Source organism: Streptomyces sp. NPDC058697 (genome assembly GCF_042715345.1).
Taxonomy (GTDB): domain Bacteria; phylum Actinomycetota; class Actinomycetes; order Streptomycetales; family Streptomycetaceae; genus Streptomyces; species Streptomyces liliifuscus.
On sequence record NZ_JBHXSU010000041.1, the window covers coordinates 1 to 57,671 of the forward strand.

A 57,671-nucleotide genomic window follows, 5' to 3' on the forward strand; every position below is an offset into this window, starting at 1 on the left:
GCGGTGTGGGAGGTGGGGTGGTTGTCGGTGTCGATGAGGAGGTGGTGGCCGGGTGTTTCGGCCTGGGCGGAGCGGACCAGCCCCCACACCGCCGCTCCGGCCAGGTCGATGGGGGCATCCGTGTCGGTCACCGACACCGCGTTGTGAGTGAGGACGACGAGCGGCGTGGAGCCGGCTCCGTCCTGCGATTCGGTGGCCGGGGACTGCAGGGCGTGCAGGGTGTCCGACAGCGTCTGCCGCAGCGCGGCGGCCGGAGCGTCCCCCGCCTGGTGCGTGACCCGGTGGATGCGCAGAGCCTCCAGCCCGGCAGCCGCATGGTCGTGGCCGGCCGGTGCCGGGACCGGGGTCCAGTCCAGGTGGTAGAGGGCCTGGCGGACGGCGTGACTGATGGTGTGAGGGCCGGATGGGGCGGGGCGGGTGGTGAGGGAGGTGACCGTGGCGACGGGGGTTCCGTGGGGGTCGGTGAGGGTGATGGCGGTGGTGGCCGGTCCGGTGGGGCGGAGGTGGACGCGCAGGGCGGTGGCTGCGGAGGTGTGCAGCCGCACGCCCTGCCAGGCGAACGGCAGACGCACACCCGGCCCCTGCCCGCCGTCGTCGCCGGTGCCGGCCAGGGCGTGCAGAGCGGCGTCGAAGAGTGCCGGATGCAGGCCGAACCCCGAGGCCTGCTCGACGGCCTGGGTGGGGAGTTCGACCTCGGCGAACACCTCATCCCCGCGCTCCCAGAGTGCACGTACCCCCTGGAACACCGGGCCGTACACGAGACCCTGCCCGGCCAGCCGCTCGTAGAGCCCGTCCACCGGCAAGGCAGTCGCCCCCTCCGGAGGCCATGTCTCCATGTTTGTTGGCGTGTTGGTGGTGTCGGGGATGAGGATGCCTTCGGCGTGCAGGGTCCATTCCTCGTCGAGGGCGGTGTTCTCGGGTCGTGCGTGTACGCGTACCTCCCGGCGCCCCTCCGCATCGGGAGCGCCCGCCATCACCTGCACTGCCACCCCGCCTCGTTCGGGCAGGGCCAACGGCGCGTGCAGTGTGAGTTCGTCCACGACCGGGCAGTTGGCTTCGTCGCCTGCGCGGATGGCCAGTTCGACGAAGCCGGTGCCGGGGAACAGGACGGTGCCCATCACCGTGTGGTCGGCCAGCCAGGGCTGTTGCTCGACCGAGAGGCGGCCCGACAGGACCACGCTCCCCGAGCCGGGCAGCTCCACCACCGCGCCCAGCAAGGGGTGTTCGGCGCTTTCCAGTCCTGCCTGCTGCACGTCCACTGTGTCCTGGGTGGCGTGCATCCAGTAGTGCTGGTGCTGGAAGGGGTAGGTGGGCAGGTCGACGGGGTGGGTGGGCTGGTCTGTGAAGAGGGCCGGCCAGTCGACGGGTACGCCTCGGGTGTGCAAGTCGCCCAGGGCGTGGAGGAGTTGGGCGGGCTCGGGTCGGTCCCGGCGCAGGGCGGGGATCGTGTCCCCGTCCTGGTCGGCCAGAGTGGACAGTGTGGCGTCGGGGCCGATTTCCAGGAACGTGGTCACGCCTTCGGCGCGCAACGCCTGCATGCCGTCGCCGAACCGCACCGCCTCGCGTACGTGGCGTACCCAGTAGTCGGGCGTGCACAGCTCCTTCGGATCCGCGAGAGCACCCGTGAGGTTCGAGACCAGCGGAATCACCGGCGGGTGGAAGGCGACCGACTGGGCCACCTCACCGAAAGCCGCCAGCATCGAGTCCATCAGAGGGGAATGGAAGGCGTGGGAGACCCGCAACCGCCGGGTGTGCTCGAAGCGGGCTGCGGCCGACAACACTGCCGCCTCCTCGCCGGAGATCACGACGGCATCGGGGCCGTTCACCGCCGCGATCGCCACCCGCTCCAAGCCCGCCAGAACCGCCGCAACTTCATGCTCGGCGGCCCGCACCGCGACCATCGCACCCCCGGCAGGCAACGCACCCATCAGTCGGCCGCGTGCTGTCACCAGCGCACACGCGTCCGGCAGGGAGAACACTCCGGCCAGATGCGCAGCCGCCAGTTCACCGACGGAGTGCCCGGCAACGTAATCGGGCCGCACACCCCACGACTCCAGCAGCCGCCCCAGCGCCACCTCCAGCGCGAACAACGCCGCCTGCGCAAGCTCCGTACCCTCCAGACGCTCGTGCCCGGCGGAGTCGTCCTCCGGCCACATCACCTCCCGCAGCGGCAGCCCCAGTTCCCCGAACACCTCATCCAGGGCGCGGGCGAACGCCGGGAACGAGTCGTACAACTCCCGTCCCATACCCAGCCGTTGGCTGCCCTGGCCGGAGCAGATGAACGCCAGCCGGCCACCGACCGGCACCCCGCCAAGCCGCTCACCCCGGGCCACCGCCTCCAGCCCGTCCACCAGCTCAGCCGTATCCGCACCGACCACCACCACCCGGTGCTCCAACACAGCACGAGCAGTAGCCAGCGAATACCCGACATCGACCACGTCCAGGTCCCGCCCGGTGACATGGTCGACCAGCCGAGCCGCCTGCGCCCGCAACGCCTCCCCGGTGCGGGCCGACAGCACCCACGGCACAACGGGAAGACCCGGAGCGGACCCGGCCGGAGTGTCGTCCAGGAGATCCGGAGCCTCTTCGAGGATGAGGTGGGCGTTGGTGCCGCTGATGCCGAACGAGGAGACGCCTGCCCGGCGCGGGTGACCGTTGTGCTGCCAGGGCTGGGCCTGGGTGAGCAGCTCGACCGCTCCGGCGGACCAGTCCACATGCGAGGACGGCTCACCCACATGCAACGTCCGGGGCAGCAGGTCGTGGTGCATCGCCATGACCATCTTGATCACACCAGCCACCCCGGCCGCCGCCTGCGTATGCCCGATGTTCGACTTCAACGACCCCAGCCACAACGGCCGGTCCCCCGACCGGTCCTGGCCATACGTGGCCAGCAGCGCCTGCGCCTCGATCGGGTCACCCAACGTGGTGCCGGTGCCGTGCGCCTCCACCGCATCCACATCCGCCGCAGAAAGCCCCGCACTGGCCAGTGCCTGCCGGATCACCCGCTGCTGAGAAGGACCATTCGGAGCAGTCAGCCCATTGGACGCACCATCCTGGTTGACCGCCGAACCCCGAACAACCGCCAGGATCTGGTGACCGTTGCGCCGGGCGTCGGAGAGCCGCTCCAGGACCAGCACCCCCACCCCCTCCGACCACCCCGTGCCATCGGCATCCTCGGAGAAGGACTTGCAGCGGCCGTCCGGGGCCAGGCCCCGCTGGCGGCTGAACTCGACGAACGACTCCGGGGTCGACATCACCGTCACCCCACCGGCCAGAGCCAGACCACACTCACCGTGGCGCAACGCCTGAGCCGCCAGATGCAGACTCACCAACGACGACGAACACGCCGTATCCACCGTCAGAGCCGGACCCTCCAGCCCCAACGTGTACGCAACACGCCCCGACACCACACTGCCCGCACTCGCCCCCGTCGGATAGTCGTGATACATCACCCCCGCGAACACCCCGGTCGACGACCCCCTCAACGAACCCGGCACGATCCGCGCCCGCTCCAACGCCTCCCACGACACCTCCAGCAACAACCGTTGCTGCGGGTCCAGTTCACGCGCCTCACGCGGCGAAATCCCGAAGAACTCCGGATCAAAACCCCCCGCACCCTCCAAAAACCCGCCCTCACGCACATAACTCGTCCCCGGCCGCGACAACTCCGGGTCGTAGAGCCGCCCCAGATCCCAACCCCGGTCGACCGGGAACGGGGAGAGTCCGTCCACGCCCTCCGCCACCAGCCGCCACAAGTCCTCAGGACTGCTCACACCACCCGGATACCGACACGCCATCCCCACGATCGCCACCGGCTCGTCCGCAACGGATGCCCGTACCGGTGCTGCGGTCGTCGTGGGCGCGGTGCCGAGGGCTGTGTTCGTGAGGAGGGCGGCCAGGGCGCGGGATGTGGGGTGGTCGAAGACCAGGGTGGCGGGTAGGTGCAGACCGGTTGCGGTGGAGAGGAGGTTGCGTAGTTCGACGGCGGCCAGGGAGTCGAAGCCCAGGTCCTGGAACGACCGGTCCGGGTCGATGGATCCGGCGGTCTCGTGGCCGAGGACGGCGGCTATGCGACCACAGACCAGGTCGAGGACGAACCGGTCGCGCTCGGGTTCGGTGAGCTCGGCGAGTCGTCGCGCGAACGGCAGCCCGGCCGTGGCCGAGCCCTGCGCCCCGGCCCCGGTCGTGGTGGCGGCGGTCCGCAGGGGTGCGCGGACGAGGCCTCGCAGCAGTGGGGGAACGCCGTCGGCGCGGGAGCGAACCGCTGCCCGGTCGATCCGCAGTGTCAGTGCGACGGCCGTGTCGGTGGTGGCCAGTGCGCGGTCGAACAGGGCGAGGTTCTCGCCGGGGGACAGCGGTGCCAGGCCCTGGCGCGCGATCCGCCGGAGGCCGACGGCACCGAGCCCGGCTCCCATGCCCTCGTCACCCGTCCACAGACCCCACACATGGGACTGGGCAGGAAGGCCAAGACCCTGGCGGTGTTGGGCCAGCGCGTCCAGGAACGTGTTGGCCGCCGCGTAGTTGGCCTGGCCCGGGGCGTCCAGCAGACCGGCCGAAGAGGAGAACAGCACGAACGCCGTCAGGTCCATCTCCAGGGTCAGTTCGTGCAGATGCCAGGCCGCGTCCGCCTTCGGGCCCAGCACCGACTCCAGCCGCTCCGCAGTCAGATCGGCCAGCAGGGCATCGTCCAAGACCCCGGCCGAGTGCACCACACCAGCCAGCCGATGAACCGGATCAATGCCGGCCAACAGCCCGGCCAGTGCGTCACGGTCGGCGACATCACACGCCTCGACCCGCACCACGGCACCGAGCTCCGACAATTCCGCCACCAGCTCACCGGCGCCGGGAGCCGCCATGCCCCGACGACTGACCAGCAGCAGATGCCGTACCCCGTGCCCGACCACCAGATGCCGCGCGACCAACGCCCCCAGACCACCCGTACCACCGGTGACCAACACCGTGCCGTCCGGATCCCAGGGGGACGCGGATGTGGCGTCGGCCTCGGGGGCCGGCAGGCGCGCGGCCCGCGGAATCCAGGTGTTGTTGTCGCGGACCGCGATCTCCGGTTCGCCGCTTGCCAGAGCCGCGGCGGCCAGCCGTTCCGGCGGGGTGCGTGCGCCGGGGGAGTCGTCCACGAGCAGGAAACGCCCCGGGTGTTCGGCCTGGGCGGAGCGCACCAGGCCCCATACGGCAGCCGCCGCCGGGTCGACGTCCGTGGCGCCGGGAGGGAGGGCAACGGCACCGGCGGTCGACAGGATCAGGTGGGAGGCGGGCGGCCGCTCCTCCGCGAGCCAGGTCTGGAGCAGCGCGAGGGTGGCCGAGGTGGCCATGCGCAGCCGGTGCGGCATCTCGCCGTCCTCGGCGGGGGTGCAGTCGGCAATGATCGTCCTGGGTGCTGTGGCTACGCCGTCCGTGTCGGTCACCGCGCGCAGTTCGGCCGCGTCGCGCACCACGGCCCACGCGCCGGGCGGTACCGACGGCGGTTCGGTCGCTGTCGATCGCTGCCAGTTGACGGCGTACACCGGGTGGCCCCCGGGGCCGCCGGGGCTGCCGGTCCGGACTTGATCGGCTGTGATCGGCCGGGACACCAGCGAGGCGACCGAGGCGACGGGGGCGCCCGTCAGGTCGGTGATCTCCAACGACAGGGCGTCGGAGCCCGGTTGCCCGCCCGTCGCGTCGATCCGCGCCCGTACGGTGGTAGCGCCGCGTGCATGGAGGCGTACGCCCGACCAGGCGAAGGGGATCTTGGCCTGATCGTCGGCCCGTAGGGTGTCGCCGCCCAGGAAGCCGGCGCTGTGCAGCACGGCGTCGAGCAGGGCGGGGTGCAGGCAGAAGGAGGTGGCATCGGCCGCCGCCTCCGGGTCCAGGGCGACCTCGGCCAGCACACTGTCCTGGTGCCGCCACGCCGCCCGCACGCCCTGGAACGCCGGGCCGTACGCGTAACCCTGAGCGGCCAGGTCGGTGTAGAGGGAGGAGACGTCGAGAGGGACGGCGTTGGCCGGCGGCCAGGCGGCATGGCCGCCCCCGTCCCTGCTGTCGGCTCCGCTGTCGGGGGAGAGCAAGCCGGTGGCGTGCAAGGTCCAGGACGTGTCCTCGGGGGCGTCCGTCGGGCGGGAGTACATCTCCACGGTCCGCCGGCCTGTTTCGTCGGGGCCGCTCACCACGACCTGGAGGCCCATGCCGCCGCGTTCGGGGACGGCCAGCGGCGCCTGGAGGGCCAGCTCGTCGATGCGTGGGCAGTGGGTCCGTTCCCCGGCATACGCGGCGAGTTCGACGAAGGCCGTGCCGGAGAGCAGGACGGTGCCGAGTACGACGTGGTCCGCCAGCCAAGGATGGGCGGTGGACGACAGCCGACCGGTGAGCACCAGCCCGTCGGAGCCGGGCAGTGGCAGGGCCGCACCCAGCAGCGGGTGGTCGGCGGGCGCCTGGCCGAACCCGGCCGCGTCGCCGGGGGGAGTGGGAACCTGGAGCCAGTAGTGGCGCCGCTGGAAGGCGTAGGTCGGCAACTCGGCCCGCCGCGCCGGACGGTCGGCGAACGCGGGCAGCCAGTCGACGGTCCTGCCGCGGGTGTGCAGCCGGGCCAGCGTCCGCAGCAGCTCGGCGGATTCGGGCCGGTCGCGGCGCAGCGTGGGCGTGCACAGCGCCGGGCCGGTCAGATACTGCTCGGCCAGCGCGGTCAGCGTGCCGCCCGGCCCCACCTCCACGAACGTGTCCGCCCCGGCGTCCCGCAGCGCCGCCATCCCGTCACCGAACCGGACTGCCTCGCGGACGTGCCGTACCCAGTACTCGGGCGAGCAGAGCTCATCGGCGTCGGCCGGGGCGCCCGTCAGGTTGGAGATCACGGGTATCAACGGCGGTGCGTAGCCGAGCAGTTCGGCGGCCTGCCGGAACTCGGCCAGCATCGGCTCCATCAGCGGGGAGTGGAACGCGTGCGAGACGCGGAGCGGGGTCGCCCTGCCGAGCCGCCCGGTGATCGCGGCCACCGCGTCGCGCGTGCCGGAGACGACCACCGACTCGGGGCCGTTGACAGCGGCCACGGCGACGTCCGTCCGGTCGCCGATCAGGGTACGTACGCGCTCCTCGGGCGCCCGTACCGCGGCCATGGTGCCGCCCTCGGGCAGCGCCTGCATCAGCCGGGCCCGTGCACCCACGAGGAAGGCCGCGTCCTCCAGGGTCAGTACGCCCGCCACATGCGCGGCGGCCAGCTCGCCGACCGAGTGGCCGGCGACGAAGTCCGGTGTCACGCCCCATGACCGCAGCAGCCGGCTGAGCGCGACCTCGAAGGCGAACAGTGCGGGCTGGGCGTAGCCGGTCCGCTCCAGCAGCGTGGCGTCGGCGGTTCCGGCGGGCCACATCACCTCGTGCAGGGGTCGGTCGAGCTGGAGATCGAGGTGTCCCGCGGCCTCGTCCACCGCCTCGGCGAAGACGGGGAACGCCGCGTACAACTCCCTGCCCATGCCGGGCCATTGGCTGCCCTGGCCGGAGAACAGGAACGCCGTCCGGCCGCCCCCGGGAGCGCCGGTGAACAGCCCGGGGGAGCCGCCCTCGCCGAAGGATCCATCGGAAAGGTCGCGGTGGTCGCGCTGGTCGGACGGGTCGGACAGCGCGGACAGGGCGCGCAGTGCGTGGTCGCGGTCGTCGACGAGCAGCACCGCGCGGTGCTCCATGGCGGCCCTGGTGGCCAGTTCGTATCCGGCGGCTGTCAGATCCGTGTCGTGCCCGGACAGGTGGGCGTGCAGACGCGCGGCCTGCGCGCGCAACGCCTCCCGGCTCTTGGCCGAAACGACCAGCGGCACCGCCGGACGAACCCCCGGACGAACCCCCGGACGAACCGCCGGAACAGCGGTCGGCGACGGTTGCTTCTGCGGTTCCTGTCGCGGTGCGGCGGCTTCCTCGGCCTGCTCGATGATGACGTGGGCGTTGGTGCCGCTGATGCCGAACGAGGAGACGCCCGCCCGGCGCGGGCGGTCGTCGGTCTGCCACGTCCGTTCCTCGGTGAGCAGTTCCACCGATCCAGCGGACCAGTCCACATGCGGGGTCGGCGCGTCGACGTGCAGCGTCCGGGGCAGGGTGCCGTGCCGCATGGCCATCAGCATCTTGATGACCCCGGCGATCCCGGCCGCGGCCTGGGTGTGGCCGATGTTCGACTTGACGGACCCGAGCCACAGCGGCCGACCGTCCGGGCGGCCCTGGCCGTAGGTGGCGAGCAGTGCCTGGGCCTCGATCGGGTCGCCGAGGGTGGTGCCGGTGCCGTGTGCCTCCACCGCGTCCACATCGGCCGCGGAGAGTCCCGCGCCGGCCAGGGCCTGGCGGATGACCCGCTGTTGGGCGGGTCCGTTCGGGGCGGTCAGGCCGTTGGAGGCGCCGTCCTGGTTGACCGCCGAACCCCGGACGACGGCCAGCACCTGGTGGCCGTTGCGCCGCGCGTCGGACAGCCGCTCCAGCAGCACCACGCCGCCGCCCTCGCCCCAGCCGGTGCCGTCGGCCGCCGCCGCGAACGGCTTGCAGCGGCCGTCGGCGGCCAGACCGCGCTGGCGGCTGAAGGCGGTGAACACCCCGGGGTTGCCGATGATCGCCACCCCGCCGGCCAGGGCGAGTTCGCACTCGCCGGCCCGCAGCGACTGGCAGGCCAGGTGCATCGCCACCAGTGAGCCGGAGCATGCCGTGTCCACGGTGAGCGTCGGGCCCTCCAGGCCCAGCGCGTAGGCGGCCCGGCCGGAGACGACGCTGGGCGCGGTACCGGTGAGCAGATAGCCGTCGAGCCCGTCGGGTGCCTCGTGCAGGCGGACCCCGTACTCCTGCGGCTCGGCGCCGACGAACACGCCCGACCTGCTGCCGCGCAGCGAGTGCGGATCCAGACCGGCCCGCTCCAGGGCCTCCCAGCACAGCTCCAGGACCAGCCGCTGCTGGGGGTCCATCGCGGTCGCCTCACGCGGGCTGATGCCGAAGAAGTCGGCGTCGAACTCCCCGGCCCCCTCAAGGAAGGCGGCGTGCCGCACATAGCTGGTGCCCGGCTTGCCCGGATCGGGATCGTAGAGCCCCTCGGTGTCCCAGCCGCGGTCGGTGGGCAGCGGCGAGAGCACATGGCGGCCTTCGGCGATCAGCCGCCACAGCCCGGCCGGGGTGTCCGCGCCGCCGGGGAAGCGGCAGCTCATCGCGACGATCGCGATCGGATCGTCGGACGACACCGGGCCGCGTACCGGCTCGGCGTCCTCGGAGCCCTCGGCCCGCGCGGGACCGCCGAGCGCCAGCTCCTCCAGCCGGCGGGCCAGCGCGCCGGGCGTCGGGTGGTCGAAGACCAGGGTCACCGGAAGGTCCAGCCCGGTGGCGCCGGCCAGCCGGGTGTGCAGATCCACGGCGGCCAGTGAGTCGAATCCCTGCTCCTGGAACGGCAGACCGGCGTCCACCCGCACGGTCCCCGGCGCCTCCTGGCGGACCGCCTCCAGCACCGCGGCCGTCTGCGCACGGACCAGGTCGAGGAGCAGCGCCCGGCGCGCCCCGGCGGGCAGACCCGCGAGCCGCCGGGGCAGCTCCGCCCCGCCGCCGACGACGTCTTGGGACTCTGGGGTCTCGCTCATTCGCGTACTCCACCATTCCAGGAATTCCACGGATTCCACGGATTCCGCGGACTCGTGGCACCAACGGATCTCCCGAAGGGAATGGAAAGTCCCTTCGGGTAAAAGCGATGTGCCGGATTCAGCTGTACGACCGGACGGTTTCGCCGAGGCGATCGATGACCGCGGCCGGTTGTTCCGTGAGATAGAAATGCCCGCCGGAGAACCACCGGACGGTGAATTTCCCGGTGGCGTGCCGGTGCCAGGCGCGTGCCTGTTCGGCGGTCACCTGGGAGTCGTTGTCGCCCGCGAAGACCTCGACCGGGCAGGACAGGGCCGCCCCGGGATCGCCCGTGTAGGTCTCCACGGCCTGGTAGTCGGCGCGTACCGCGGGCAGTACGGCGCGCAGCATCTCCGGGTCGTCGAGCAGCCGCGCGTCGGTGCCGCTGAGCCGTTTGATCTCGGCGACGATCCCGTCGTCGTCGCGCCGGTGCACGTTCTCGCTGCCGCCCAGCGAAGGAGCGCGCCGCCCGGAGGCGATCAGCACGGTCGCCGGGCGCGACTCCCGTTCCATCCGCAGGGCGATCTCGTACGCGATCAGGGCGCCCATGCTGTGCCCGAAGAGCGCCAGCGGGGAGTCGAGCCAGGGCTCCAGGGCGTCGAAGGTCCGGTCGGCCAGCGTCCGCAGGTCGGTGAACGGCTTCTCGGCGCGCCGGTCCTGACGCCCCGGGTACTGCACGGCGAGGACCTCGATGCCGGGACGCAGCGCCGTCGACACCGGGCGGTAGAAGCTCGCGGAGCCGCCCGCGTGCGGAAAGCACACCACCCGGGCCCCGGCACCGGGGGCCGGGTGGAATCGCCGGATCCAGGTGGTGCTGCCTTCAAGTGCCGTGTCCGGCATGGGTTCGCCTCCTGACGGGCCTGTGGTCGTCGTCATGGTCACCGCACCGGCCGGGCACCCCCACCCCTACTGCCCCCTAGGCGCAGGCCGGGGCACCCGTGCGGGGACGGCGGCCGGTTCCGCCGGGCCGAGCAGCCCGGCGGCCCTGGCCCGCAGCGCGCCCCGGTCGATCTTGCGGTTGGCGTTGAGGGGGAACGCGGTCAGGTGCGCGTAGCGGCGGGGTATCAGCCGCTCGGGCAGGGCGCCGCGCAGTCCGCGGGCCAGCTGGGTCGCGGGCGTCGGGCGGCCGGTGTAGAAGGCGACCAGCTCCAGGTCGCCGCCGGCCGCGGGCACGGCCACGGTGACGGCCTCCTCGACACCGGCACACGCGCACAGGGCCTGGTCGATCTCGGCCGGCTCCACACGCCAGCCCTGCACCTGGACCTGGGCGTCCAGCCGGTCCACGTAGGCCAGGACCCCGTCGGCGACCTCGCGGACGCGGTCGCCGGTGCGATACCAGGTGCGCCCGTCGTGCGTCACGAACCGCCCCTGGTGGTCGGCCGGGTCCAGATAGCCGGCGGTCATCTGCGGGCCGGTGACGATGAGTTCGCCCTCGCCGGACACCGGCTCGCAGTCCGCGTCGATCAGCAGATGGTCATGTCCCTTGTGTACGGCGCCGATCGGGACGATGCCGTGCACGGCCAGGCCCTCGGAGGTCTCCGGCGACCATTCGTAGCCGCATATCGTGATCGTCAGCTCGGTCGGTCCGTACAGGTTCTCCACGGTCGAAGTGGGCGCGGCGCGCTGCCAGTCGGCGGCGTCGGCGCACCTCAGCGCCTCCCCGGCGAAGATGCTCCAGCGCAGGCCGGGCAGTGCCCCGGCGCCCAGCCCCGCCGTGCGGCGGACCAGCGAGATGGCGCTCGGGGTGGAGAACCACACGGTCAGTCCCGCCTCGGCCGCGAACGCCGGTACGTCGCGGAAAGCGGCGGCCGGCAGCTGCTGAACGGTGGCACCGGCGCCCCACGCGCAGAACAGGTCGAACATGGCGCAGTCGAAGTTCAGGTCGAAGGTCTGGGAGAAGACGTCCTCGGGGCCGAAGTCGTAGCGCGCGTCGAGGACTTGGAAGTAGTGGTCCGTGCTGCCGTGCGAGATCCGCACCCCCTTGGGGCGCCCGGTGGAGCCCGAGGTGAACAGCACATAGGCCGTGTCCCCGGCGCCGGCCGGCAGCGGCTCGCCCAGTGCGTGCGCCGCGTCGACCGGCACCGAGCCGGCCGACACCTCGTCGGGGGCCAGCACCGGGATGCCCGGGGCGGGACCGGGTGCCCCGGCGAGCAGGGCACGGCCCTCGGCGTCCGCGATCACCGCGGACACCCCGGCCGCCTCCAGCATGTGCCGGGTCCGGGCCGCGGGGAAGCCGGTGCTCAACGGCACCACCGCGGCGCCCGCGTAGAGCGCCGCCAGCACTCCGGTATAGGCGTGCGGGCCCTTGGCGGCCAGCACGCCGATCGCGGCCGGCCGGTGCCCCGCTGCCCGCACCAACGCACCCGCCCACGTCAGTGCCCGTTCGTGGAGCGCCTCGTAGCTGAGGGACCAGCCGGGGCCGCGCACCGCCGCCCGGCGCGGGGCGACGGCCAGACCGCGCAGGAAACGGGCGTGCAGGGCAGCGCCGTAGGCACCGAGCGAGGCCTGGGAAGTTCCCCCGGTCATCGTCCGTCTCCTCCCGCCCGGACCGCGGCCGGCCGCCGCGGCTGGAGCGCCAGCCGCGGATTGACCCGTACGACCTCGAAGTGGGCGGTGGTGCGCCTGACCCGACCGAACAGGTTGTCCGGACCGGCGACATGGACCGTTCCCACACCCCGGCCGAGCAGCGTGTCCACCACCGTGGGCCAGCGCAGCGGCCGGACGATGCCGTCCAGCAGCAGCGTCCTGACCTCGTCACCGGTGCGCAGCAGCGTGCCGTCGTGGTCCGAGACCACCGGCAGGCGGGGATCGGCGAACGGCAGCCTGCCGAGCACCTCGTCCTCGGCCTTGCGGCGCAGCGCGCCGAACGCGACGGAGTGCAGCGGCGGGCGCATCGTGTACAGCGACATGCCCCCGAGGGCACGGATCCGGCCCTTGAACCACTCCAGGGCCGCTTCGCGCAGCGACACCATGTGGAAGTCGTCGTCGATGTAACAGGCCATGTCGTGCCACTCGTCGCGCTCGTCCAACTCGCCCAGCACCTCGTCCAGCCCGGCGCGCGGGGTGCGGACGAACGAGAGCGTCACCACGTCGCGGTGCTCGGAGGCGAAGTACTCCTCCTGGCAGCGCGCCAGCCGGGCGGTCATCAGCACGGCCTCGGAGAACGGCAGACAGCCGGCGTACGCGGCGGCGGTCTTGCCGCCGAAGCTCGGCCCCGTACACAGCTGCGGCGCCATGCCGAGCTCCGCCTCGGCCCACTCGGCAAGCGCCAGGCAGTTGGCCAGGAACGCCACCTGCGCCGCCTCGGTGTAGTCGTGCTCGGAGTCGCGGTACCGGTCGATCAGGGAGTAGCCGAGGACCTCACCGGCGATCGCCGCCCGGCGCCGGGCGAACGGATTGGCCACCATGAATTTGCCCACGTCCGCGAAGGACGACGCCCCCATACCGGGGAACACAACCGCTGAGCCCGACCGGGAACCCGTACGGGAATCACCCTGCATATCCACTCACCCTCCGTTGCGCTGCGCCCGAATATGAGGGAAGGAGCGGCGCGGGAGAACCCCTAACGCCAACCGGCATACGTCGGGGGCGGGTTAAGGGCCGCGGGATCCTCCTAGGGGTTGGCCGCCCGGGGCACCCCTCATACCGTCGCAACCCGGTATTCCGTGTCCGACGGGAGAATTCGCATGCGCGTGCTTTTCACGGTCCTGGCCCTCGATTCGCACTTCTACAATTCCGTTCCGGTCGCCTGGGCGCTGCGCGCCGCGGGGCACGAAGTGCGGGTCGCCAGCCAGCCCGACCTCACCGAGACGATCACGCGCGCCGGGCTCACCGCCGTCCCGGTGGGCGAGGAACTGGCCCTGCTCCAGCGCTCCCAGCAGTCGGCGGAGAGCAGCGAGCCCGGCTACGGGACCGGCTACGACCTCACCGAGACCGACCCGGAGAAGCTGACCTGGGAGTACGTCCGGGACACGTTCGGGGCGTACACCTACGTCGCCGAGGGCGTCGGCAGCCAGACCATGCTGGAGGACCTGGCGCGCTTCGCCCGCGAGTGGCAGCCCGACCTGGTGGTCTGGGACGCCATGACCTACGTGGGCCCGGTGGTGGCCCGCGCCTGCGGGGCGGCGCACGCGCGGCTGCTGTTCGGCACCGACCACTGGGCCCGGATGCGCGAGGTGTTCCTGGAGCGTGGCGCGGAGCAGACACCGGAGGACAGGATGGACGCGATGGCGGGCTGGATGGCCGCGCGGCTGAGCTCGCTCGGCCTGGACCCGGAGGGCGCCGGGGCTTTCGGCGAGGACCTGGTCGTCGGCCAGCGCACCATCGACCCGCTCCCGTCGTGGGTGCGCGTCCCGGCCGGCCTGGACCGTGTGCCCGTCCGCCCGGTCATGTACAACGGGCCCGCCGTGGTGCCCGACTGGGTGCACGAGCGGCCCAAGCTGCCCCGGGTCGTCCTCACCCTGGGGCTGTCGCTGCCGGGCGCGTACAAGGAGGGCTTCCCGATCGGCGACCTGCTCGCGGCCGCGGCCGACCTGGACGTCGAGCTGATCGCGACGGCCGGCGCCGAGGCCGCCGAGTCACTGGCAGCGTCGGGGCTCCCGGACAACGTCCGGATCGTCGACTTCGTGCCGTTCAACGAGGTGCTGCCGACCTGCTCGGCGATCATCCACCACGGTGGCATGGGCACCCTGCAGAACGCCCTGCGGCACGGGGTTCCGCAGATCGTCGTCCCCGGCTGGCTGTGGGACGAGAAGGGCAACGCCGCAGCGCTGGAGCAGCAGGGCGCGGGACTGGTCATCGACCCGGCGGAGTTCACCGCCGACACGCTGCGGGAGAAGCTGACCCGGCTGCTGGCCGAACCCGGGTTCCGGCAGGACGCGGACCGGCTGCGCACGGAGCTGCTGGCCCTGCCCACGCCGCACGACATCGTGCCCGAGCTGGAGCGGCTGGCGGCCGAGCGCGGCGGCCGGCGGACCGCGGCGGAGTGACCACCATGCCGGTCACACCTGACACCGGGGGGCGTCCCGTGGCGCCCCCGCGGCCGGGCGCGGCCGGACCCATGAAGCGCATGAAGGGCATTCTGCTGGCCGGCGGGCACGGGACCCGGCTGCATCCGGTGACCATGGCGGTGTCCAAACAGCTGCTGCCGGTCAACGACAAGCCGATGATCTACTACCCGCTCTCGGTGCTGATGCTGGCCGGCATCCGGGAGATCACGGTGATCTCCACCCCCGACGACCTGCCGCAGATCCGGCGGCTGCTGGGCGACGGCTCCGATCTGGGGCTGTGGCTCGACTACGTGGAGCAGCCGGTGCCCGGCGGCCTGGCCGAGGCGTTCGTGCTGGCCGCCGACGCCATCGGCGACGACCCGGTCGCGCTGGTGCTGGGGGACAACATCTTCCACGGGCACAACTTCTACGAGATCCTCCAGCGGAACTCCCCGGACGACATCGACGGCTGCGTGCTCTTCGGCTACCCCGTGGACGACCCGCAGCGGTACGGAGTGGGCGAGACGGACGCGGACGGCCGGCTGATCGCGATCGAGGAGAAGCCGGCCAGGCCGCGTTCCAACCGGGCCGTCGTGGGCCTCTACTTCTACGACAACGAGGTCGTCGACATCGCCAAGAACCTGCGGCCGTCGGCCCGCGGCGAACTGGAGATCACCGACGTCAACCAGCACTATCTGCGGCGCGGCAAGGCCCGGTTGGTCGACCTCGGCCGGGGCTTCGCCTGGCTCGACGCCGGCACCCCGGGCTCCCTGCTGGCGGCAGGACAGTACGTGCATGTGCTGGAGCAGCGGCAGGGCGTCCGGATCGCCTGCGTCGAGGAGGTGGCGCTGCGGATGGACTTCATCGACGCGGCGGCCTGCCACGAACTCGGCAGCCGGCAGCCCTCCTCCGAATACGGCGCGTACGTGCGCGCAGTCGCCGAAGAACTGTCCTGACCCCGCACGGACGGTGCGCGAGCGGTAAGCGGCCGGTGCGTGGGCGGTAAGACCAACTAGGGAGACTCAGTCCCATGGAATCCTCACCCGCCGTCGGGAGCTTCCAGAAGGCGGCCACACTGGCCATCGCCTGCCTGGCGGTCCTCCTGCTGACCGTCGACCTCACCGTGCTGCATCTGGCCGTGCCCGCCCTGGTCACCGATCTGGGGCCCTCGGGCACCCAGATCCTGTGGATCGCCGACATCTACGGCTTCGTCGTGGCCGGTCTGCTGATCACCATGGGCTCGATCGGCGACCGTATCGGCCGCAAGCGGCTGCTGCTGCTCGGCACCGGCGCGTTCGCGGTCGCCTCGGTGCTGTCGGCGTACGCACCGAGCGCCGAACTGCTGATCGTGGCGCGCACCCTGCTCGGCGTGGCCGGCGCGGCCATCATGCCCTCCACGCTGTCGATCATCCGCAACGTCTTCACCGATCCCAAGCAGCGCACCGCGGCGATCGGCGTGTGGAGCGGTGTGTCGGCGTCCGGGTTCGTGGTCGGCCCCATCGTCGGCGGGCTGCTGCTCGACTCCTTCTGGTGGGGTTCGGTCTTCCTGATCAACCTGCCGATCCTGCTGGCGATCGCCGTGGCCGGCTTCCTGATCCTGCCCGAGTCGCGCGACCCCTCACCGGGCCGGCTCGACCCGCTGAGCGTGGTGCTGTCGGTGGGCGGTGTCATCGCAGTGGTGTACGCGGTCAAGGAGGCCGCGAAGGACGGGGTGGCCCAGGTCGGCGTGGGCGTGGCGGCGCTGGTCGGCGTGGTCGCCCTGACGGTCTTCGTGAAGCGGCAGACCAGGCTCAGTCATCCGCTGATCGATGTGCGGCTCTTCCGCCGGATCGCCTTCTCCGGGGCGATCAGCACCAACATGTTCGCCATGTTCGCGATGGTCGCCCAGTCGCTGATCTTCGCGCAGTACTTCCAGTCGGTGCTGGGCTGGTCTCCGCTGAAGGCAGGCCTTGCCGGTCTGCCGGGCGCCGCCGGGGCGACACTCGGCGGGGTGCTCGCGGCGCCCCTCATCACCGCCATCGGACGGGCCCGCGTGGTCTTCCTGGGGATGGGGCTGGCCGCGGCCGGCATCAGCTGCTACACGATGGCCGGTCTGACGCTGAACTACCCGCTGTTCGTACTGGCCATGGTGCCGGCCGGGCTGGGCTTCGGCATGGCGTTCACGGTCACCGGCGACACCGTCCTCGCGACCGTGCCCAAGGAACGGGCCGGATCCGGCGCCGCCATCTCGGAGACGTCCATGGAGGTCGGCGGCGCGCTCGGCATCGCCGTGCTCGGCAGCGTGCTGAACGCCGCCTACGCCCGCGGACTTGACCTGCCGCCCGGAGTGCCGGCGGACGCCGTGCCGGCCGTCGAGGAGTCGATCAGTACGGCGGTTCTGACCTCCGCCTCGCTGCCGCCCGAGGTGGCGGACCAAGTCCTGGCAGCGGCACGGCAGTCGTTCATCGATGCCTTCCACGCCACCGCACTGGTCGCCGCCGGAGTGATCGCCTGCGTCGCGGTGTTCGCCCTGGTGGCGCTGCGCAACGTGCCCAAGGTGATCGCGGAGCCGTCCGACGGCGACCTGACCGCCTCGGACGACTCGGCCGAACCGGACGGCTCGGGCGGTCCGGCCACCGTGACCGAGCCGGACGGCGCGGACGGCTCCGACGGTTCGCCGGCCATGACCGTGCCAGGAAAATGAACCGCTGACCGGGCCAACTGGCCAGCCGGTGCCGCCAGTTCCCACCCCCGTCCGGGAAGGGGCGGCACCCGTTTGCCCGCGCTCTCCGTCGCCCCACGCCTACGGGAGCCCCCGCGGTCACCCGGGGGCGTGGTCGAGGAAGGCCAGGGCCGCCTGCCGGTCCATCGTCCGGCCCCGGGTGTAGGCGGCTCGGTAGGCGTCGGGGCCCAGCCGGTCGGCCGCCTGCCGGGCGATACGCGCCACGTCCGGGTCGTGTGCCCGGGAGATCCCCCGCAGGCGGGCCCCGAGACCGAGCTGCACCGCCGCACGCACCACGTCCCCGGTCAGCAGCGTGGCGCCGGCCAGCGCCTCCACGGCCTCCGCGGCACCGGCCAGGTTGTGGCCGATCGTCACGTCCAGCGCCCGCCGGTGCCACTCGGCGGCCCGCGCGGGATCCTCTTCGGCCTCGGCGATCCGGCCCAGCGCCACGAACACCCGGGCCCGCAGCTCCTCGACCGCGAACCAGCCCGTGGCACAGGCGCCCAGCGCCGCCTCGTACCGCAGCCGGGCCTCCCGCGGATCGCCGCCCAGCCGGGCGATCTCGCCCAGGCCCCACTCGACGGCCGCGGGACGCTGCGGCGCCCCGTTCTCCCGCGCGGTCCCGGCCGCCCGCTCGTACGCCTCCCGCGCCCGGCCGAACTCGCCCACGGCCACCAGCCCGTCGCCCTTGCGGCACAGCAGGTCCGCGATGTCCTCCACCGCGCCCAACTGCCCGGCCAGCTCCAGCGCCTCGTCGTACAGCGCCTGCGAGCGCTCCGGGCGGCCCCGCCAGCCCGCCAGCATGGCCAGCTCCGCCAGGCAGAGCACCGTTCCCCAGCGATCCCCCTGGGACCGGAACTCGCCCAGCGACCGCTCGAACTGCCGCTCCGCCTCCGCCACTTCGCCGCCGAAGAGCGCCATGTGCCCCTGGCCCAGCCGGACCAGCGCCCCCGACCAGGGATCGGAGCGCTCCAGGAGCCCGGACACCTCCAGCGGCCGCGGCAGCCCCGTGCCCATCACCCACAGCACGGTCAGAAAGGGGTACCGCGGTGGCCAGAACGGCTCGGCCATCACCGTCTCGGCCCGCGCCAGATGTGCCTGGAGTGCCTCGCCCGACTCGCCTTTGGCCGCCGCGTTCAGCACGCACAGCACGTACTCCTCCTCCAGCCCGGCGGGCGGTCCCGCGCCGGTCTCCCGCAGCAGTTCGACGGAGGCCGAGGCGCCGTCCGTGCGCAGCCCGCGCAGCCACCAGTACGACGACAGCGCGGCGATCATGCCCAGCGCCAGCTCCTGATCGCCACGCACCGCCCAGCGCAGCGCGGCCTGGAGATCGGCGTGCTCCTCGGCCAGCCGGGACAGCCACGTCAGCTGTCCCGCGCCGCGCAGACGGGGCTCGGCGGTCCGCGCCAGCTCGGCGAAGTACTCCGCGTGCCGGCGCAGCAGCCGCTCCTCCTCGCCCGCCTCGGCCAGCCGCTCCGCGCAGAACGCCCGTACGGTGCTGAGCATCCGGTAGCGCCCGCCGTTGCCCTCGATCAGCGACTTGTCGGCCAGCCCGGCGAGCAGCTCCACCGCCTCGGCGTCCGGCAGCCCGCACACGCTGCCCGCCGCCTCCAGGGTGAAGGCGCCCGCGAACACCGTCAGCCGCATGGCCAGCCGCTGTTCGTCCCCCTCCAGCAGGTCCCAGCTCCAGCCCACCACCGCGCGCAGCGTCTGATGGCGTGGCGAGGCCGTGCGGCTGCCCCGGCTCAGCAGCCTGAACCGGTCGTCGAGACGGGAGGCCACGGCGTCCACCGGCAGTGCGCGAACCCGGGCCGCCGCCAGCTCGATCGCCAGTGGCAGACCGTCCAGGGCGCGGCAGATCCGCACCACGGCGGCCACGTTCTCCTCGTCCACCCGGAAGCCGGGGCGGACCGCGGCCGTCCGGTCGGCGAACAGACGGACCGCCGGATACTCCGTCGCCCGCCGCGCGGTGACCCCCTCCGGCGGCGGGGCGAGCGGCGGCAGCGGACACAGCATCTCGCCGGTGATGCCCAGCGCCTCCCTGCTGGTGGCGAGCACCCGCACCCGGGGGCAGGAGCCCAGCAGCCGGTGCACCAGCGCCGCGGCCTCCTCGATCACGTGCTCGCAGTTGTCCAGCACCAGCAGCACCGATGTGCCGGACAACGCGGTGGTGAGCCGCTCGGTGGCGTCCGGCGGCTGCCCCTGACGCCCGCCGGGGGCAAGCACGCCGTCCCGCATGCCCAGCGCGTTCAGCACCAGTTGCGGCATCCCGGGGCTGTCCCGGGTGCTGCCCAGGTCGACGAACGCGGTGGCGCCCGCCTCCCGGCCCGCGGCCTCGATCGCCAGCCTGGTCTTGCCCGCGCCCCCGGGACCGACCACGGTGACCAGCCGGGCGCCCCCACCGCGCTCCAGCGGCCCCAGCAGTCGGCCCACCCGCTCCAGTTCGTCACGGCGCCCGACGAAACTGGTCAGCTGCGCGGGCAGCGGGGTGCGGGTGCCACCGGCGGGGACCGAGACCGGGACCGGTGGGACCGAGACCGGGACCGGCGGAGCCGCCGGGGTCGGCGGGGCGTCGCCGCGCAGCACCGCCAGCTGTATCGCGCAGAGTTCGTCGGACGGGTCGTTGCCCACTTCCTCGGCCAGTGTGCGGCGCAGATCCTGGAAGACCGCCAGCGCGTCGGCGCGCCGGCCGCAGCCGTGGAGCGCACGCATCAACTGCCCGTGCGGGCGCTCGCGCAGCGGATGGTCAGCGACCAACTGCCGTAACTCGGGGACCAGTTCACGATGCCTGCCCAGAGCGAGATCCGCCTCGGCCCGGTCCTCCAGGGCCCCCAGCCGCAGTTCGTCCAGGCGCACCGCCTGCGCGCGGGCGAACGGCGCACCGCCCAGTCCGGCGAGCGCCGGCCCGGACCACAGGGCCAGTGCCTCGCGCAGCAGCTCGGCGGCCCGGCCGTGGTCACCCGCGGCCAGCTCCCGCCTGCCGTGCGCGCTCAGCCGCTCGAAGCGGTGCGCGTCGATGTCCTGCGGGTCGGCCGCCAGCCGGTACCCGGCGGCGTGCGACTCGACCAGTTCGCGGCGGTCCGCCTTGCGCAACTCGCCGCGCAGCCGGGAGACCTGAGAGTGCAGCGCGTTGAGCGCGTCTCCCGGAGGACGGCTGCCGTACAGGCCGTTGATCAGGGTGTCGACCGTGACCGGCCGGTCGGCGTGCAGCGCCAGCAGGACGAGCAGCGAGCGCGCCCGGGGACCACGGATCTCGACCGGGCTCAGGTCTTCGCGCAGCACCCTCAACTCGCCCAGGACCCACAGCCACATACTCCGATTATCACCGACACACCGTCAGGAACCCTCTGCCCGGGGGATCTCCGGGGAGCCGCCGGCGAGACCGTCCTGAGCCGGTACGGGGGCCGAGCCGCCCGTGAGGGCCCCCCGCTCCTCGTCGGCGCCGTCGAAGGCCCGCCGCACATAGTGCAGATCGGCGTGGAGTTCGGCCGAAGTGACCCTGCGGGCCGTGCCGGTCCGGCCGTGCCGTGCCAGCGGCAGTGCTCCCGGGTCGGCCCAGCGCAGCCGGCCGTCGCCGTCGAGGTGGCTGCGGGTGCGCCCCCGGTTGTCGGGGTGCACGCAGTAGGGGACGTCCAGGTAGCCGCGCTCGAACGCCCGGACCAATGCGCCACCGAGGTCCGGGCCCAGGCCGAGCACCGCGTGGACCAGTGCCGCCGCCTCCTGGTAGGTCTCGCTGTCCTCGGCGTCGGACCGGTCGTCGCGGCCGGTGCGGGCCGCCGTGGCGGCGGCGAACTCCAGTGCCGCCACGTTCTCCTCGATCGGCGGGATCTGCCGCGACTCCGCGACCGTCTTGACGATCAGCCGCTCCGCCCCTGAGCGCACCGCCAGTTCGGCCGCCGCCCCCAGCAGCCGGTAGGCGCCGTGGACGGTGACCGGGTACAGGCCCATGTAGGCGTAGACCACCACGTGCCAGCTCCCGGCAGGGAGCAGCTCGCCGCACAGCCGCCGCAGCGCGGCCACCGCCTCCCGGTCCTGCCCGGCGTGGGTCTGCTGGGCATAGCTCAGCGAGACACTGCGTACCCCGTGCTGCTGGAAGAACAGCGCTTCGAGTACGGAGACCGCCACCAGCAGGCCGGGTGGGCACAGTTGGCCCATCAGACAGCCGCCGAACGTCTCCAGATGCGGCTCGGCGCCCTCCTCCCGCAGTTCCGCGAACCGCCGCACGCAATGGGTCCAGTTGCGCACCGACTCGGCCAGCGGGGTGCGCCCGTAGGGCAGGCAGTACGAGACCGGACCGCCCTCGGTGGCGTTCAGGCGCAGCGCGACCAGGGCCTCGAAGATGTCCTGCGGCACCGCCGAGCCGTGCCGGACCTGGACCGGGAAGTCAGGGCCGTACAGCCCCGCCAGCATCGCCGCGGTGACCGCCGGATCGTGGGCCACGATCGGGTAGCCGTTCAGCGGGCGGCCCCTGGCCATGGCGTCGGCGAGCGCCGCGTCGTCCCGCAGCCGGGTGTAGCTGTCCAGAGTCACGGTGCCCACGGTCGCCGCGGCGGCGGACTTGGTGGCGGACAGCCCGGCCCGCATCTTCCCCGGGTGGTCGAAGCCCATCCGGGGCTGGACGACCAGCGTGCCGGCCGCGGCCCGCTGCCTGACGAACTCCCCGAAATCGACGCCGCGGAGCGCGGGGGCACGCTGCCGGCCGTTCACGGCCGGCCCGGTGCCCCGGCCACCGTCCGCGGCACCGTCGGCCCGGTGGAAGGCCCGACCGAAGGCCCGACGGCTTGCCCGGCGGACGGTTCGACGGACTGCCCGGCGGGATCCCCGGAGCGGAGGTAGCGGCACAGGTCGGTGGCATGCGCGTCGGCGAACACGGCGTCGAACCCGGCCTCCAGCAGGGCCGCGGACTGCCGGTCGCGCTCGGCGGCGTCCTCGACCACGCCGAGCTTGCCGCCGATGACGACGGGCGTGGCGGCCAGTTCCGGCCGGGCCCGCAGCCGGGGCGCCAGGCGCAGCCCGTCGGCGTAGCCGTGGCCGTTGATGCTGCTGATGACCACCATGGTGGGCCGGCGCCGGACACACTCCTCGACCAGCAGCGCGTCGGGAACGCACGGGCCCAGGTTGACCACGTGGTAGCCCATCTCCTCCAGCAACAGCTGGAGCAGCACCAGGTTCCAGGTGTGCGCGTCGGAGGCGACGCTGCTGATGATCACCGTGCCGCGTGGGGCGGGCAACCTCGCCGGCTCGTTCACCACATCGGCTCCGTCTGCGCCCTCGGCTCCGTCTGGGCCCTCGGCTCCGTCGGCAGCGGGGAGCGCCGGTACTCCAGCCGCGACACCGAGACGATCTCGCGGCCGCGCACCACCACCTCGGTGGGTGCGGGCCTGCCCAGAAACGCCAGCAGGCTCGCGCTGACGCCGTAGGCACCGGCGTTGGGCACGGCGACCAGGTCGCCCGGCCGCAGCAGAGGCACGTCCACATCCCGGCCCAGCACATCGCCCGGCGTGCACAGCGGCCCCACCAGGCTGGCGGTCGTGACGGCCGGGGCTGCGGCGTCGTCGAGCCCCACGGCGGCCGGCAGCAGGCGTCCCAGGCCGGACATGCCGCCGAAGGCGTTGATGCCGCCGTCCAGGACGACGAAGGTGCGGTCGCGGCCCTTCTTGACGTTGGTGACGCCCAGCAGCAGAGTGCCCGCGCACGCCACCAGGTAGCGCCCCGACTCGAAGGCGATGGCCGGTGTGCCGCCGCGCCAGTTCGGAAGATGGGTGTCCAGGACGGACTGGAGCTCGGACCGCAGCTTCGGGTAGCTGCTCCGGGTGCCCGGCACCCCGTAGGGCGCGGCGAACCCGCCGCCCAGGTCCAGTACGGCCAGGGGCAGGTCCAACTCCCGCTCGATCGTGGCGGCCTGGACGAGCGTGTGCTCGAACTCGCCGATGAGACCGGCCTCGTCCTCGGCGTTGCTCAGCGGGAAGAAGTGCAGCCCGGCCAGCCGTACGCCCTCGGCGCGGCGCAGTTCGGGCACCGCCTCGGGCAACTGCTCGACGTCGAAGCCGAATTGTGAGGGCCGGCCGGTCATCCGGATGCCGGTGGTGGCGCCGGCCAGAGCGCCGTTGACCCGCAGCAGGCAGTCGGCGACCAGGCCGTGCCGCGCGGCGGCGGCGCCCACCCGCCGGACATCGGTGACCGAGTCGGTGGAGAACATCCGCACTCCGGCGGCCAGCGCGTGTTCCAGCTCGGCGGTGGTCTTGCCCGGCCCGGTGTACAGGCAGTCGGCCGGGTCGAAGCCCGCCTCCAGGGCCGCGGCCAGCTCTCCGCCGGAGGAGATCTCCGCCCGGCAGGCAGCCCCGCCGCCCGGGGCGCCGCGTCCGCCTCCGCTCTCGCGCAGCGCACGGGCGATGTCGGGGTGCGGGTTGGCCTTGAGCGCGTAGTACACGCCGCTGCCCTCCGGCAGGGCATCGAACAGTTCCGCCCTGGCGGCCTCCACCTCGTCGAGGTCGTAGACGTACAGCGGGGTTCCGAAGCGTTCGGCGAGCTCCGCGTGGCGGTTCACCGGCCGGTCTCCCCGAGCAGCGCCGCCAGTTCCCGGCGGGCGTTCTTGCCGTGGGCCGTCAGGGGAAGCTCGGCGACCACCCGGCACACCGCAGGCACCTTCGCCGGCTCCAGGCGGGCGGCCAACTCCCGCAGGACCAGGTGCGGTTTGACCCCGGGCTCGCCCTCCACCACGATCGCCAGATCGGTGCCGTCGGAGGGAGGAAGTGCGGCGGCCGCCCGCACGCCCGGCACGTCCAGGGCCGCGGCCTCGATCTCCACGGTGCTCATCCGGATGCCCTTGCGCTTGAACATGTCGTCACGCCGGCCCTCGAAGTACAGGTAGCCGTCGCCGTCCAGCCGCCCGTAGTCGCCGGTGTGCAGCCGCGGCCGGCCGGTCACCGGGTCGCCGCGGAACGCGCGGGCCGTCTGCTCGGGCACCCGCCAGTAGCCGGGCATCACATGCGGGCCGGTGGCCACGATCTCGCCGGTCTCCCCGGCCGGCAGCGGCCGCCCGTCGGCGTCCAGGATCAGTACCCGCGTGCCGGGCAGCGGCAGCCCTACCGAGCCCGGCCGTTCCCCGTCCTCCTCGGGAGGCATGATCGATACGCGCTTGCACTCCGTCTGGCCGAACTGGCGGACCACCCGGACCCCGGGGAACAGCTCGCGCAACGCCCGGATCGTCGTGGTCGGCAGGGCCGCCCCGGTGTTGGTGAACATCCGCACCGGCGGCAGTCCGACCGGACCGCGCCGGGCCAGCGAGACGATCATCTGTGCCAGCGAGGGGACGATCGGCACCACCGTGGCGCGTGTCTCCCGCATCCGCCGCAGCAGGGACAGATCGGACTCCTCGTCGGCCAGCACCAGTTCGCTGCGGCCGATGCACGTCAGCAGCACCTTGTAGAGCCCGTAGTCCCACGAGATCGGGAACCGGCAGAACACCACGTCGTCCGGCCGGTACGCGAGGACCGCGTCGATGGCCTGCGAGGCGAAGGTCATCTGGGCGTGCGGGCAGACCACGGCCTTGGGCGCGGCGGTGCTGCCCGAGGTGTACACGAGGACGGCGATGTCCTGCGGCCGGACCTCGGCGGCCGGTGCCGACAGGACGCCGTCCGCCAGCGCCTCCACCTCCGGCCACAAGTCGGCCTGATCATGCACCGGGACCGTCGCGAGTTCCCGCAGCCGCCCGGTGTTCGGCCCGGCTCCGATCACCATGGCGGGATCGGCGTTGGCCAGCACGGACTCCAGGTGGAAGGCCTTCATCCCCGGATTGAGCGGGACGAGGACGGCACCGCGGGAGACGGCGCCGTAGAACATCGCGACCAGTTCCCGGCGGCTGGGCGCCTGGACCACGAGCCGGTCGCCGTGGCCCACACCCCGGGCGTCCAGCCAGGCTCCGAACGCCCGGCTCAGCTCGCTCAGCCGCTGATAGGTCCACATCCCGCCGGAGTCGCGCACCGCAGGGGCGTCCGCCGCCGTCGACACGGCCTGTTCCAGCAGCTCGTGGACCAGCCCGCCGCCGGCCGCCGCCTTTCGCGTGGCGACGTCCGAAACCGCGAGTTCCTTCATGTGCTCCCTCCCGTTCGCGCCGACATCCCCGTTTCCGGAGAGTTCTGTCGAGAGCATTTCCGAAACCGCACACTAAGGAGGCGGTGGCCCGCCGAAAGACCCCTAGCCACCCCTATGCCGCCCAATTTCCCTCTGGGGGCGTTAAGGGTTGCCCGGACCTGCGCGTTCCCGATCTGATGTACTCGTTGGATTTTGAGGATTTCGCGATTCTACGGAGTCACCATGTGGGATGAGCGGTTCGAGGAAATCGTGCGCAGGTATCTGCCGTTTCTCGGTCCCGAGGAGATCCTGGACGAGGACGCGACACTGCGCGATCTCGGCCTGGACTCATTGGGCACGGTGGAATTGCTCAGCGCGCTGGAGAACGCCTACGGTCTCAGGCTGGCCGACGACGCGCTGAACCTGGAGACGTTCGCGACGCCGGCGACGCTCTGGGCGGTGCTGCGTGATCTGAGCGCGCCCGCGGTCTGATCCGCGCATCAGACGGGGAGCCCGTTCAGGAATTCGGACAATACCGTCCGGAACCGCTCGGGCTCCTCGATGTGCGGTACATGACTGGATTCCTCGAAGATCTCCCAGCGAACGTCGGGAATGAGGTCCGCGAACGGCTGCATCGTGACCGGCGTCGCCTCGTCGTGCCGGCCCGAGGTCAGAAGTGTGGGAACGGCGATGTCCGGACAGCACTCCACGACCGACCAGTCCCGCAGAGTCCCGATGACGTGGAACTCCGTCGGCCCGTTCATTGTGAAGTAGACGGTCGGGTCGTTGTAGATCTCGTAGAACGACGCCATGAATTCCCGCGGCCAGGGCTTCAGCCGGCAGACGTGCCGGTCGTAGAAACAGCGCATCGCCTTGAGGTATGCGTGGCTTTCGGTGGTGTCCGCGGCCTCGTGGTGCAGCAGGGTGTCATTGACCCCGGGTGGCAACCGGTCGCGCAGCACCTTCATTTCCCGCAGCCACAGCGGATAGGACGCCGGGGAGCTCGCGATGACCAGCCCGCGCAGCCCCGGCGGCCGGCCCGCCGCGTGCCGGGCGGCCAGCATTCCGCCCCAGGAGTGGCCGAGCAGCGCGTAGTCGTCCGCGATGCCCAGGGCCGACAGCAGGTTGTCCAGTTCGTCGAGGAACAGCGACACCGTCCAGAAGTCCGCGCCGCGGTCGGGCAGATGGGAGGAGCCGCCGTTGCCCAGCTGGTCGTAGTGGACGACCGGCCGGCCCTCCTCGGCGAGAGCGGCCAGCCCCAGCAGGTAGTCGTGTGTGCTCCCCGGCCCCCCGTGCGCGACGACGAGCGGCGGTCGGCCGGAGCCCAGGTCGCCGGTCACCCGGTACCAGGTCTGCCACTCCCCGAACCGCACCCTGCCTCGGGTGCCGGTGGTCGCAGCCATGTGGGATCACCTCTGTTCCTCGGAAGCGGACCGACCCGCGGCATGCGAGTGGGCGACGCACACCGACCCGCGGAATGCGGGTGGGTGACGCACGCAGGCTACGTACGCCACCCATCCGCTTCCACCCCTAATCGGCCGGTCTGCCCCCTAGGGAACCTCCGCTCTCCGAGGAACCACGGACGCGGCGGTCGGTCAGCCGGAGCGGCCGGCCACCGAACCCACCGCGCTGTCCCCGGCCAGGCACCGCTGCAGATCCGCCCGCCCGGAGAGCCGCAACTTGCGGTAGACCCGGGTGAGATGCTGCTCGACCGTACTGATGGTGATGAACAGCTTCCTGGAGACCTCCCGGTTGGTGTCCCCGGCCGCGGCCAGTTCCGCCACCCGCAGTTCCGCCTCGCTGAGCTGCGCCGAGGCGATCACCGACCAGGCGGGCAGCTCGGTCGGCTCAGGACGGGCGGCGGTGCTGGAGTGGGGCAGCAGGGTGCGCGCCAGGCGCTCCGCCCCGCAGCGGATCGCGCTGTGCCACGCCTGCTCGCCGGTCGACCGGGCCCGCTGGGAGTCCCCGAGGTCCTGGTAGGCCAGGCTCAGGTCGGTCAGCACCAGAAACCGCTGGTGCCAGTTGCTCCCTTCGGACAGAAGCTCGGCCGCCTCGGTCAGCGCGGTCAGCCTGCGATGGCCGTCCACGGCGCCCGCGTACACCCGCAGGGCCGCGCCGCGGCTCTGCGGGAGGCTGCCGTGCGGCTGTCGCAGGTGCTGCTCGACCAGACGCCTGGCCTCCGGCCGGTCGCCCTGCGCGAGCGCGGCCTCCGCCGCACCCAGCCGCCACGGGACGAACGAGGCCACGTCCATGTTCCAGCGCGTCACCAGCTCCCCGCAGGACAGGAAGTCCTGCTGGGCCGCCCAGTGCTGACCGGCGGCCAGTCGGTAGCGGCCCCGGGCGTGCAGATGGGCCACCCCGTAGAGGGTGTGGGCCATCTCCTGGGGCACGATCCACGACAGGTACTCGTCCGCCTGGGCGAGGTTGCCACGTGCCGTGTGGGCGGACACCAGCACGGCCAGTGGCAGCCCGAGGGCCACTCCCCAGGCCCGTGGCGCCATGTGCTTCAGGGCCGTCTCCGCGTGCCATTCGGCCGCGGAGAGATCCCCTCGGCGGCGCATGATCTCCGCCCGGATCGCGTGGTGGACGCCGCGCGAACTGCTCGGCCCCGGCTCCGCCGTGTCCGCCATGACCCGACGGTCCCACTCCTCCGCCAGTTCCAGCTCGTCGGCGTAGACCAGCACCTGGAGCACGGTCGCGACCGCCTCGCTGTGGGTGACCCGCTCACTGAGCACGGACTCGGTGAGTGTGCCGACATCGCTGCGGCCCTGCGCGCCGAACGCCGCGTGCAACGCCCCCTGCAGGCGCAGCGAGCCCGCGTCGACCGCCTCGGAAAGACGGTCGAACAGCGAGTCGTCGGCCTCGGCCATCCGCGCCCGCAGCTCCGGATAGCTGATCGTCGCCCAGCTCAGAAAGCAGTGCAGCTCGGCACGGTCGGCCGGGTCGGTGGCCCGGCCGGCCGCGTCGGCCAGCATGGTCGCCGCCTCCTCGGCACGGCCGTGCCACAGGAAGATCCCCGTCAGGGAAACGAGGTCCCGGTCCGGGATCATCCCCTTGCGCTGCAACTCGTAGCACTGGGGCAGGTACTTGATGACCCGGGCCGGGTTCAGCCGCCACTGGGCCCTGATCAGTTCGGTGATGACCAGGCCCTTGTCCTCCTCGTCGAGCGGTCCGCGCATGGCCAGCTCCAGGCACACGGCGGCGAAGGCCCAGTCGTTCTGGCCGATCGCCTCCTGTGCCGACTCCCGCAGCACCGAGGTGGTCCATGTCCCGGTGATGGTCCCGGCGGCCACGAGGTGCCGGGCCACCCGCGACGGGCTGAACCCCTCGGCCTCCAACAACACGGCCACCCGGTAGTGGGTGGCCTGCAGCTGGCCGAACTCGGGGTCTCCCAGGACCATTTCGGCGGCTCCCGGGTGGCGGAACCGCATCTCGTGCAGGATCCCGGCATCCCGCAGCGTCCTGATCCGGTAGGCGACGAGGTCGGTGCTGGAGCCCAGGAGCAGCGCCAGCATCTCCACCGACGCCACCGGGCCGAGTAACGCGATGCCCCGCGCCACGTCCACCGCCTCCGGGCCGCTGCGGTGCAGGGAGGTCAGGACGGCCAGTGCCGAGATCTGCCCGGCCCGCACCCTGTCCTCGTCCGCCCGTCCATGCTCCTCCGACGCTGCGGACTCGGTGCCACGCGACTCCTCGATGAGCGCGCGCAGCACCAGGGGATTGCCGCCGCTGAAGCGGTGGTAGTCCTCCGCGGTGCGCTCCGCGGTGCCGGGGTCCAGGCTCCGGGCCACCACTTCGAGCACTCCGGCGGAGGACAGCGGCGAGAGCGAGAACCGGGTGCAGTGCGGCTCGCGCAGCAACTCGGCGTGGAAGAGCGGGATGTCCAGACGCGAGCAGTCCGGAAGCACCAGCACGACCATGATCCGGGCGGTCCGGGCGAGCCGGACCAGATGGAGGACACCGGCCAGCGATTCGGGATCGCCGTGATGCAGGTCGTCCACCACGACCAGCAGCGGCGCCTTGCGGGAGAAGCGGACGATGTCCTCCGCGATCCGGCGGTCACTGCGCTCCGTCGGCGATCCGTTCACGTCGGGCGGACCCGGGTCCGCCGCCTCTCCGTATGTCGATTCGAGCCCTTTGGCGAGCTGCTCGAAGATTCCCGCCTGATCGGGACCTTCGGCCGTGAGCGCCTGGGCGTTGAGTACCACTACTCCCAATTCTTTTTCCGCGATCTGAACCAGGGAATGCGCCAGTTCGGTTTTTCCTACGGCGACCGGTCCGGTGATTACTGCGATGCTGCCTCTGTTGTCCTGAGCAGCCTGAAGAAGATCCTGTAGATGTGAAAGCGCTCGTGCACGCTCGATCAGAAACATGCGTCCCCCTGCCCCCGTTCAGTGTTGATCCCGGGAGTGCCTCGATTCTGGTCGGTCTGCTGAGTCAATTCCTTACGACGTGAAGACGTCGCTGTGGTGCCAGTGAACTCTGTGACTGATTGCAAAAGGACAGAAACGGCTACGGCGTCGGCAACGACTCAAGCGGAGTCAGGCACAACCACATCGCACGGTTGCCTCACCAGTCAGCCGCACGCCCCGTCCGCGCGTCCTCGGTACCCAGACCCTACGCCCCTAATTCCCTCTACTCCAAGCCCTAGTTGGGTGGCTGGGAAACCGGTGGGGCGACACCGCCCGGAGTTGCGCGCGCGCCGGAGCGCGCCCCCGGGGGTCAGGGGCGTCCGGGGATCTCCGCACGTTACTCGTGGGTTAATTCCCGGGCCCGACCGGCGATCTAGCGGCGGACCGGCCGGAACACGTTCGGGCGCCGCGTGATCGTCGTGGACAATTGTCATTCCCGAAGGGGCGGAAGGTGTCATTCCCTGCCCGTGCGGAGCATGTCATTCCTGAATGGGTGGATCACGCAATTCCTGATGCTCTGAAGGAGCGGTACATGTCAATTCGGTGCGGTGCGGATGAGATCCAGGTGCGCCGGGCGCTCGTACGGGACGAGGAAGCGGTCGAGATGGGCGAGGGGCAGGTGTGCCGCAGGAGGTGGCCGGGATGGTCCGGTTTCGGCCGGGCGGCTACCGCGGATGCGCCAACAGCGGTTTCCACCAGCCGGGATTGTCCACGTACCAGCGGATCGTGGCCTCCAGTCCTTCGTCGAAACCCGTCGTGGGACGGAAGCCCAGGTCCCGCAGCCTGCCGTCGTTCAGCGAGTAACGCCGGTCGTGGCCCTTGCGGTCGGCAACCCACTCGATCATCTCCGGCCCCAGGCCCAGGGCCCGCAGCAGCCGCTCGGTGAGCGAGATATTGGTCAGTTCCGTATTCCCCGAGATGTGATGGACCTCGCCCGGCGCGCCACGCTCCGCCACCACTTGGATGCCCCGGCAGTGGTCGTCCACATGGATCCAGTCCCGGGTGTTCATTCCGTCTCCGTACAACGGCACTTTGCGCCGCTCCAGAAGATTGGTGACGAAGAGCGGAATTACCTTCTCGGGAAACTGGTACGGGCCGTAATTGTTGCCGCAACGAGTGATCCGTACATCAAGACCGTGAGTGCGCGCACAGGCCAGGGCCAGCAGATCACCGCCCGCCTTGGCCGCCGCGTAGGGGGAGTTGGGCGAGATGGGGGCATCCTCCCGCCACGAGCCCTCCGCGATACTGCCGTAGACCTCGTCCGTGGACACCTGGACGAACTGCGCGACGCCCGCGTCCAGGCAGGCCAGCGCCAGCCGGTGCGTGCCCATCACATTGGTCCGTACGAACGTGCCCGACGCGGTGATGGAACGGTCCACATGCGTCTCCGCGGCGAAGTTGATCACCACGTCGTGACCCGGCACCACCTCGGCGAGCAGCTCGGTGTCGCAGATGTCGCCGTGGACGAAGCGGAACCCGCCCTCGGCCGGCGCCAGATTGTCCATGTTCCCCGAGTAGGTGAGCTTGTCGAGCACCGTGACGGCGGCCCCCGCCCAAGCCGGGTAGCCGCCGGCCACCAGCGTCCGCACGTAGTGCGAGCCGATGAACCCGGCCCCTCCGGTGACCAGCACCCGGCTCACCATGCCCATGCCTCCGGAGCGGGCCCGCCGTTGCCGACCGGCGGGAACAACTCCTCCAGACCACCCAGCAGTTCCTCGTCCAGCGTGAGCGCCAGCGCCCGGCACGCCCCGTCCAACTGCCCGGCGGTGCGCGGTCCGACCACCACCGAGGTCACCCCGGGACGGCCGAGCAGCCAGGCGAGCGCCACCTCGGACGGATCCAGGCCCTGCCGCTCGCACAGCTTCTCGTAGCGGCCGATCGCCTCCCGCCAGGTCTCCAGCGCCACCATGGCGCGCCCCTGCGCCGTCTTGACCGCGCTGCCCTCCTCCAGTTTGCGCAGCGCGCCGCTCAGCAGTCCGCCGTGCAGCGGCGACCAGACCAGCACCCCGATCCCGTACGCCTGCGCGGCAGGAATCAGCTCCAACTCCACATGGCGCGTCACCAGGTTGTAGACACACTGCTCCGACACCACACCCAGGAAGTGTCGCCGCCGGGCCGCCTCCTGCGCCGCGGCCAGATGCCAGCCCGCGAAGTTGGACGAGCCCACATAACGGATCTTGCCCTGCTGCACCAGCACCTCCATGGCCTGCCAGACCTCCTCCCAGGAGGCCGTCCGGTCCACATGGTGCATCTGGTACAGATCGATCCAGTCGGTACGCAGCCGCCGCAACGAGTCCTCGCAGGCGGCGATGATGTGACGGGCGGACAGACCCCGGTCGTTGACCCGGTCGGTCATCGGGTTGAACACCTTGGTGCCGAGCACCACCCGCTCGCGCCGCTCGCCACCCTGGGCGAACCACTCGCCGATCAGCTCCTCGGTGAAACCCCTGTGCAGCTGCCAGCCGTACTGGTCGGCGGTGTCGAAGACGTTGATGCCCCGGTCCAGGGCGTCGTCCATCAAGGCGAACGCCTCGTCCTTGGTGGTGCGCACTCCCAGGTTGAGCGTGCCCAGGCTGAGCCGGGAGACCCGCAGCGCGGTCCTGCCCAACTGGGCGTACGGCATGGCGGTCATCTCACCGCACCTCCTCGGTCGCGCCGATCAGGCTGTACAGACAGGCGATCAGACTGCGGGCCTCGATGTTGACGTAATGGCTGTGCCGCAACAACTCGGCGAGCTGATGCAGGGCGACCCAGCGGAAACAGTCGTCCTCGACGCGGTGGTCGGCGTCCAGCTCCACGATCAGATAGCGGTTGCGCGCGTGATAGAAACGGCCGCCCTCCTCCGACTGCAGGCTGTCGAACCGGATCCGGTCCCGGCCCGCGCCGAGCACCGTCTCCAGGAACCGCAGCTGCGCCGGCCGCGGCCCCGGCAGATAGTTCGACGGCGTGCACTGCACCGTGGGCGCCAGCTCGATCCCGTCCACCAGCCCGCCCTGGACCCGTGCGTTGACGAGGACGTGCAGCACCCCGTCCAACTGGGTGACCAGGAAGGCGATCACCCCGGGACCGCACGGCTCGATCATCGGCTGCGACCACTGCCGCACCTCCCGGCTCCCGACCCGCACATCGACCCCTACGACCCGGAAGAACCGGCCGTCCTCATGCGCGATGTCGAACTCCGAACGCTGCCAGTCGGCCACCTTGCGCAGCGGCACCCGACGGGTGCGCACCTCGGTCTCGGCGCGCATCTCGGTCAGCCAGCTGCGGATCCGCGCCGTGGAATGCAGACTGCCCTGCTCGTCACTGCACGACCGCGTGACCGCCGAACGCAGATCGTCGGCCAGCGGGAACGCCGCCGCGAGGCTGGCGCCGACGAAGGGCAGACAGGCCAGCACCGTCCTGGAGTCCATGTTGATGACGTCGTCGGTGGCCAGCAGACGATGGATCTGACCCAGCGTCAGCCAGCAGAAGTTCTCCCCGACCTCGACGTCCTCCTCCAGCTCCACCACCACGTTGCGGTTTCGCTTGCGGTAGAACCAGGAACCCTGCTCGGACTGGAGCACGTCGGCCAGTACCCGATGCTGCTCGGTCTGCTGGAAATGCTCCACGTACGGCACCGCGTTGCCCCGGTGCACCCGCGTGTAGTTGCTCCGGGTGGCCTGCACGGACGGCGACAGCTGCACACCGTTGTGGTTGCCCGGCTCGTTCTTCGCCTGCATCAGGAAGTGCAGGACACCTCCGAACTCCCGGGTGAGGAAACCGAGAATCCCGATCTCCGGCTGGTGGATCATCGGCTGGCTCCAGGTCTGCGGCAGCCCGTCGGACACCACCTGCGTCTCCACGCCCTCCACCGTGAAGAACCGCCCCGTGCCGTGCACGAGGTTCCCGGTGTCCGGCTCGGTCCGCCAGCCGGACAGATCATTCAGCGGGACCTTGCTCACGTGCGCCGTGTCCCGGCGCCGCCGCTCGGCGAACCACCGGTGGAACTCCTCCGTGCTGGTGACCACTCCCTCGTCCGACAGCGTCGACTCGGCGATCCGCGCGGCGATTCTGCCCGCGGTCTGCTGGTCGGGCGGTTTCAGCGACGGCGGTGCGGAAAATGGATCGGCCATGGGGGACCCCTTTGTGGCACTCTGGGAAATTGTGGCTGACCGCGGCCAGCGTAGTAATTGCCGATCGGCGTTGAAAGAGGAATGGTGCAGGTCAGTTGTCCCAGCCGCTATTCGGGGTCCGGAATAGGGGGCGAGGACGGCATAGTAGGGGAGTGACCCCCTGCGAACTCGGCACGGTAGGGGTGGGTTCGTTTGACCTAGGGGTTATCCGTCCGGCGTTCCCCTATTTACGCTCGACCCGTGTCCGAACTACCGCGATTCCCGGAGCCGCTGCATGTCGGCCGCCCCAATATAGGCGACCGCAAGCGCCTCCAGGAGAGAATCGATACGGCCCTGGACCGGCGCTGGCTCAGCAACGGCCCGCTGGTCCTGGAGCTTGAGGAGACGGTGGCGGCCCTGGCCGGCACCGCTCACTGCGTTGCCACGTGCAACGGCACCATCGCCCTGCAACTGGCCGCGCGGGCCTGTGGCATCGAGCCGGGGACGGAGGTCATCGTCCCCGCCTTCACCTGGGTCGCCACCCCGCACGCGCTCAGCTGGATCGGCGTCACCCCGGTGTTCTGCGACGTGGACGAGGAGACCGCCAACCTGTCCCCGGCGCTGGTCAAGGAACTGATCGGACCGGCGACCGGCGGCATCCTCGGCGTGCACGTCTTCGGCCGGCCCTGCGCCGTCGACGAGCTGACCGACATCGCCACCGCGGCCGGCCTGCCCCTGATGTTCGACGCCGCGCACGGCCTAGGCAGCACGTACCACGGCAGGCCGCTCGGCGGATTCGGCTCCGTCGAGGTGTTCAGCTTCCACGCCACCAAGTTCATCAACAGCTTCGAGGGCGGCGCACTGGTCACCGACGACCCCGGGATCGCCGCCCGCGCACGGGCCATGCGCAACTTCGGCATCGGGGAGGACGGCCTCGTCCAGTCCCACGGCACCAACGCCAAGATGGGCGAGGCCAGCGCGGCCATGGGGCTCACCTCACTGGAGAACATCGACGCCCTCATCGCGTACAACACCCTCAACCACCGCAGGTACGAACAGGGCCTCGACGGACTGCCGGGCGTCAGCGTCCGCCGGCAGGCACCGGGGGAGCGCGCCAATCACCAGTACGTCGTCATCGAGATCGACGAGACGGCCGCGGGCATCCACCGGGACCGTGTCCACGAGATTCTGGAACACCACAACGTCCGCTCCCGCCGCTACTTCCACCCCGGCTGCCACCGGCACGAGCCCTACCGCAGCCACCCCGGGATCCACGCGCCGCTGCCGCTGCCGCACACCGAGGGGCTCGCCGAGCGGGTCCTGTCACTCCCGACCGGATCGGTCATCGGCGCCGAAGAAATCTCAGGGGTCTGCGAAATCATCCGATGGGCCGTCGAATCTACGAGAACCACCACGTGAAATGGCCGCCATGCGAACGCGCTCAACCGGCAGGTGAATCGGAATGAACAGCGGCGGCGGAAGTGGCACCGATATCGGCGTTGGTCGTGGCGTTGATCGTGGCGTTGGTCATGGTGTTTCTGGTGGCGTTGGCGTTGGCGGAGGCAAGTCCGGCACGAAATACGGGAATTCCGGCCGAGTCGGTGACTCCCGCACGTCGGCGAACGGCGACGCCGGCTTCCCGGACGTATCGAGCAGGCGGGTGTAGGGATGTCGAACGAAGAGAAACTTCTCGATTACCTCAAGCGGACCACTGCGGACCTCCGCGAGGCCCGCCGACGTCTGCGCGAAACAGAGGACAGGGAACACGAGCCGATCGCCATCGTCGGCATGAGCTGCCGGCTCCCCGGCGGGATCACCACCCCGGACGACCTGTGGCGACTGGTCGCCGCAGGCGAGGACGGCATCGGACCCTTCCCCGGCGACCGCGGCTGGGACACCGAGGGACTCTACGACCCCGACCCCGACAGCACCGGACACAGCTACGTCCGCGAGGCCGGATTCCTCGACGGTGTCACAGACTTCGATGCCGAGTTCTTCGGCATCTCACCGCGCGAGGCCCAGGCCATGGACCCCCAGCAACGCCTCCTCCTGGAAACCTGCTGGGAAGCGCTGGAACACGCCGGCCTCGACCCGGCGGCACTGCGCGGCAGCAGCACAGGCGTGTTCGGCGGAGTCATGTACTGCGACTACGGCTCAGCCGCGGCCGACATCCCCGAAGACCTTGAGGCGTACCTCGCCGCCGGCAGCGTCGCGAGCATCGTCTCCGGGCGGGTGTCCTACCTCTTCGGCCTGGAAGGACCGGCGGTCTCGGTGGACACCGCCTGCTCCTCCTCGCTGGTGAGCCTCCACCTGGCCGCCCAGGCGCTGCGCCGGGGCGAGTGCACCCTCGCCCTCGCCGGCGGGGTCACGGTGATGTCCACGCCCAGGATGTTCGTCGAGTACAGCCGCCAGCGCGCCCTGTCCCCGGACGGCCGGTGCAAGGCGTTCTCCGCCTCGGCCGACGGCACGAGCTGGGCGGAGGGGGTGGGTGTCGTGGTCCTTGAGCGGTTGTCCGAGGCGCGGCGCAACGGTCACCGGGTGCTGGCCGTCATCCGCGGTTCGGCGGTCAACCAGGACGGTGCCAGCAGTGGTTTCACCGCCCCGAACGGGCCTTCCCAGCAGCGCGTGATCCGCCGGGCGCTCGCCGACGCGGGTCTGTCCCCGGCGGATGTCGACGTCGTCGAGGCGCATGGTACGGGGACGGCGTTGGGTGACCCTATTGAGGCGCAGGCGTTGTTGGCCACGTATGGCCAGGATCGGTCGGGGGACCGGCCGTTGTGGTTGGGGTCGTTGAAGTCGAACATCGGGCATACGCAGGCGGCGGCCGGGGTGGCCGGTGTGATCAAGATGGTCATGGCGATGCGTCATGGTGTGTTGCCCCGGACGTTGCATGTGGGTGAGCCGTCGCCGCATGTGGACTGGTCGGCGGGCGCGGTCGAACTGCTCACCCGGCCACGCCCGTGGGAGCGCGACGGCCGCCTGCGCCGGGCGGGCGTCTCCTCGTTCGGTATCAGCGGCACCAATGCCCACCTGATCCTCGAAGAGGCCCCGGACCTTCCGGAGGACTCTTCGGCCGTACCTGCCTCGCGTCCTTCCGCCGTGCCGTGGCTGTTGTCGGCTCGTACGGGGGAGGCGTTGCGGGAGCAGGCGGCGCGGCTGGTAGACCATGTCGCCGGGCGGGATCTGGACCCGGTTGATGTCGGGTATGCGCTGGCTGTGACGCGTGCGGCACTGGAGCACCGGGTGGTGGTGGTCGGTGCGGATACGGCTGAGTTGGTGGGTGGGCTGGAGGCGGTGGCCCGGGGTGAGCGGCCGGGTGGGATGCCGGTCGGTGGTCGTCTGGCGTTCATCTGTTCCGGTCAGGGCAGTCAACGGCTTGGTATGGGCAGGGAGTTGTACGAGTCGTTCCCGGTGTTCGCCCGGGCCCTGGATGAGGTGACCGGGGAGCTGGGGCTGCCTCTGCGGGAGGTGATGTGGCCGGAGGATGACTCTTCCGGACACGAGCGTCTGGAGGGTACGGAGTTTGCGCAGCCGGCGTTGTTCGCGCTGGAGGTGGCGCTGGGCCGGTTGCTGGAGTCGTGGGGTGTACGGCCGGACTTTGTGGCTGGGCATTCGGTGGGGGAGTTGGCGGCTGCGCATCTGGCTGGGGTGTTCTCGTTGGCGGATGCGTGTGCGTTGGTGGTGGCGCGTGGTCGGTTGATGGGTGCGTTGCCTGCGGGTGGTGCGATGGTCGCGGTGCGGGCCACCGAGGACGAGGTCGCGGCGGTCCTGGCGGACCAGGAGCTCGGTCTGGAGCAGGTGGCGATCGCAGCGGTCAATGGCCCCGATGCCGTCGTGATCTCCGGCGAGGAGACGGCGGTGCTGTCAGCCGCAGCCCACTTCAAGCACACCCGGCGGTTGCGGGTGTCCCATGCCTTCCACTCGCCGCTGATGGACCCGATGCTCGCCGCCTTCCGTGAGGTCGCCGCGCAGGTCGCCTTCCATCCGCCGGTGATCCCGCTGGTGTCCAACCTCTCCGGCAGCCTCGCGGACCCGGAGGAGCTGTGCACGCCCGACTACTGGGTACGCCATGTACGCGAGGCGGTCCGGTTCGGTGACGGCATGCAGGCGTTGCGCGACGCGGGAGTTGGCACGTTCCTGGAGATCGGCCCCGACGCCACGCTGACTGTCCTGGCTGATCAGGACGGGGACGCGATCGCTGCCCTGCGCAAGGACAGGCCTGAGCCCGCCCAACTCCTCAACGCCCTGGGTGACTTGCACACCCGAGGCGTACCCGTCACCTGGCCAGCCCTCTTCGAAGGCCGACCAGCCCACCTCATCGACCTGCCTACGTACCCCTTCCAACGTCGGCGCTACTGGCTCGACGGGGCCACACCGTCCGGTGACCCCGCCGGCGTGGGTCAGGGACCGGCGGAACACCCGCTGTTGGGCGCCATGGTGACGCTTCCCGGATCGGACGGGCTGCTGCTGACCGGCAGGCTGTCCCTTGCCACTCATCCCTGGCTGGCCGACCACGAGGTGCTCGGCACCGTGCTGCTCCCGGGCACGGCATTCGTCGAACTGGCCATCCACGCCGGAGACCAGGTCGCCACCCCGGTCATCGAGGAACTGACCATCCAGGCCCCCCTCGTCCTGACCGAGCGCGGCGGGGTCGCGCTCCAGATCGTGGTGGACGGCCCGGACGCCTCGGGCCGCAGGAGGATAGCGATCCACTCGCGGTCCGAGCACACGCCCGCCGAGGAGGAGTGGACCCCGCACGCCAGTGGCATCCTCGCCCCGGCAGTCTCCGCCGCCGACACCGCCATCACCGACCTACGGACCTGGCCCCCCGAGGGCGCGGTCGCAACCGACGTGTCGGACTTCTACCCACGCCTCGCTGAGCGGGGCTTCGGCTACGGTCCCCTTTTCCAGGGCGTCCGAGCGGCCTGGCGGCGTGGCGCCGAACTCTTCGCCGAGGTCGCCCTGCCCGACGACGCCGTGGGTGACGCCGCCTCCTACGGCCTCCACCCCGCCCTGCTCGACGCCGCCCTGCACGTAAGCATCCTGAGCGAGGAACAGCAGGGCGGCCCGGCCATCCCGTTCGCCTGGAACGGGGTCACCGTGCATGCCTCGGGCGCCGCCATGCTGCGCGTCCGCGTCTCTCCGGGCGGGAACTCCGTGTCGGTCGCCGACGGCCAGGGGCGGCCGGTTGCGGAGATCGCCGGCATCGTTGCGCGGCAAGTGACCTCCGCCCAACTGGGTGGCGGCACGGGGGAGCGGGCGGCGCTCCACCGCGTTCACTGGGCACCTGCCCCCGGCCCCGCGACGCCCGTCGACGCCTGGGCCGTCATCGGTGACGACCACCTGCCCGGTCGGCCCGAGGTCGCGGTTCACCCGGATCTCGCCTCGCTGGTCGCGGCGATCGAGGCAGGCGCCACCGTACCGAGCGACGTGCTGCTCGACGCCCGTCGCCTCTCCCCCGACGCGGATGACACAGAGGTCCCTTCTGACGTCCTCAGGGTCGCCGACCAGGTGCTACCGGTGCTGCAGGCATGGCTCGCCGACGACCGGCTGTCCGCCTCCCGGCTTGTGGTGGTCACCGGTTGTGGCGTGGGCGTCGCCCCGGACGAGGACATCGCCGACCTGGCTCAGGCACCCGTATGGGGGCTGGTGCGAGCGGGTGCGCAGGAGAACCCCGGCCGTTTTGCCCTGCTGGACATCGACGCGCGGGATGACGCCGGCCGGCCGGAACCCCGCCTGCTGGCGGAGGCCTTGGGCAGCGGCCAGGAAGAGATGGCGTTGCGCGGCTGCACCTTGCTGGTGCCCAGGCTCGCCAGGACCGATCTCTCCGATCTCTCCGATCTCTCCGATCTCTCCGATCCCTCCGAGCCCGTCGAGCCCGTCGACGTGGGTCGACCGGCGTCGCCGTGGGACGCCACCGGCACCGTCCTGATCACCGGCGGTACCGGCGGCCTCGGCAGCCTGGTGGCCAGGCACTTGGTGACCCGTCACGGCGTACGGCACCTGCTGCTCACCAGCCGTCGAGGCCCCGACGCCCCCGGCGCGGCCGAGCTGGCCGAGGAGCTGACCGGGTACGGAGCCGATGTCACCGTCGCCGCCTGCGATGTCGCCGATCCGGACGCGCTGGCCGGTCTGCTTGCCCGGATTCCCGGCGAGCACCCACTGACTGGAGTGGTGCACGCCGCCGGAGTCGCCGAAGGCGGCTTGATCACCGGTCTCACCTCCGAGTCGATGCGACGGGTGCTGCACCCTAAGGTGGATGCGGCCTGGCATCTGCACAGGCTCACAAGCCACTTGGACCTGTCGGCGTTCGTACTGTTCTCCTCCTCCGGCGGTCTTGTCCTCGCGGCCGGTCAGGGTGACTACGCCGCAGCCAACACCTTCCTCGACGCCTTGGCCCAGCACCGCCGCGCCAACGGCCTGGTCGCCACCTCCCTCGCCTACGCCGCCTGGGACCTGCCGGTCGGAATGACCGCCCAGCTGACGGAGACCGATCTCAACCGCCTCCGCTCCCTGGGACTCCCCGCCCTCAGCACCGACCAGGGCATTGACCTGTTCGACAAGGCGCTCACCACCGGCCATGCGCTGCTCGCCCCGCTGGTCCTCGACGCGTCCGTTCTGCGCTCCCGAGGGCGTGCTGCCCGGTACAGCGAGGGGCCCGGCATGGGCACGAGCACGGGCACGGGCACCGAGCTTCCGCCCCTGCTGCGCCCCATCGCCCGGACCAGGCCGAGCGCGCGGACGGCCACCGCGGCTGTCTCTGACAGCGGACCGGCCGGGCAACTGACCGGGCAACTGGGCGGTCTCTCCGAGCCGGAGGCGCTGAGGACTGTCCTGGAGCTGGTCCGCACCCATACGGCAGCGGTGGTCGGGCACGCGTCCCCCGAGGCGATCGAGCCCGACCGGGCCTTCCAGGAGATGGGCTTCGACTCGTTGACCGCGCTGGAACTGCGCAACCGACTCAACGGCGTCACCGGTGCCAACCTGCCGGCCACCGTTGTCTTCGACCGGCCGAGCGCACGGGCGCTCGCCGTTCACCTGCTGTCCGAAGTGCTGTCCGAGATGTCGTCCGATGTGTTGGGTGCCGGGGACCGGGCCAGGCCGACCGTCCCCGTGCTGCCCGCGGCAACCGACGAACCCGTCGCCATCGTGGGCATGGCCTGCCGATATCCGGGCGGGGTCAAGGGAGTTGAGGACCTGTGGCGGCTGGTGGCGGACGGCGTCGACGCCATCACCGAGTTCCCGGCCGACCGGGGCTGGGAACTGGGGCGGCTCTACGACCCGGAGTCCGTACGCCCCGGCACGAGTTACGTGCATGAGGGCGGGTTCCTGGAGGGTGCGGGGGGCTTTGATCCGGAGTTCTTCGGGATTTCGCCGCGTGAGGCGCGTGAACTGGACCCGCAGCAACGGTTGTTGCTGGAGGTTTCGTGGGAGGCGCTGGAACGGGCCCGGATCGTGCCGGGCTCGCTGAAGGGCACTCCCACCGGGGTGTTCGCCGGGGTGATGTACCACGACTACCCCACTGAGGCGAGTGCGGGCAGCATCGTCTCCGGACGCATCGCCTACACGCTCGGCCTGGAGGGTCCGGCCATCTCGGTGGACACCGCGTGTTCGTCCTCACTGGTGAGCCTGCACCTCGCTGCTCAATCGCTGCGCAACGGCGAATGCAGCCTCGCCTTGGCCGGCGGAGTGACGGTGATGTCCACGCCCCTCAATTTCGTGGAGTTCAGCCGCCAGCGAGGCCTGGCCCCGGACGGCCGCTGCAAGGCGTTCTCGGCTTCGGCCGACGGTACGGGCTGGTCGGAGGGGGTGGGGATCCTCGTCCTGGAACGGCTCTCCGAGGCCCGGCGCAACGGTCACCAAGTCCTGGCGGTCATTCGGGGTTCGGCGGTCAACCAGGACGGCGCATCCAATGGGCTGACTGCTCCGAATGGTCCTTCTCAGCAGCGGGTGATCCGGCAGGCGCTGGCCAGTGCGGGGTTGTCTCCCGTTGAGGTGGATGCGGTGGAGGCGCACGGCACGGGGACGGCGTTGGGTGACCCTATTGAGGCGCAGGCGTTGCTGGCCACGTATGGCCAGGATCGGTCGGGGGACCGGCCATTGTGGCTGGGGTCTCTCAAGTCCAACATCGGGCATACGCAGGCGGCTTCGGGTGTCGCGAGTGTGATCAAGATGGTCATGGCGATGCGCAATGACCTGTTGCCCCGGACGTTGCATGTGGGTGAGCCGTCCTCGCATGTGGACTGGTCGGCGGGGGCGGTGGAGCTGCTCACCCAGGCGCAGCCCTGGCAGCACAACGGTCATCCGCGCCGCGCGGGCGTCTCCTCGTTCGGTATCAGCGGAACCAACGCCCACCTCATCCTCGAAGAGGCTCCGGATCTCCTGGACGACATTCCGGCCGGGTCCGCGCCGGGTCTTCCCGTCGTGCCGTGGATGTTGTCGGCCCGCACCGGGGAGGCGTTGCGGGCGCAGGCCGCTCAGTTGGCTGCTCATGTCGCCGGGCGGGATCTGGCCCCGGTGGATGTCGGGTATTCGCTGGCTGTGACGCGTGCGGCACTGGAGCACCGGGTGGTGGTGGTCGGTGCGGATACGGCTGAGCTGGTGGACGGGCTGGAGGCGGTGGCCCGGGGTGAGCGGCTCGGTGGGGTGCCGGTCGGTGGCCGGCTGGCGTTCATCTGCTCCGGCCAGGGCAGCCAACGGCTGGGCATGGGCCGGGAGTTGTACGAGTCGTTCCCGGTGTTCGCCCGCGCCCTGGACGAGGTGACCGGGGAACTGGGGCTGCCGCTGCGGGAGGTGATGTGGCCCCCGGACGACTCTGCCGGACACGAGCGTCTGGAGGGTACGGAGTTCGCGCAGCCGGCACTGTTCGCGCTGGAGGTGGCGCTGGGCCGGCTGCTGGAGTCATGGGGTGTGCGGCCGGACTTCGTTGCCGGGCACTCCGTCGGTGAACTGGCGGCCGCGCATCTGGCCGGGGTGTTCTCGCTGCCGGACGCGTGTGCGCTGGTGACAGCACGCGGCCGGTTGATGGGTGCGCTACCCGCCGGGGGTGCCATGGTCGCGGTGCGGGCCACCGAGGACGAGGTCGCTACTGTCCTGGCGGGCTTGGAGCTCGGTCTGGAGTGGGTGGCGATCGCGGCGGTGAACGGCCCCGACGCGGTGGTCATCTCCGGCGAGGAATCCGCCGTGCTGTCGGCCGCAGCCCGCTTCAAGCACACCCGGCGGTTGCGGGTCTCCCACGCCTTCCACTCACCCTTGATGGACCCGGTGCTCGCCGCCTTCCGTGAGGTAGCCGCCCAAGTCACCTTCCACCCGCCGGTGATTCCGCTGGTCTCGAACCTAACCGGTGCTCTCGCGGATCCGAAGGAGCTGTGCACGCCCGAGTACTGGGTACGCCATGTACGCGAGGCGGTCCGGTTCGGCGACGGCATACAGGCGTTGCGTGCCGAAGGCGTGACCACGTTCCTGGAGATCGGCCCCGACGCCACCCTCACCCCCCTCGCCGACCAGGACGGGGACACGGTTCCCGCCCTGCGCCGGGACCGACCCGAGCCCGCCCAACTCCTCCACGCCCTGGGCGACTTGCACACCCGAGGCATCCCCATCGACTGGCCGGCCCTCTTCACAGACCAGCCCACCCACCCCGTCGACCTGCCCACCTACCCCTTCCAGCACCAGCACTACTGGATGCACGCCACCCAGGACACAGTGGACGTGGAGCAGGCAGGACTGGAAAGTGCCGAACACCCCTTGCTGGGCGCGGTGGTGGAGCTGCCCGGCTCGGGGAGCGTGGTCCTGTCGGGCCGCCTCTCGGTCGAGCAACAGCCCTGGCTGGCCGACCACACAGTGATGGGCACCGTCCTGTTCCCCGGCACCGGCTTCGTCGAACTGGCCATCCGCGCAGGCGACGAAGCGAACTGTCCAGTGGTGGAGGAACTCACACTGCACACCCCACTCCTCCTACCCGAACACGGAGGCGTCGCCGTACAGGTGATGGCAGCCGCCCCCGATCCAGACGGCCGCCGTCAGCTGCGCATACACGCACGACCCGAGAACACCGCCCTCGACGAGGAATGGACCCTGCACGCCGAAGGCATCCTCACCCCCGACACCACCCCCACCCCCGACACCACCCCCACCCCCACCCCCACCTCCAACACCAACACCAACACCCCAACAGCCATGGACACATGGCCGCCCGCCCACGCCACCCCCCTACCACTCCACGACTTCTACGACCGGCTGGCCGAACGGGGCCTCCACTACGGCCCCGTCTTCCAGGGCGTACGTGCCGCCTGGCACCGTACCGACGAGTTGTTCGCCGAGGTCGAACTCTCCGCCCAGACCACCGACGCCACCTCCTACGGCATCCACCCCGCGTTGCTCGACGCCGCCCTGCAAGCCGCACTCCTCACCCCGGACGACGAATACGACGAATACGACGAATACGACGAGAACGCCGAACACAACGGCAAGGGCGAGAACGAACAGGCCCCATCGGTGCCCTTCGCCTGGAACGGCGTACGACTGCACACGTCCGGGGCGTCCGCCCTGAGGGTTCGGATCTCAGGCGGTGCCATCAGCGCGGCCGACGCCACCGGAACGCCGGTGATCACCGTGGAGTCGCTGACCACCCGCCCGGTGACCGGCGACCAGCTCAACACCGCCATCGGCACGCACACTTCCGGCTCGCTGTACCGGCTCGAATGGGTACCGGTCTCCGCCCCGGCGTCCCTCACCGATCCCGTCGCGCCGGACTGGGCAGTTGTGGGCCGTGCTGCCGCCGACCCCGGCGCCTATCCGGACATGGCCGCACTGCTGGACGCGGTCGGCTCCGGGGACCTGCCCGTGCCCGGGACCGTACTCGTCGTCGGCGCGGAACAGGACCCCGCCCGCCCCGTGCCCGAGTCCGTCCGCGCATCGGTCGATGACGCTCTCGACGCCCTCCGGACGCTGCTGACCGACGGCCGGTTGGAGGCGACCCGGCTGGTCCTTGCCACCTGCGGTGCCGTGGCCACCGCACCCGACGAGAGCGTCACCGACCTGGGACACGCGGCGGTGTGGGGCCTGGCGCGCGCCGCGCAGGAGGAGGAACCCGGCCGGATCGTACTGATCGACCTACCGGCCCCGTACACCTCCCTCCGCACCCCCCTGCTCAGTCTCCAAACCGCCCTGGCCGCCGACGAACCGCAACTGGCCGTGCGCGGCGACCGCCTCCTGGCCCCCCGCCTTGCGCGGCAACCAGCCGACACGTCCGTGGAAGCGGACCAGCGGCGCGAAACGCCGGACTGGGACCCTGACGGCACCGTGCTGATCACCGGCGGCACCGGGGGACTCGGCCGGCAGATCGCCCGGCACCTGGTGACCGAACACGGCATGCGCCACCTGGTGTTGGCCAGCCGTCGTGGCATGGACGCGCCCGGCGCCTCGGACCTGGTCACCGAACTGGCCGAGCTGGGCGCCCGGACCACGATCGCCGCCTGCGACATCACCGACCGGGACGCGATCGCCGGGCTGTTGGCCGATGTCCCCGCCGAGCATCCGTTGACCGCCGTCGTGCACTCCGCAGGTGTCCTGGACAACGCCCTGATCACCGACCTGACACCACGGCACCTCGACAACGTGCTCGGCGCCAAGGTCGACGCCGCATGGCACCTGCACGAACTGACGCGCGGCCTGGACCTGTCGGCCTTCGTTCTGTTCTCCTCCGCCGCAGGCGCCCTCGGCACCGCAGGCCAGGGCAACTACGCGGCTGCCAACGCGTTCCTCGACGCACTCGCCCACCACCGCCACGACCTCGGCCTGCCAGGCCAGTCGCTCGGCTGGGGACCGTGGAGCGGAGGCCTGGGCATGGCCGGAGACCTGGCCGACACCGACCGCTCCCGCATGCTCCGCAACGGCATCCAGGCACTCTCGCCGGACGAGGGTCTCCGGCTCTTCTCCATGGCCGTGCGGGCCGTGCGGGCCGTGTGGGCCGCGCCCGGAGACGCCCCCGCGCTGTTGCCGCTGCGGCTGGACCTCGGCGCCCTTCGGGCACAGGCCCAGGCCGGGAACCTGCCGGTGGCACTGCGCGGCCTGGTCCCCACCCCCTCGTCCCGGCGTACGGCCCAGGACGCGGCGGGCGACAACGGGCGAGCCCTGACGGCACGGCTCGCCGCACTCTCGGACAGCGAACGCGAACGTGCGCTCACCGACCTGGTGCGCGGCCATGTGGCCGCCGTCCTCGGCCACACCACGGGCGAGGCGACCGCGATCGAGGCCCACCACACGTTCCAGAACCTCGGCTTCGACTCGCTGACCGCGATCGAACTCAGGAACCAGATCAAGAAGGTCACCGGCCTGCACCTGTCGGCCACTGCCGTCTTCGACTACCCGAGCCCGGCCGCGCTGGCCCGGCACCTCGGCGAGCAACTGGCCGCCCAGTGGCCGACCGGCCACGGGCAGAGCCTTCGCTCGGTACTGGCCGAGGCGGACCGGCTGGAAGCCGCCTTGGCCGCGGTGCCCCAGGGCGACGGCGAACTCACCAGGATCACCGGACGGTTGGAGACGCTGCTGCGCCGCTGGCACGGCCGGCTGGCCGACGCCGACCCGGACGCGAACCCGGCGGACGGCTCGGCCGGACTCACCACAGATCTTCAATCGGCCACGGACGACGAGCTCTTCGAAGTTCTCGACGCCGAACTCGGACTGCCAGGGAGTGCCTGACGGAATGGCGAACGACGAGAAACTCCGCGACTACCTCAAACGCGCCACGGTCGACCTCCGCGAGGCCCGCCGACGTCTTCGCGAAACCGAGGAAAGGGCACACGAGCCGATCGCCGTCGTCGGCATGGGCTGCAGGCTGCCCGGCGGTGTGACCTCTCCCGAGGAGTTGTGGGAGACGGTCGCAGGCGGCCACGACGCCCTGTCACCCTTTCCCACCGACCGAGGCTGGGACCTCGCGTCCCTCCACGACCTCGACCCCAACAGGCCCGGGACCAGCCACGCCCAGGCAGGCGGCTTCCTCTCCGGTATCGCCGACTTCGACGCCGGGCTGTTCGGCATCAGCCCGCGCGAGGCACTGGCCATGGACCCGCAACAGCGTCTGCTGCTGGAGACCACCTGGGAGGCACTGGAACGCGCGGGCATCGACCCTTTGTCAGTGCGCGAGAGCCGGACCGGGGTTTTCGCCGGAGCCATGTACCACGACTACGCCGGCCGGACCATGAACGTGCCCGACGACGTCGCCGGCTACCTGCTCCTCGGCAACTCCACAGCTGTCCTCTCCGGCCGGATCTCCTACGTCCTGGGCCTCCAGGGCCCCGCGGTCTCCATCGACACCACCTGCTCCACCTCGCTGGTCACCCTTCACCTGGCCTGTGCCGCGCTGCGCCGCAAGGAGTGCACGCTGGCGATCGCCGGAGGCGCCACGGTCATGTGCGCACCGGACGTGTTCGTGGAGTTCAGCCGCCAGGGCGTGCTGTCCCGGGACGGCCGGTGCAAGGCGTTCTCGGCCTCGGCCGACGGTACGGGCTGGTCGGAAGGGGTGGGAGTGCTGGTCCTTGAACGGTTGTCCGAGGCGCGGCGCAACCGCCACCGGGTGCTGGCCGTCATCCGGGGTTCGGCGGTCAACCAGGACGGCGCCTCCAACGGCCTGACCGCCCCCAACGGCCCCGCCCAACAACACGTGCTCCGCCAGGCGCTCGCCGACGCGGGCCTGTCCCCGGCGGACATCGACGTCGTGGAGGCCCACGGTACGGGGACGTCCCTGGGTGACCCGATCGAGGCGCAGGCACTGCTGGCCACGTACGGTCAGGACCGGCCCGGGGACCGGCCGTTGCGGCTGGGGTCGTTGAAGTCGAACATCGGGCACACGCAGGCGGCGGCCGGGGTGGCCGGTGTGATCAAGATGGTCATGGCCATGCGCAACGGTCTGTTGCCCCGGACGCTGCACGTGGACGAGCCGTCGCCGCATGTGGACTGGTCGGCGGGGGCGGTGGAGCTGCTTACCCAGGCCCAGCCCTGGCATCCCGAGGGGCGTCCGCGCCGAGCGGGTGTCTCGTCGTTCGGTATCAGTGGCACCAACGCTCACGTCATCCTCGAAGAGGCCCCCCAGACCGAGAGCTCCGAGCGGACCGAGCAGACCCAGCAGTCCGTCCCGGCTCTGCCGGTGGTGCCGTGGGTGTTGTCGGCCCGTACCGAACAGGCATTGCGGGAGCAGGCCGCGCGACTGGCGGACCATGTCATTGGCCAGGACCTGGACCGGGTCGACGTGGCCCACTCGCTGGCCACCACGCGTGCCGCACTGGAGCACCGAGCGGTGGTGGTCGGTGCGGACACGCCTGAGTTGGTGGCTGGGCTGGACAGGGTTGCGGCAGGTGAGGCGGGGGCGGATGTTGTCGCCTCGGGTTCGGCCCGTCCGGGCAAGCTGGCGTTCATCTGTTCCGGTCAGGGCAGTCAACGGTTGGGTATGGGGCGGGAGTTGTACGAGTCGTTCCCGGTGTTCGCCCGCGCCCTGGACGAGGTGACCGGGGAACTGGACCTGCCCCTGCGGGAAGTCATGTGGCCCGCCGACGACTCTGCCGATTCCGCCGGGCATGGGCGTCTGGACGGTACGGAGTTCGCGCAACCGGCGCTGTTCGCTCTGGAAGTGGCCCTGGGCCGGTTGCTGGAGTCGTGGGGTGTGCGGCCGGACTATGTCGCCGGGCACTCCGTCGGTGAACTGGTGGCCGCGCATCTGGCCGGGGTGTTCTCGCTGCCGGATGCGTGTGCGCTGGTGGCAGCGCGCGGCCGGTTGATGGGTGCACTGCCCGCTGGCGGTGCGATGGTCGCGGTGCGGGCCACCGAGGACGAGGTCGCCGCCGTCCTGGAAGGCATGGAACAGGTGGCGATCGCAGCGGTCAACGGCCCATACGCGGTGGTCATATCCGGCGAGGAGAGCGCGGTGGCGGAGGCTGCGGCCCGCTTCGAGCACTCCAAGCGGTTGCGGGTGTCCCATGCCTTCCACTCCCCACTGATGGACCCCATCCTCGCCACCTTCCGCGAGGTCGCCGTCCAAGTCACCTTCCACCCGCCGGTCATCCCCCTGGTCTCCAACCTCACCGGCACCCTCGCCGACCCGAAAACCCTGTGCACGCCCGACTACTGGGTACGCCACGTACGTGAGGCGGTCCGGTTCGGCGACGGCATGCAGGCGTTGCGCAACGAAGGCGTGACCACGTTCCTGGAGATCGGCCCCGACGCCACCCTCACCACACTGGCCGACCAGGACGGGGACGCGATCCCCACCCTGCGTCGGGACCGGCCCGAAACCCCCCACCTCGTCAACGCACTCGGCCACCTCCACGCCCGAGGCATCCCCGTCACCTGGCCCGCTCTCTTCAACGACCAGCCCACCCACCCCGTCGACCTGCCCACCTACCCCTTCCAGCACAAACGCTATTGGCTGGCCCCGGCGACGGACGAAGCTCCAGGGGCTGGCGATGCTGTCGAGCGCGGGTTCTGGCAGGCGGTCGAGAGCGAGGACTTCGGCTCCCTCGCGGCGGATCTCGGCATAGGGCCCGCCGATCTGGCACAGGTGCTGCCCGCGCTGTCGTCCTGGCGCCGCCGCAACCGCGATCGGTCCGCTCTGGACCGCCTCCGCTATCGGATCGCCTGGCATCCCGTCCAGCTCGGCACGGCAGCCGGTACGGGGATCCGTACACCAACCGGTATGCCAACCGGTACGCCAGCTGGTACGGCGACCACATCGGCGCCGGACGCCGCACGCTCCGCGAGCTGGACGGTCGTGGTGCCGCCCTCACACCGTGCTCATCCGCTGACCTCGGCGGTCGTCGAAGGGCTCGCCAGGCGTGGCGGCGCCCACGTGGTCCCGATCGTCGCGGAGAGTACGGACGAGGATGGGCTCGTAGCCCAGTTGCGCGAACACTTCGCCACCACCGACGCGACTCCCGCCGGGGTGCTTTCGTTGCTTGCCCTGGACGAGGAGCCGCACCACCGGCAGCCGACTCTCTCGCGCGGCACGGCGGCAACGATCGCCCTGGTCCAGGCCCTGGAGACGCTCGGCGTCACCGCGCGGCTGTGGTGCCTGACCTCCGGTGCCGTCCCTGTGGGCGACGAGGAGATCCGCCCCGCGCAGGCGGTGGTGTGGGGGATGGGGACCGTACTGGGGCTGGACCACCCCGACACCTGGGGCGGTCTGATCGACGTGCCCGGCACGCTGGACGACGTCATGGCCGACCACCTCGCGGAAGCGCTCCACAGCCACGATGGCCACGATCGCCACGACGGCCACGATGGACACCCGGTCGAGGACCAGTTGGCACTCCGCCCGTCCGGCACGTTCGCCCGCCGGATGGTACGCGCCCCACGCACCGCCGACACCGACACCGACCGGCAGCCGCGGCAGCGGCCGTGGAAGCCGCACGGAACCGTGCTCGTCACCGGCGGCACGGGTGTCCTCGGCGCCCATGTCGCGCGCTGGCTGGCCCGAAACGGCGCCGAGCACCTGCTGCTCACCAGCCGCCGAGGACCCGACGCGGAAGGCGTCGGCGAACTGGCGGCCGAACTGGCCGAGTTGGGCGCCCGATCCACCGTCACCGCCTGTGATGTCACCGATCGAGACGCTCTTGCCGCACTCCTGGACAGCGTGCCCGCGCAGGACCCGCTGACCGCTGTGTTCCACGTCGCGGGAGTCATGCACCAGTCGGCGAGGCTGTCCGGGACGACCCTGGAGGAGTTCGCGGAGATCGGCCGACCGAAGATCGCCGGTGCCACGCATCTGGACGAACTACTGGCCGAGCAGCCGCTGGAAGCCTTCGTCTTCTTCTCCTCGGGCGCCGCCGTCTGGGGCAGCGCCGGGCAGTGCGCCTACGCGGGCGCGAACGCATTCCTCGACGCGCTGGCGCACCGGCGCCGGGCCCGTGGCCTCGCGGCGACCTCCGTCGCCTGGGGTGCCTGGCGGGGAGGCATGGTCGATGAGGAGGCGGCGGCCCAGCTGCGGCGGCTCGGCGCTCCGGCCCTGAACGCCGAGCCGGCTCTGGCCCTCCTCGGCCAGGCCCTGGAAGACCGGGAAACCCACCTCGTGGCAGGCGACTTCGACTGGCCGCGGTTCGCCGAGACCTACACCCTCGCCCGCCCGCGTCCCCTGATGCGGGCACTGCCCGAAGTGGCCGCCGCCCTCGCGGCTCACGACCGCCCCGGACCGTCCGGCACCGGACCTGGCAACGGCAATGGCAGCGGCCATGGCGATGGCGGCGGCGGCGATCAGGCCCTGGTCGCCAGGCTGGCAGCGCTGCCCGAGGCCGACCGGGAGCCGGCGCTGCTCCAGTTGGTGAACGAGCAGGTGGCACAGGTGCTCAACTACGACGACCCGGCGGAGATCGGGCAGGACCGTGCCTTCAAGGACCTCGGCATGGACTCGATGACCGCGATCGATCTCCGCAACCGGATCGGCGCCACAGTAGGGGTACTGCTGCCCGCGACCCTGGTGTTCGACCACGCCTCCCCGGCCGCGCTCGCCCGGCACCTGCGCAAGGAACTCTTCGACGACGCACCGGGAACCGTCGACGGCGTACTGGCCGACCTTGCCCGGCTGGAAGCCACGATGACCGCCCTCCCGCCCGAGGAGATCGCAAGGACCAGGCTGCCCGCCCGGCTCCAGTCGCTGATCGCAAGGCTCACCGAGAGCGCCGACGGAACGGACGCCACCGACACAGCCGCCGTCGCCGACCGCCTCCAGGAGGCAAGCGCCGCCGACGTGCTCGCCTTCATCGACAAGGAACTCGGGGTCGGCTGAGCCCTTGGTCGGCCGGTAGGGGCGGTTAGGGGTAGGCGCGCCTTCGACGCCCACCGGATTCTTGCCCCTCGCGAGAGTCCGCGAGAGTCCGTTGGTATCTGCTCAGTGGGGTGACGGTGGTGGAGGACGAGAAGAAGATTCTCGATTACCTCAAGAAGGTCAGCGCCGAACTGCACCAGACGCGTCAGCGACTGCGGCAGGCGGAGGCCCAGGAGCAGGAGCCGATCGCCATCGTCGCGATGAGCTGCCGCTATCCCGGAGGCATCCGTTCGGCGGACGACCTGTGGCGGCTGGTCTCCGAGGGAAACGACGCGATCGAGCCCTTTCCGTCCGACCGGGGCTGGGACCTCGACGCCCTCCTGACCCCCGACCCGGACCGGCCGGGCGCCTCGTACGTACACGAGGGCGGCTTCGTCTCGGACATCGGCGACTTCGATCCGGGCTTCTTCGGCATATCGCCGCGCGAGGCGCTCACCATGGACCCCCAGCAGCGGCTGATCCTGGAGACCGCGTGGGAGGTCTGCGAACGAGCCGGCATCGACCCCCACTCACTGCGCGGCGGCCCGGTCGGCGTGTTCGTCGGGTCGAGCAGCCAGGCCTACGGCGAACTGGTCGCCACCCGGCCCGAGATCGCCGAGGCGCACATGAGCACCAGCAGCGCCGGTGCCGTGATCACCGGGCGGGTGTCCTACACGCTGGGGCTGGAGGGCCCGGCCGTGACCGTGGACACTGCCTGCTCCTCCTCGCTCGTCGCCATGCACCTCGCCTGCCAGTCCCTGCGACGCCAGGAATGCTCGCTCGCGCTGGCCGGGGGAGTGGCGCTGCTGGTCAAGCCCGAGCCGTTCGTCGCGTTCAGCCGTCAGGGAGGCCTGGCCGCCGACGGCCGCTGCAAGCCCTTCTCCGAGAGCGCCGACGGCACCGGCTGGTCCGAGGGCGTCGGTCTGGTGATGCTGGAGCGGTTGTCCGAAGCGCAGCGCAACGGTCACCGGGTCCTGGCCGTGATTCGCGGCTCGGCGGTCAACCAGGACGGTGCCTCCAACGGCCTGACCGCCCCCAACGGGCCCGCCCAGCAACGCGTGATCCGCCAGGCCCTCATGAACGCCCGCCTGACACCGGCTGACGTCGATGCCGTCGAGGGACACGGCACCGGCACCACCCTGGGTGACCCGATCGAGGCCCAGGCGCTGCTGGCCACGTACGGGCAACGGCCCACGGACCGGCCGTTGTTGCTGGGCTCGCTGAAGTCCAACATCGGTCACACCCAGGCGGCGGCCGGGGTGGCCGGAGTGATCAAGATGGTCATGGCCATGCACCACGACCTGCTGCCCCGAACCCTGCATGTCACCGAGCCGACCTCGCATGTGGACTGGTCGGCCGGGGCGGTGGAACTGCTGACCGATGCGCGGACATGGCGTCCCGAGGGCCGTCCCCGCCGGGCGGGTGTCTCCTCCTTCGGCATGAGCGGCACCAACGTCCACCTCATCCTCGAAGAAGCCCCGGAGCCCGAGGACGAGGCACAGGCGAGCCCGCCCCGGTCCGAGCCGGGTGCCAACGCGTCTGCCGAAACACCGCTGCCGCCATTCCTGGTCTCGGGCAGGAACGAGGAGGCACTGCGCGGCCAGGCCGCCCAACTGCTGTCCCACGTCCAACAGCAGCCCGACCTGGTCCTGCGCGACCTCGCCCACTCACTGGCCACCACCCGCGCCGCGTTCGAACACCGTGCGGCCATCACCGCCACCGACCGCGCCGGGCTGCTGGGCGGGTTGGCCAAGGTCGCCGAGGGCGAGGCGGGAGCAGGTGTCGCGTCGGGTCCGGTCCGCCCGGGCAAGCTGGCGTTCGTGTTCTCCGGTCAGGGCAGCCAACGCCTGGGCATGGGAAGGGAGTTGTACGAGTCGTTCCCGGTGTTCGCTCGTGTCCTGGACGAGGTGATCGGCGAACTGGGCCTGCCCCTGCGGGAGGTCATGTGGCCGGAGGAAGAGGCTGAAGGCCACGGCCGTTTGGATGGTACGGAGTTCGCGCAGCCGGCGTTGTTCGCTCTGGAGGTGGCGCTGGGGCGGCTGTTGGAGTCGTGGGGTGTGCGGCCGGACTATGTCGCCGGGCACTCCGTCGGTGAACTGGCGGCTGCGCATCTGGCCGGAGTGTTCTCGCTGCCGGATGCGTGTGCGTTGGTGGCGGCGCGCGGCCGGTTGATGGGTGCCCTGCCTGCGGGTGGTGCGATGGTCGCAGTGCGGGCCACCGAGGACCAAGTCGCGGCGGTTTTGGCGGACCAGGAAATCGGTCAGGAGCGGGTGGCGATCGCGGCCGTGAACGGCCCCGACGCGGTCGTCATCTCCGGCGACGAGGCGACGGTCGCACAGGTCGCGGCCCGCTTCGAGCGGTCACAGCGGCTGCGGGTCTCGCACGCCTTCCACTCGCCGCTGATGGACCCGATGCTCGCCGCCTTCGCCGAAGTGGCTCAGTCGGTCACGTTCCACCCGCCGGTCATCCCGCTGGTTTCCAACCTCACCGGCGCTCTCGCGGATCCGAAGGAGCTGTGCACGCCCGGCTATTGGGTACGCCACGTACGCGAGGCGGTCCGGTTCGGCGACGGCATGCGGGCGATGCGCGACGCGGGAGTGGGCACCTTCCTGGAGATCGGCCCCGACGCCACCCTGACCGCCCTCGCGACCCTGGCCGCAGACGCCGGCCAGGACGTGGACGCCGGCCAGGACGTGGACGCGGTCCCCGCACTGCGCAGGGACCGGCCCGAAGCTCCCCACCTGCTGAACGCACTCGGGCACCTGCACACCCGCGGCGTCCCCGTCGACTGGCCCGCACTCTTCAAGGACCGGCCCACCCGCCCCGTAGACCTGCCCACGTACGCCTTCCAGCGCCGGCGTTACTGGATGGACGGCGCGATTCCCACCGGAGACGCCGCGTCGATCGGCCTGGGACCCGTCGACCACCCGCTGTTGAGCGCCGCTGTTGCCCTCGCCGACTCCGGGGGAGTGGTGTTCACGGGGCGGCTTTCTACCCGTTCGCATCCGTGGCTGGCTGATCACGAGGTGATGGGCACGGTACTGCTTCCTGGTACTGGTTTCGTGGAGTTGGCGATCCGGGCGGGGGACGAGGTGGGTTGCCCGGTTGTCGAGGAGTTGACCATCGAGGCTCCGCTTGTTTTCTCGCAGCGTGATGCTGTTGTGATTCAGGTGGTTGTGGGTGCGCCCGAGGGTTCGGGTGCGCGCTCGGTGGCGGTGTACTCGCGCGGTGAGAACGTCCCTGATGAGCCGTGGCTCCGGCACGCCGGCGGTGTTGTCGTGCCGGCAGGGGAGGAGACCTCCGAGCCGTCGGCCTCGGACCTGGTGGTCTGGCCGCCGGAGCGGGCGACTGCCTTGCCGGTGGACGGGCTCTACGAGCGGCTGGTCGAGCAGGGCTTCGCGTACGGCCCTTCGTTCCAGGGACTGCGCGCCGCCTGGCGGCGCGGCACGGACCTGTTCGCCGAGATCGTGCTGCCGGCCGAGGCGCAGACCGACGCCGCCGGGTTCGGTGTGCACCCGGCCCTGCTGGACGCCGCTCTGCAGACCCGGTTCCTGGACTCGGGTGGCGCGGACGACGACAAGGGCATGGGGGAGACCTCGATCCCGTTCGCCTGGAACCGTGTCTCCCTGCTGGCTTCGGGTTCCTCCTCGGTCCGCGTGAAGGTCTCGCCGTACGGCGAGGGACTGCGCATGTCGGTGGCCGACACCGCAGGTGCCCCCGTACTCACGGTCGACTCGCTGATCGCCCGGCCCGTCTCGGTGGAACAGCTCAGCGGGTTCCGGGGTGCCGGCAGCGGGGAGTCCCTGTACCGGGTGAACTGGACACCGGCTCCCCTCGCCCCGGCGGACACCGGAACGGCTTCGGCGGCCGCCGAGGATTTCACCGTGCTGCACAGCCCTCGCAACCTGGAGGGCCCCGTCCCGGAACAGGTCCGCTCCGCAACACACCAGGTCCTGGCGGCACTTCAGGACTGGGAGGGACCCGAACGCCTGGTGGTGGTGACGCGCGGGGCGGTCTCAGCCGCGTACGGCGAGGCGATCTCCGCTACGGAGGGCGAGCCGGTCTCCGCCGCGTACGGCGAGGCGGTCACCGATCTCCCGGGCTCGGCGGTCTGGGGGCTGGTGCGGTCGGCTCAGGCGGAGACTCCCGGCCGGTACGTGCTGATCGACGTGGACGACCCGGCCTCCGAGGTGGCCGTCGCCGCCGCCGTCGCCTCGGGCGAGCCACAGCTTGCGCTGCGCGCCGGGGCGGCTCTCGTTCCCCGGCTGGAGACCATCGCGGCACCGGCCACCGAAGAGGCCCTCGCCCCCGCGTGGCCCGCCGCCGGAACCGTACTGATCACGGGCGGCACCGGCGGCCTGGGCAGCGTCGTGGCCCGGCACCTCGTGGCCGAGCACGGCGTACGCCACCTGCTGCTGGTGAGCCGCGCGGGCCTGGCTGCCGACGGCGCCGCCGACCTCGTATCGGAACTGTCCGCAGCAGGAGCAGCGGGAGCAGCCGGAGCAGCGGGAACGGGCACCTCGGTGCGCGTCGAGGCGTGCGACGTCGCCGACCGTGAGGCCCTGGCCGCACTCCTCGCCACCATCGACCCCGAACACCCGCTGACGGGCGTCATCCACACCGCCGGTGTCGCCGACAACGGCGTCATCGATGCCCTGTCCCCGACGCAGTTGGACCACGTGCTGCGGCCCAAGGTGGACGGCGCCTGGAACCTGCACGAGCTGACCCGCGACATGCCCCTGACCGCGTTCGTACTGTTCTCCTCGTCGGCCAGCCTGGTGAACGGCCCCGGACAGGGCAACTACGCGGCGGCCAACCTCTTCCTGAACGCCCTTGCCGAACTCCGTTGCGCACAGGGCCTGCCCGCCCGGACCGTGGCCTGGGGCCTGTGGGGCGAGGGCCAGGGCATGAGGCGGCAGCTCAGCACGGCCGACGTGGCGCGCGTCAACCGCTGGGGCATGCTCGAACTCACCGTCGCCGAAGGACTCCGGCTGTTCGACGCGGCCGTCGCAGCGGCGGAGCCCGTGCCTCTCGCGATCCACCTCGACACCGCGGCGATCCAGGCCCGCACCGACGGCATCCCGCACATTCTTCGGGGCCTGGTCCGTGCACCACTCCGGCGAGCGGCCCGCAACGAACTGCCGGCGGCCGACACACCGGCGCTGGCCGCACAGTTGGCCGGGCTGTCCGACGCCGACCGGGAGCGGACCGTTCTCGACCTGGTCCGCACCCATGTGGCGGCCGTCCTCGGCCACGCGACGGCCGACGCCATCGAGGCAGAACGCGCCTTCCAGGAGCTGGGGTTCGACTCCCTGACCGCCGTCGAGCTGCGCAACCGCCTTCAGACCGCGACGGGCCTGCGGGTGCCTGCCACCGTCGTCTTCGACCACCCGAGCTCGCGTGCCCTGACCGACTTCCTGCTCGCCGAGGCATCCGGTACCGACTTGTTCGTGGCGGCCCCCATGGCCACGCCCACCGAGGGCGACGACGACCCGATCGCCGTCATCGGCATAGCCTGCCGCTACCCCGGCGGTGTCACCAGCCCCGAGGGCCTTTGGCAGTTGGTCGCCGACGGCGTCGACGGCATCACCTCCGATCCCCCCACTAACCGGGGCTGGAACCTCGACCGCCTGCTCGACCCCGAACTCAGCCGCCCGGAGACCACCTACGTCCTCGACGGCGGATACGTTTACGAAGCCGCGGAGTTCGACCCGGAGTTCTTCGGAATCTCCCCACGTGAGGCGCTGCGGCTCGACCCCCAGTTCCGGATGCTGCTGGAGGCGTCCTGGGAGGCGTTCGAACGTGCCGGCATCGACCCGGGAACACTCAAGGGCAGCCCGACGGGCGTGTATGCGGGCCTGATGCACCACGACTACGTCGCCAGCGCCGTCCAGGGCAGTGTCATCTCCGGCCGCGTCTCCTACACCCTGGGCCTCGAAGGACCCTCGGTAACGGTGGACACGGCATGCTCGTCGTCGCTGGTCGCCATCCATTTCGCCA

At 71.4% G+C, this 57,671-nt stretch carries 22 protein-coding genes (1 of these 22 running past the window's edge); 8 read left to right on the plus strand and 14 right to left on the minus strand.

Translation table 11 applies throughout. The features are described from left to right. The 4 genes from ACFWXQ_RS44765 to ACFWXQ_RS44780 all read right to left on the minus strand — a co-directional run. The coding region (locus ACFWXQ_RS44765; RefSeq protein WP_386270342.1) for an SDR family NAD(P)-dependent oxidoreductase at positions 1-9,578 on the minus strand (9,578 nt) is incomplete at its 3' end. Between the two features lie 118 nt (positions 9,579-9,696). Further along, positions 9,697-10,455 carry a thioesterase II family protein gene (locus tag ACFWXQ_RS44770; RefSeq protein WP_383950594.1) on the minus strand — a complete coding sequence of 253 codons (759 nt, stop codon included), beginning with the start codon at positions 10,453-10,455 and terminating at the stop codon, positions 9,697-9,699. Positions 10,456-10,521: 66 nt separating this feature from the next. After that, positions 10,522-12,141: an AMP-binding protein gene (locus ACFWXQ_RS44775; protein ID WP_383950597.1), complete on the minus strand. Its 1,620-nt coding sequence runs from the start codon at positions 12,139-12,141 to the stop codon at positions 10,522-10,524. Continuing rightward, positions 12,138-13,058 carry an ACP S-malonyltransferase gene (locus ACFWXQ_RS44780; protein ID WP_383950600.1) on the minus strand — a complete coding sequence of 307 codons (921 nt, stop codon included), beginning with the start codon at positions 13,056-13,058 and terminating at the stop codon, positions 12,138-12,140. The genes ACFWXQ_RS44775 and ACFWXQ_RS44780 overlap by 4 nt, the downstream gene beginning before the upstream one ends. Positions 13,059-13,301: 243 nt before the next feature. Between ACFWXQ_RS44780 and ACFWXQ_RS44785 the strand changes: the two genes are divergently transcribed. The 3 genes from ACFWXQ_RS44785 to ACFWXQ_RS44795 all read left to right on the plus strand — a co-directional run bounded on the left by ACFWXQ_RS44785 (position 13,302) and on the right by ACFWXQ_RS44795 (position 17,286). Next, positions 13,302-14,603 carry an activator-dependent family glycosyltransferase gene (locus ACFWXQ_RS44785; protein ID WP_383950603.1) on the plus strand — a complete coding sequence of 434 codons (1,302 nt, stop codon included), beginning with the start codon at positions 13,302-13,304 and terminating at the stop codon, positions 14,601-14,603. An 80-nt stretch (positions 14,604-14,683) separates the two neighbouring features. Beyond that, entirely contained in the window at positions 14,684-15,559 is an 876-nt protein-coding gene (rfbA, locus tag ACFWXQ_RS44790) for a glucose-1-phosphate thymidylyltransferase RfbA (protein ID WP_383950612.1), read from the plus strand. 74 nt (positions 15,560-15,633) lie between these two features. Next, positions 15,634-17,286 (plus strand): MFS transporter, encoded by a 1,653-nt coding sequence (locus ACFWXQ_RS44795; protein WP_383950606.1) that lies wholly within the window; start codon positions 15,634-15,636, stop codon positions 17,284-17,286. Positions 17,287-17,403: 117 nt separating this feature from the next. On the opposite strand, the gene ACFWXQ_RS44800 is transcribed toward ACFWXQ_RS44795, so the two are convergent. From ACFWXQ_RS44800 to ACFWXQ_RS44820, 5 genes are read right to left on the minus strand one after another with little or no spacing between them, the layout of a single operon-like run. Beyond that, positions 17,404-20,616, minus strand: a complete 3,213-nt coding sequence (locus ACFWXQ_RS44800) for a BTAD domain-containing putative transcriptional regulator (RefSeq protein WP_383950609.1) — start codon at positions 20,614-20,616, stop codon at positions 17,404-17,406. 24 nt (positions 20,617-20,640) lie between these two features. Beyond that, positions 20,641-22,011, minus strand: coding sequence for a methylaspartate mutase (locus ACFWXQ_RS44805; protein WP_383950614.1), 1,371 nt, complete (start codon positions 22,009-22,011; stop codon positions 20,641-20,643). Next, entirely contained in the window at positions 22,008-22,556 is a 549-nt protein-coding gene (locus ACFWXQ_RS44810) for a cobalamin B12-binding domain-containing protein (protein ID WP_386270343.1), read from the minus strand. The genes ACFWXQ_RS44805 and ACFWXQ_RS44810 overlap by 4 nt, the downstream gene beginning before the upstream one ends. Further along, positions 22,550-23,851, minus strand: coding sequence for a type III PLP-dependent enzyme (locus ACFWXQ_RS44815; protein ID WP_383956752.1), 1,302 nt, complete (start codon positions 23,849-23,851; stop codon positions 22,550-22,552). Before ACFWXQ_RS44815 ends, ACFWXQ_RS44810 begins: the two co-directional genes overlap by 7 nt. Then, the gene (locus tag ACFWXQ_RS44820) at positions 23,848-25,398 is read right to left on the minus strand and encodes an AMP-binding protein (RefSeq protein ID WP_383956758.1); all 1,551 of its coding nucleotides are present in this window, start codon (positions 25,396-25,398) and stop codon (positions 23,848-23,850) included. Before ACFWXQ_RS44820 ends, ACFWXQ_RS44815 begins: the two co-directional genes overlap by 4 nt. 222 nt (positions 25,399-25,620) lie before the next feature. Between ACFWXQ_RS44820 and ACFWXQ_RS44825 the strand changes: the two genes are divergently transcribed. Further along, positions 25,621-25,869, plus strand: a complete 249-nt coding sequence (locus ACFWXQ_RS44825; protein WP_383956749.1) for an acyl carrier protein — start codon at positions 25,621-25,623, stop codon at positions 25,867-25,869. Positions 25,870-25,877: 8 nt separating this feature from the next. Here ACFWXQ_RS44825 and ACFWXQ_RS44830 read toward each other — a convergent pair whose 3' ends face one another. The 5 genes from ACFWXQ_RS44830 to ACFWXQ_RS44850 all read right to left on the minus strand — a co-directional run bounded on the left by ACFWXQ_RS44830 (position 25,878) and on the right by ACFWXQ_RS44850 (position 33,901). Then, on the minus strand, positions 25,878-26,780 hold the full coding sequence (locus ACFWXQ_RS44830) for a proline iminopeptidase-family hydrolase (RefSeq protein WP_384091064.1): 903 nt from the start codon (positions 26,778-26,780) through the stop codon (positions 25,878-25,880). 192 nt (positions 26,781-26,972) lie between these two features. Then, complete coding sequence (locus ACFWXQ_RS44835) at positions 26,973-29,750, minus strand: AAA family ATPase (RefSeq protein ID WP_386270345.1); 2,778 nt, start codon at positions 29,748-29,750, stop codon at positions 26,973-26,975. A 704-nt stretch (positions 29,751-30,454) separates the two neighbouring features. Then, entirely contained in the window at positions 30,455-31,432 is a 978-nt protein-coding gene (rfbB, locus tag ACFWXQ_RS44840) for a dTDP-glucose 4,6-dehydratase (protein WP_383946130.1), read from the minus strand. After that, the gene (locus ACFWXQ_RS44845) at positions 31,426-32,412 is read right to left on the minus strand and encodes an aldo/keto reductase (RefSeq protein WP_383946133.1); all 987 of its coding nucleotides are present in this window, start codon (positions 32,410-32,412) and stop codon (positions 31,426-31,428) included. The genes rfbB and ACFWXQ_RS44845 overlap by 7 nt, the downstream gene beginning before the upstream one ends. A gap of 10 nt (positions 32,413-32,422) precedes the next feature. Continuing rightward, positions 32,423-33,901 carry an NDP-hexose 2,3-dehydratase family protein gene (locus ACFWXQ_RS44850; protein ID WP_383946121.1) on the minus strand — a complete coding sequence of 493 codons (1,479 nt, stop codon included), beginning with the start codon at positions 33,899-33,901 and terminating at the stop codon, positions 32,423-32,425. A 240-nt stretch (positions 33,902-34,141) separates the two neighbouring features. Between ACFWXQ_RS44850 and ACFWXQ_RS44855 the strand changes: the two genes are divergently transcribed. The 4 genes from ACFWXQ_RS44855 to ACFWXQ_RS44870 form a co-directional block, all read left to right on the plus strand. Next, positions 34,142-35,299: a DegT/DnrJ/EryC1/StrS family aminotransferase gene (locus ACFWXQ_RS44855; protein ID WP_383946124.1), complete on the plus strand. Its 1,158-nt coding sequence runs from the start codon at positions 34,142-34,144 to the stop codon at positions 35,297-35,299. Positions 35,300-35,548: 249 nt separating this feature from the next. Further along, positions 35,549-46,582: an SDR family NAD(P)-dependent oxidoreductase gene (locus ACFWXQ_RS44860; RefSeq protein ID WP_386270346.1), complete on the plus strand. Its 11,034-nt coding sequence runs from the start codon at positions 35,549-35,551 to the stop codon at positions 46,580-46,582. Between the two features lie 4 nt (positions 46,583-46,586). After that, entirely contained in the window at positions 46,587-51,653 is a 5,067-nt protein-coding gene (locus tag ACFWXQ_RS44865; RefSeq protein WP_383954150.1) for an SDR family NAD(P)-dependent oxidoreductase, read from the plus strand. Positions 51,654-51,772: 119 nt separating this feature from the next. After that, on the plus strand, positions 51,773-57,671 hold part of the coding region annotated (locus ACFWXQ_RS44870) for an SDR family NAD(P)-dependent oxidoreductase (RefSeq protein WP_386270348.1) (this coding region is incomplete at its 3' end). The annotated region continues 8,512 nt past the right edge of the window; 5,899 of 14,411 annotated nt are visible.

What these genes read in the sequence shown, in the direction of transcription:
- ACFWXQ_RS44775 (WP_383950597.1), bottom strand. Translation starts at nt 12,141, where the DNA reads ATGACCGGGGGAACTTCCCAGGCCTCGCTCGGTGCCTACGGCGCTGCC.
- ACFWXQ_RS44820 (WP_383956758.1), bottom strand. Translation starts at nt 25,398, where the DNA reads ATGAAGGAACTCGCGGTTTCGGACGTCGCCACGCGAAAGGCGGCGGCC.
- ACFWXQ_RS44770 (WP_383950594.1), bottom strand. Translation starts at nt 10,455, where the DNA reads ATGCCGGACACGGCACTTGAAGGCAGCACCACCTGGATCCGGCGATTC.
- ACFWXQ_RS44860 (WP_386270346.1), top strand. Translation starts at nt 35,549, where the DNA reads ATGTCGAACGAAGAGAAACTTCTCGATTACCTCAAGCGGACCACTGCG.
- rfbB (WP_383946130.1), bottom strand. Translation starts at nt 31,432, where the DNA reads ATGGTGAGCCGGGTGCTGGTCACCGGAGGGGCCGGGTTCATCGGCTCG.
- ACFWXQ_RS44865 (WP_383954150.1), top strand. Translation starts at nt 46,587, where the DNA reads ATGGCGAACGACGAGAAACTCCGCGACTACCTCAAACGCGCCACGGTC.
- rfbA (WP_383950612.1), top strand. Translation starts at nt 14,684, where the DNA reads ATGAAGGGCATTCTGCTGGCCGGCGGGCACGGGACCCGGCTGCATCCG.
- ACFWXQ_RS44795 (WP_383950606.1), top strand. Translation starts at nt 15,634, where the DNA reads ATGGAATCCTCACCCGCCGTCGGGAGCTTCCAGAAGGCGGCCACACTG.
- ACFWXQ_RS44850 (WP_383946121.1), bottom strand. Translation starts at nt 33,901, where the DNA reads ATGGCCGATCCATTTTCCGCACCGCCGTCGCTGAAACCGCCCGACCAG.
- ACFWXQ_RS44800 (WP_383950609.1), bottom strand. Translation starts at nt 20,616, where the DNA reads ATGTGGCTGTGGGTCCTGGGCGAGTTGAGGGTGCTGCGCGAAGACCTG.
- ACFWXQ_RS44780 (WP_383950600.1), bottom strand. Translation starts at nt 13,058, where the DNA reads ATGGGGGCGTCGTCCTTCGCGGACGTGGGCAAATTCATGGTGGCCAAT.
- ACFWXQ_RS44835 (WP_386270345.1), bottom strand. Translation starts at nt 29,750, where the DNA reads ATGTTTCTGATCGAGCGTGCACGAGCGCTTTCACATCTACAGGATCTT.
- ACFWXQ_RS44845 (WP_383946133.1), bottom strand. Translation starts at nt 32,412, where the DNA reads ATGCCGTACGCCCAGTTGGGCAGGACCGCGCTGCGGGTCTCCCGGCTC.
- ACFWXQ_RS44830 (WP_384091064.1), bottom strand. Translation starts at nt 26,780, where the DNA reads ATGGCTGCGACCACCGGCACCCGAGGCAGGGTGCGGTTCGGGGAGTGG.
- ACFWXQ_RS44825 (WP_383956749.1), top strand. Translation starts at nt 25,621, where the DNA reads ATGTGGGATGAGCGGTTCGAGGAAATCGTGCGCAGGTATCTGCCGTTT.
- ACFWXQ_RS44785 (WP_383950603.1), top strand. Translation starts at nt 13,302, where the DNA reads ATGCGCGTGCTTTTCACGGTCCTGGCCCTCGATTCGCACTTCTACAAT.